This is a genomic window from Pseudoalteromonas sp. AS84 (genome assembly GCF_038900255.1).
GTDB lineage: Bacteria > Pseudomonadota > Gammaproteobacteria > Enterobacterales > Alteromonadaceae > Pseudoalteromonas.
In genome coordinates this window covers 1-56083 of record NZ_JBBMQY010000024.1, presented here as the reverse complement: position 1 = coordinate 56083, position 56083 = coordinate 1, and the positions used below count along the sequence as shown (strand labels likewise).

56 protein-coding genes and 1 rRNA gene are annotated in these 56083 nt (G+C 39.2%); 39 read left to right on the top strand and 18 right to left on the bottom strand.

Annotated elements, in window-relative coordinates:
- Together rrf and glsB are read left to right on the top strand one after the other, a co-directional pair.
- Positions 1-104: ribosomal RNA gene (rrf, locus tag WNY79_RS18380) — 5S ribosomal RNA — on the top strand; the annotation flags it as partial.
- A gap of 543 nt (positions 105-647) precedes the next feature.
- On the top strand, positions 648-1571 hold the full coding sequence (gene glsB, locus WNY79_RS18375; RefSeq protein WP_342876563.1) for a glutaminase B: 924 nt from the start codon (positions 648-650) through the stop codon (positions 1569-1571).
- A gap of 37 nt (positions 1572-1608) precedes the next feature.
- Here glsB and WNY79_RS18370 read toward each other — a convergent pair whose 3' ends face one another.
- Positions 1609-2913: an inosine/guanosine kinase gene (locus WNY79_RS18370; protein ID WP_342876562.1), complete on the bottom strand. Its 1305-nt coding sequence runs from the start codon at positions 2911-2913 to the stop codon at positions 1609-1611.
- A gap of 178 nt (positions 2914-3091) precedes the next feature.
- Between WNY79_RS18370 and tadA the strand changes: the two genes are divergently transcribed.
- Positions 3092-3613: a tRNA adenosine(34) deaminase TadA gene (tadA, locus tag WNY79_RS18365; protein ID WP_342876561.1), complete on the top strand. Its 522-nt coding sequence runs from the start codon at positions 3092-3094 to the stop codon at positions 3611-3613.
- Here the strand turns inward: tadA and WNY79_RS18360 are convergent.
- Together WNY79_RS18360 and mltF are read right to left on the bottom strand one after the other, a co-directional pair.
- Positions 3610-3777 carry a hypothetical protein gene (locus WNY79_RS18360; protein WP_170071949.1) on the bottom strand — a complete coding sequence of 56 codons (168 nt, stop codon included), beginning with the start codon at positions 3775-3777 and terminating at the stop codon, positions 3610-3612. The genes tadA and WNY79_RS18360 overlap by 4 nt on opposite strands.
- A gap of 164 nt (positions 3778-3941) precedes the next feature.
- Positions 3942-5450, bottom strand: coding sequence for a membrane-bound lytic murein transglycosylase MltF (gene mltF, locus WNY79_RS18355; protein WP_024598961.1), 1509 nt, complete (start codon positions 5448-5450; stop codon positions 3942-3944).
- 211 nt (positions 5451-5661) lie between these two features.
- Between mltF and purL the strand changes: the two genes are divergently transcribed.
- The 4 genes from purL to WNY79_RS18335 all read left to right on the top strand — a co-directional run bounded on the left by purL (position 5662) and on the right by WNY79_RS18335 (position 12673).
- Positions 5662-9552, top strand: a complete 3891-nt coding sequence (gene purL, locus WNY79_RS18350; protein ID WP_342876560.1) for a phosphoribosylformylglycinamidine synthase — start codon at positions 5662-5664, stop codon at positions 9550-9552.
- 129 nt (positions 9553-9681) lie between these two features.
- Positions 9682-12132, top strand: a complete 2451-nt coding sequence (locus WNY79_RS18345) for a YdbH domain-containing protein (protein WP_342876559.1) — start codon at positions 9682-9684, stop codon at positions 12130-12132.
- A gap of 2 nt (positions 12133-12134) precedes the next feature.
- Positions 12135-12332: a YnbE family lipoprotein gene (locus WNY79_RS18340; protein WP_024591450.1), complete on the top strand. Its 198-nt coding sequence runs from the start codon at positions 12135-12137 to the stop codon at positions 12330-12332.
- A gap of 11 nt (positions 12333-12343) precedes the next feature.
- Positions 12344-12673: a YdbL family protein gene (locus tag WNY79_RS18335; protein ID WP_002961068.1), complete on the top strand. Its 330-nt coding sequence runs from the start codon at positions 12344-12346 to the stop codon at positions 12671-12673.
- A 61-nt stretch (positions 12674-12734) separates the two neighbouring features.
- On the opposite strand, the gene WNY79_RS18330 is transcribed toward WNY79_RS18335, so the two are convergent.
- Both WNY79_RS18330 and waaA read right to left on the bottom strand, forming a co-directional pair.
- Entirely contained in the window at positions 12735-13283 is a 549-nt protein-coding gene (locus WNY79_RS18330) for a DUF1415 domain-containing protein (RefSeq protein WP_342876558.1), read from the bottom strand.
- A complete protein-coding gene (gene waaA, locus WNY79_RS18325; RefSeq protein WP_342876557.1) occupies positions 13280-14578 on the bottom strand; it encodes a lipid IV(A) 3-deoxy-D-manno-octulosonic acid transferase in 1299 nt (432 codons plus the stop codon). Before waaA ends, WNY79_RS18330 begins: the two co-directional genes overlap by 4 nt.
- A gap of 182 nt (positions 14579-14760) precedes the next feature.
- Here waaA and WNY79_RS18320 point away from each other — a divergent pair, with 182 nt between their 5' ends.
- On the top strand, positions 14761-15351 hold the full coding sequence (locus WNY79_RS18320; protein WP_002961065.1) for an SIS domain-containing protein: 591 nt from the start codon (positions 14761-14763) through the stop codon (positions 15349-15351).
- A complete protein-coding gene (gene hldE, locus WNY79_RS18315; RefSeq protein ID WP_342876556.1) occupies positions 15351-16790 on the top strand; it encodes a bifunctional D-glycero-beta-D-manno-heptose-7-phosphate kinase/D-glycero-beta-D-manno-heptose 1-phosphate adenylyltransferase HldE in 1440 nt (479 codons plus the stop codon). The genes WNY79_RS18320 and hldE overlap by 1 nt, the downstream gene beginning before the upstream one ends.
- Before the next feature lie 94 nt (positions 16791-16884).
- Here hldE and WNY79_RS18310 read toward each other — a convergent pair whose 3' ends face one another.
- Positions 16885-18390, bottom strand: a complete 1506-nt coding sequence (locus WNY79_RS18310; protein WP_342876566.1) for a capsule assembly Wzi family protein — start codon at positions 18388-18390, stop codon at positions 16885-16887.
- Between the two features lie 210 nt (positions 18391-18600).
- Between WNY79_RS18310 and WNY79_RS18305 the strand changes: the two genes are divergently transcribed.
- Both WNY79_RS18305 and WNY79_RS18300 read left to right on the top strand, forming a co-directional pair.
- Complete coding sequence (locus WNY79_RS18305) at positions 18601-19671, top strand: glycosyltransferase family 1 protein (protein WP_342876555.1); 1071 nt, start codon at positions 18601-18603, stop codon at positions 19669-19671.
- Entirely contained in the window at positions 19671-20756 is a 1086-nt protein-coding gene (locus WNY79_RS18300) for a glycosyltransferase (protein ID WP_342876554.1), read from the top strand. The genes WNY79_RS18305 and WNY79_RS18300 overlap by 1 nt, the downstream gene beginning before the upstream one ends.
- A 1-nt stretch (position 20757) precedes the next feature.
- Here WNY79_RS18300 and WNY79_RS18295 read toward each other — a convergent pair whose 3' ends face one another.
- Entirely contained in the window at positions 20758-21486 is a 729-nt protein-coding gene (locus WNY79_RS18295; protein WP_342876553.1) for a 3-deoxy-D-manno-octulosonic acid kinase, read from the bottom strand.
- Between the two features lie 122 nt (positions 21487-21608).
- On the opposite strand from WNY79_RS18295, the gene WNY79_RS18290 reads away from it, so the two are divergent.
- The 6 genes from WNY79_RS18290 to glpG all read left to right on the top strand — a co-directional run bounded on the left by WNY79_RS18290 (position 21609) and on the right by glpG (position 26870).
- On the top strand, positions 21609-22667 hold the full coding sequence (locus WNY79_RS18290; RefSeq protein WP_342876552.1) for a glycosyltransferase family 9 protein: 1059 nt from the start codon (positions 21609-21611) through the stop codon (positions 22665-22667).
- The gene (gene gmhB, locus WNY79_RS18285) at positions 22667-23230 is read left to right on the top strand and encodes a D-glycero-beta-D-manno-heptose 1,7-bisphosphate 7-phosphatase (protein ID WP_024598950.1); all 564 of its coding nucleotides are present in this window, start codon (positions 22667-22669) and stop codon (positions 23228-23230) included. Before WNY79_RS18290 ends, gmhB begins: the two co-directional genes overlap by 1 nt.
- A gap of 169 nt (positions 23231-23399) precedes the next feature.
- The gene (locus WNY79_RS18280; protein WP_342876551.1) at positions 23400-24593 is read left to right on the top strand and encodes a glycine C-acetyltransferase; all 1194 of its coding nucleotides are present in this window, start codon (positions 23400-23402) and stop codon (positions 24591-24593) included.
- 50 nt (positions 24594-24643) lie between these two features.
- The gene (gene tdh, locus WNY79_RS18275) at positions 24644-25669 is read left to right on the top strand and encodes an L-threonine 3-dehydrogenase (protein ID WP_024598949.1); all 1026 of its coding nucleotides are present in this window, start codon (positions 24644-24646) and stop codon (positions 25667-25669) included.
- Positions 25670-25737: 68 nt separating this feature from the next.
- Positions 25738-26055 carry a thiosulfate sulfurtransferase GlpE gene (gene glpE, locus WNY79_RS18270; protein WP_342876550.1) on the top strand — a complete coding sequence of 106 codons (318 nt, stop codon included), beginning with the start codon at positions 25738-25740 and terminating at the stop codon, positions 26053-26055.
- Complete coding sequence (glpG, locus tag WNY79_RS18265; RefSeq protein WP_342876565.1) at positions 26052-26870, top strand: rhomboid family intramembrane serine protease GlpG; 819 nt, start codon at positions 26052-26054, stop codon at positions 26868-26870. The genes glpE and glpG overlap by 4 nt, the downstream gene beginning before the upstream one ends.
- Before the next feature lie 3 nt (positions 26871-26873).
- Here glpG and WNY79_RS18260 read toward each other — a convergent pair whose 3' ends face one another.
- Entirely contained in the window at positions 26874-27272 is a 399-nt protein-coding gene (locus tag WNY79_RS18260) for a flagellar basal body-associated protein FliL (protein ID WP_002961049.1), read from the bottom strand.
- Positions 27273-27426: 154 nt separating this feature from the next.
- On the opposite strand from WNY79_RS18260, the gene WNY79_RS18255 reads away from it, so the two are divergent.
- Positions 27427-27966: a chorismate lyase gene (locus tag WNY79_RS18255; RefSeq protein ID WP_170071960.1), complete on the top strand. Its 540-nt coding sequence runs from the start codon at positions 27427-27429 to the stop codon at positions 27964-27966.
- Positions 27963-28841 carry a 4-hydroxybenzoate octaprenyltransferase gene (gene ubiA / locus WNY79_RS18250; RefSeq protein WP_342876549.1) on the top strand — a complete coding sequence of 293 codons (879 nt, stop codon included), beginning with the start codon at positions 27963-27965 and terminating at the stop codon, positions 28839-28841. The genes WNY79_RS18255 and ubiA overlap by 4 nt, the downstream gene beginning before the upstream one ends.
- 35 nt (positions 28842-28876) lie before the next feature.
- Here ubiA and WNY79_RS18245 read toward each other — a convergent pair whose 3' ends face one another.
- The 3 genes from WNY79_RS18245 to WNY79_RS18235 form a co-directional block, all read right to left on the bottom strand.
- A complete protein-coding gene (locus WNY79_RS18245) occupies positions 28877-29497 on the bottom strand; it encodes a 2OG-Fe(II) oxygenase (protein ID WP_076925214.1) in 621 nt (206 codons plus the stop codon).
- A 91-nt stretch (positions 29498-29588) separates the two neighbouring features.
- Positions 29589-30473 carry a LysR substrate-binding domain-containing protein gene (locus WNY79_RS18240; RefSeq protein WP_024598943.1) on the bottom strand — a complete coding sequence of 295 codons (885 nt, stop codon included), beginning with the start codon at positions 30471-30473 and terminating at the stop codon, positions 29589-29591.
- Positions 30474-30850: 377 nt separating this feature from the next.
- Complete coding sequence (locus tag WNY79_RS18235; RefSeq protein WP_024598942.1) at positions 30851-31273, bottom strand: DUF2721 domain-containing protein; 423 nt, start codon at positions 31271-31273, stop codon at positions 30851-30853.
- A gap of 104 nt (positions 31274-31377) precedes the next feature.
- On the opposite strand from WNY79_RS18235, the gene WNY79_RS18230 reads away from it, so the two are divergent.
- Genes WNY79_RS18230 through tsaD form a run of 3 tightly spaced genes read left to right on the top strand, consistent with a single transcriptional unit; the run spans position 31378 to position 33367 of the window.
- A complete protein-coding gene (locus WNY79_RS18230; RefSeq protein WP_010554404.1) occupies positions 31378-31731 on the top strand; it encodes a DUF2007 domain-containing protein in 354 nt (117 codons plus the stop codon).
- Positions 31724-32314 carry a YjaG family protein gene (locus WNY79_RS18225; RefSeq protein ID WP_197185353.1) on the top strand — a complete coding sequence of 197 codons (591 nt, stop codon included), beginning with the start codon at positions 31724-31726 and terminating at the stop codon, positions 32312-32314. Before WNY79_RS18230 ends, WNY79_RS18225 begins: the two co-directional genes overlap by 8 nt.
- A gap of 39 nt (positions 32315-32353) precedes the next feature.
- Positions 32354-33367, top strand: coding sequence for a tRNA (adenosine(37)-N6)-threonylcarbamoyltransferase complex transferase subunit TsaD (tsaD, locus tag WNY79_RS18220; protein WP_342876548.1), 1014 nt, complete (start codon positions 32354-32356; stop codon positions 33365-33367).
- Between the two features lie 11 nt (positions 33368-33378).
- On the opposite strand, the gene plsY is transcribed toward tsaD, so the two are convergent.
- Positions 33379-33990: a glycerol-3-phosphate 1-O-acyltransferase PlsY gene (gene plsY / locus WNY79_RS18215; protein ID WP_024600589.1), complete on the bottom strand. Its 612-nt coding sequence runs from the start codon at positions 33988-33990 to the stop codon at positions 33379-33381.
- A gap of 230 nt (positions 33991-34220) precedes the next feature.
- Here plsY and folB point away from each other — a divergent pair, with 230 nt between their 5' ends.
- The 8 genes from folB to WNY79_RS18175 all read left to right on the top strand — a co-directional run bounded on the left by folB (position 34221) and on the right by WNY79_RS18175 (position 40389).
- A complete protein-coding gene (folB, locus tag WNY79_RS18210; protein WP_007584738.1) occupies positions 34221-34580 on the top strand; it encodes a dihydroneopterin aldolase in 360 nt (119 codons plus the stop codon).
- The gene (gene folK / locus WNY79_RS18205) at positions 34581-35069 is read left to right on the top strand and encodes a 2-amino-4-hydroxy-6-hydroxymethyldihydropteridine diphosphokinase (protein ID WP_342876547.1); all 489 of its coding nucleotides are present in this window, start codon (positions 34581-34583) and stop codon (positions 35067-35069) included.
- On the top strand, positions 35066-35866 hold the full coding sequence (locus tag WNY79_RS18200; RefSeq protein ID WP_197111069.1) for an undecaprenyl-diphosphate phosphatase: 801 nt from the start codon (positions 35066-35068) through the stop codon (positions 35864-35866). Before folK ends, WNY79_RS18200 begins: the two co-directional genes overlap by 4 nt.
- A 177-nt stretch (positions 35867-36043) precedes the next feature.
- A complete protein-coding gene (mpl, locus tag WNY79_RS18195; protein WP_342876546.1) occupies positions 36044-37399 on the top strand; it encodes a UDP-N-acetylmuramate:L-alanyl-gamma-D-glutamyl-meso-diaminopimelate ligase in 1356 nt (451 codons plus the stop codon).
- Position 37400: 1 nt separating this feature from the next.
- Positions 37401-38021, top strand: coding sequence for a flavin prenyltransferase UbiX (locus WNY79_RS18190; RefSeq protein WP_002961027.1), 621 nt, complete (start codon positions 37401-37403; stop codon positions 38019-38021).
- Positions 38021-38950, top strand: a complete 930-nt coding sequence (locus WNY79_RS18185) for an ABC transporter ATP-binding protein (RefSeq protein WP_342876545.1) — start codon at positions 38021-38023, stop codon at positions 38948-38950. The genes WNY79_RS18190 and WNY79_RS18185 overlap by 1 nt, the downstream gene beginning before the upstream one ends.
- Positions 38951-39718, top strand: a complete 768-nt coding sequence (locus tag WNY79_RS18180) for an ABC transporter permease (RefSeq protein WP_024600594.1) — start codon at positions 38951-38953, stop codon at positions 39716-39718.
- Positions 39718-40389, top strand: coding sequence for an SAM-dependent methyltransferase (locus WNY79_RS18175; protein WP_342876544.1), 672 nt, complete (start codon positions 39718-39720; stop codon positions 40387-40389). The genes WNY79_RS18180 and WNY79_RS18175 overlap by 1 nt, the downstream gene beginning before the upstream one ends.
- Before the next feature lie 6 nt (positions 40390-40395).
- Here WNY79_RS18175 and WNY79_RS18170 read toward each other — a convergent pair whose 3' ends face one another.
- Positions 40396-42276, bottom strand: coding sequence for a GGDEF domain-containing protein (locus WNY79_RS18170; protein ID WP_076925208.1), 1881 nt, complete (start codon positions 42274-42276; stop codon positions 40396-40398).
- Between the two features lie 264 nt (positions 42277-42540).
- Between WNY79_RS18170 and panP the strand changes: the two genes are divergently transcribed.
- Positions 42541-44166 (top strand): pyridoxal-dependent aspartate 1-decarboxylase PanP, encoded by a 1626-nt coding sequence (panP, locus tag WNY79_RS18165; RefSeq protein WP_024594075.1) that lies wholly within the window; start codon positions 42541-42543, stop codon positions 44164-44166.
- 54 nt (positions 44167-44220) lie between these two features.
- On the opposite strand, the gene serA is transcribed toward panP, so the two are convergent.
- The 5 genes from serA to metK all read right to left on the bottom strand — a co-directional run bounded on the left by serA (position 44221) and on the right by metK (position 48654).
- Entirely contained in the window at positions 44221-45450 is a 1230-nt protein-coding gene (gene serA, locus WNY79_RS18160) for a phosphoglycerate dehydrogenase (protein ID WP_024600597.1), read from the bottom strand.
- A gap of 9 nt (positions 45451-45459) precedes the next feature.
- Positions 45460-46113, bottom strand: a complete 654-nt coding sequence (gene rpiA / locus WNY79_RS18155) for a ribose-5-phosphate isomerase RpiA (RefSeq protein ID WP_076925206.1) — start codon at positions 46111-46113, stop codon at positions 45460-45462.
- Between the two features lie 53 nt (positions 46114-46166).
- On the bottom strand, positions 46167-46763 hold the full coding sequence (locus WNY79_RS18150) for a 5-formyltetrahydrofolate cyclo-ligase (protein WP_342876543.1): 597 nt from the start codon (positions 46761-46763) through the stop codon (positions 46167-46169).
- Between the two features lie 18 nt (positions 46764-46781).
- Positions 46782-47327 (bottom strand): hypothetical protein, encoded by a 546-nt coding sequence (locus WNY79_RS18145; RefSeq protein ID WP_076925204.1) that lies wholly within the window; start codon positions 47325-47327, stop codon positions 46782-46784.
- A gap of 175 nt (positions 47328-47502) precedes the next feature.
- The gene (gene metK, locus WNY79_RS18140) at positions 47503-48654 is read right to left on the bottom strand and encodes a methionine adenosyltransferase (RefSeq protein ID WP_024600601.1); all 1152 of its coding nucleotides are present in this window, start codon (positions 48652-48654) and stop codon (positions 47503-47505) included.
- Between the two features lie 303 nt (positions 48655-48957).
- On the opposite strand from metK, the gene tkt reads away from it, so the two are divergent.
- The 8 genes from tkt (at position 48958) to WNY79_RS18100 (ending at position 55793) form a co-directional block, all read left to right on the top strand.
- Positions 48958-50949, top strand: a complete 1992-nt coding sequence (gene tkt, locus WNY79_RS18135; RefSeq protein ID WP_342876542.1) for a transketolase — start codon at positions 48958-48960, stop codon at positions 50947-50949.
- 184 nt (positions 50950-51133) lie between these two features.
- Positions 51134-51448: a pyrimidine/purine nucleoside phosphorylase gene (locus WNY79_RS18130; RefSeq protein ID WP_002958974.1), complete on the top strand. Its 315-nt coding sequence runs from the start codon at positions 51134-51136 to the stop codon at positions 51446-51448.
- A 177-nt stretch (positions 51449-51625) separates the two neighbouring features.
- On the top strand, positions 51626-51982 hold the full coding sequence (raiA, locus tag WNY79_RS18125; protein ID WP_007376058.1) for a ribosome-associated translation inhibitor RaiA: 357 nt from the start codon (positions 51626-51628) through the stop codon (positions 51980-51982).
- 202 nt (positions 51983-52184) lie between these two features.
- On the top strand, positions 52185-53360 hold the full coding sequence (locus tag WNY79_RS18120; protein ID WP_342876564.1) for a divalent metal cation transporter: 1176 nt from the start codon (positions 52185-52187) through the stop codon (positions 53358-53360).
- 530 nt (positions 53361-53890) lie between these two features.
- Positions 53891-54361: an SMI1/KNR4 family protein gene (locus WNY79_RS18115; protein WP_342876541.1), complete on the top strand. Its 471-nt coding sequence runs from the start codon at positions 53891-53893 to the stop codon at positions 54359-54361.
- Positions 54362-54385: 24 nt separating this feature from the next.
- Positions 54386-54670 (top strand): hypothetical protein, encoded by a 285-nt coding sequence (locus WNY79_RS18110; RefSeq protein WP_342876540.1) that lies wholly within the window; start codon positions 54386-54388, stop codon positions 54668-54670.
- 238 nt (positions 54671-54908) lie between these two features.
- Positions 54909-55364, top strand: coding sequence for a GNAT family N-acetyltransferase (locus tag WNY79_RS18105; protein WP_342876539.1), 456 nt, complete (start codon positions 54909-54911; stop codon positions 55362-55364).
- 18 nt (positions 55365-55382) lie between these two features.
- Positions 55383-55793, top strand: coding sequence for a GNAT family N-acetyltransferase (locus WNY79_RS18100; RefSeq protein ID WP_342876538.1), 411 nt, complete (start codon positions 55383-55385; stop codon positions 55791-55793).
- Positions 55794-56083: the final 290 nt, after the last annotated feature.

The following is a 56083-nucleotide window of genomic DNA, read 5'->3' as shown; positions in this document are numbered from 1 at the left end:
TAGCGTTTTGGACCCACCTGATCCCATGCCGAACTCAGTAGTGAAACGAAACAGCGCCGATGATAGTGTAGCATTTGTTATGTGAAAGTAGGACATTACCAGGATTTAATTAAGAGAAACCCGTTACAGCAATGTAACGGGTTTTTTGCTGTCTGGGATTTAATAAATAGCCAGAGCCCATATCGAACTCAGCAGTAAGGCCGCTTCGACACAAAGATAGTGTAGCATTTCACTGTGACTTTCTACCGCTGTGGGCACTACGACATTTCAGGCTTTAAATTGTAGAAAGCCCAGTTCTAACAATCTGGGTTTTTTTATGTATGCAGAAAAGTGAAAACGCGCAATTAACACACACTCACAGCAACACCCATCACGTAGATCGGGCGAGCGTAGCAACTCGCGACGCTAAAATTACATAAAACCCCTGCTCGACAATGGATGTGTAGCATTTGCACTGCAACTCTCCACTGCTGTAGGCGCTATGATATTACCAAGATTTAATTTAGAGAAACCAGATACAGTAATATGACGGTTTTTTCTATTTAAATTTAGTAAAATCTCACCGTTAAATTCGACAACAAAACTAGGTGTGATTATTCTCGCGTGCTAAAATTCAATTTTTATGAATGACGATATAGAGGTCTAGATTGCCTACAGCTGATTACCAAAAGGTGCTTGATGAAATAGCATATGAAGTACGCCCTTTATTAGCACAAGGGAAAGTAGCTGATTATATTCCGGCGCTTGCCGAGGTGGATCCAGAGCAATTTTCTATCGCTATTTATACAACTGATGGTGAAACTGTGTGTGCAGGGGATTGCTCTCAACGCTTTACCATCCAGTCTGTTTCTAAAGTTATGACGCTAACAATGGCATTGCAACGTTATGGCGATGAACTGTGGCATAGAGTCGGAAAAGAACCTTCAGGTACAGCTTTTAACTCGCTTACACAGCTTGAGTTTGAAAAGGGGATCCCTCGCAACCCATTCATCAATGCAGGTGCGATTGTAACCTGTGATGCATTATACAGCCGCTTATCTGCTCCAATGCATTCTATGCTCGAAACCTTCAGGTTGTTAGCTGGTAATAGAGGGATAGTGATTGATAAAAAAGTTGCTAACTCTGAGTATGAATTCAGGCATCGCAATGCCGCGATGGCGCATTTAATGAAGTCGTTTGGTAATTTTGAAAATGAAGTTGATGATGTTTTATGGTCTTACTTTAATTTTTGTTCTATAGAGCTTAATTGCATTGAATTAGCTAAATCTTATAATTTTTTAGCTAATAAAGGTGTTGATAATCGATCGGGTAATCGTGTTTTAAGTAGTCGTCAAAACAAGCAGCTAAATTCGCTTTTATTTACAAGTGGTTTATATGATGCTGCGGGTGATTTTGGTTACAGAGTAGGTATGCCTGGTAAGTCGGGAGTGTCGGGGACTATTTTAGCTGTATTACCAAATAAGTTTACTGTCGCTGTTTATTCTCCGGGGCTTAATTCGTTTGGTAATTCGGTTGCAGGAATTGCAGCGCTGGAACTGCTATCTAAAAAGCTCGATATTTCTATTTTTTAGGAAATCGATAGGGAGCAACAATTGCTCCCACCGTTATTTATTGTTCCCAATAAACTTGTTCTAAGCAGTCTTCGCGTTCCGGTAAGCCTCGAGATAGGCGAGGAGAATGCTGAACTAATACTTCATAGCTCGCTCGGTTAGCATATTTACTAATTTGCGATAGTGACGAGTAAGTAATAGCTTGTTGCTGATGTTTAGCTGAGTTTGCCACATTAAGTTTATGGTAAACATTCGCAGATAAATCATGTAACACAGCGGCTAATGCGCAATCACCTGCACCATTAGTGTTTTTGATTGAATCAGGTCCCCCCATAAACGGGGCCGTATGACTATATGCTCTGATAGGCTCGTCACATTCATCTTTACGCATAGCACGTGAAAATTCGTAACGGTTAAAATCAGGTATGGCACCCGGTAGTAATGGGTATTCAGTTTCACGCTTTAAGCTTTCGTCAACGTAGCCTGCCATAAACAAGCCTTTTTCGCCTGCGGTGCAAATAACTAAGTCTACCCAATCAAGTGCTTTATCGGCAGCTAGGAGAGGGTCTTCAAAACCAGTAATAGCTAAACCTTCTTCTTCGTTCATAGCAAGAATATCAACGTGCTTTTCAACAAAGTTTGCCCACCAAGTTGGGTCTTGTTCAATTAAGAACTTTGTACCAAGTGTAAGGACAACTGGCACACCTGCATCATTAGCGTATTTAACCGCTTGCATAGTGGCTTCAGTCATTGTTTCGCTACCTTGAGTACGCATTAGGTAGGCACTGATCACTAACGCTGATGAATTTTCAATAAGTTCTTTATCGATAGACTCAGGGCGTAAGTGATTCATTAAGCCTGCGCTTATTGCAAAAGTACGCTCACCAGTTTCATCAATTAATGTAAAACAGCGACCGATAGGCCCATCAACTGGTTGAAGATAGTTTAAGTCTACACGGCTTGAGGTATTACATAAAAAACGGTAAGCGTAGCTACCTATTTTTATATTTTCGCTCATTACGCCTAATAAAACTGAGCGATCATCTGCAAGTACAGAGTAGTTGTGCATAGTGTTACCAATGGTTCCACCTGCAAACTCAAAATCAACCATATCGTTTAATTTTAAACGATCGTATAAGGCGTTTGTTATGTCGCTATCAATAACTTGCGACATACCTCTACGTAGTTGAAATTCGTCAAGGAAAGCTTGATCAACTTTTGCCTCTATATCAACAACGATTTGATCGATACCCGTAATATAACTACGTTGTAATCGCTCTGTTGCGTTAAGTTGATTAGTAAGTGGATCTTTGGCTTCCACTGGAAAATAATGTTTATGCCTGCGGCGTCCAGGAAATTTCATTTGCTACCCGTGTTGTGAGCTAAATAAAAAAAGCGTGCGATTATAACGTAAATCAGCACTACTGAGCCATTACAAACAGGTAAATAGTGTTTTATTTTTGCAATAAAGTAATGAATGACGCACTTTAGAGTGCTAACTAGGTATAATTACAGCATAAAAGGTTATTTAAGTAGAAATAATGAACGAACCATTTGATGATTCCTACTGGATGGAACAAGCGCTTTTGTATGCAAAGCAAGCAGAGCTGCTTGATGAAATTCCGGTTGGAGCAATTGTAGTTAAAGATAACCAGCTAGTTTCAGTGGGGTATAACCGCTCAATAACGGATAATGACCCATCTGCCCATGCCGAAATGATTGCAGTGCGAGAAGCTGGAAAAGTCCTTAACAATTACCGCTTAATTGATTGTACCCTATACGTAACGTTAGAGCCTTGTTCTATGTGTGCGGGATTGTTAGTGCATAGCAGAATAAAGCGTTTAGTATTTGGTGCGCTCGATGCTAAAACTGGGTCTGCGGGTTCAATTATGAATTTATTACAAGAGCCTAAGTTAAATCATCAAGTTGAGGTGTGCGGTGGTGTTTTGGCACAACAGTGCGGTGATACTATTTCTGATTTTTTTAAACGTAGAAGAGCTCAAATTAAAGCAGCTAAGAAAGCTGCTCGTGATGATCAAGCAAATAAGCCTTGTTCAAGCTAATTTGCAAGCGGCTCTGGTATTGGTGCTTCCATTTGTTGCATTGCAAACATACGGCGACGCCAGATTATTTTCTTATGTAAACCGCGTAACATAATACGACGGCGTGTAGCTGTTGAATAAATGACATTGCGTTTTAATTTTTGTGTACGTCTACGTTTTAGCATGTGTTCTCCTAATGCAAGAGTGAGAAAGGCACAGGGTATATCTTATAAAATAATGATATATAATTAATACACATTAGTGATCATTTGATGACAAGTAAACAGATATTTAATTTACTTAAATTTTGTTTACTTACATGCTCAATAAGCGGGTACTTATATTAATCTTAGTTATTATTTCCGCTCAACTGTTTAGGCTCAATTATAGGTTGTTTTTTTTCTGTTTGCTCTTCACTTGCTTCACTTTTTACTTCACTTGTTTCATTTAGCTTTGGCTTGGTATCAGTGCTCAGCTCTGTAATTGGTTCTGGCTCAGGTTCTGTAACAATAGCATCATTTTCATCTAACCAAACAAGTGCATCGTAATAGCGGCGTATGTTATCAACATACTTTACAGCCACATCTCCGCGAGCATAACCGTAACGAGTCTTACGGTAATAGCGTTTTTTAATTAGCAGTGGTAAGCGTTTTTTTACATCAGCCCACTTGTCTGGGCTTGCGCCTTGTTGCTCGGTAATTATACGCGCATCATTAACGTGCCCCCAACCTACGTTGTATCCGGCAAGAGCAAGCCATGTGCGGTCGGGTTGCGGGATACGGTCAGGAATACGTTTAATAAGCTTGCTTAAGTATTTAGCGCCACCACGAATGTTTTGTTCCGGCTCCAGCCTATTTGTTACACCCACCTGCTTAGCTGTACTGCGTGTTAACATCATGATACCGCGCACGCCAGTAGGTGATTTTGCTCGTGGATTCCACATCGACTCTTGATAACTGAGTGCGGCTAATAAACGCCAATCCAAGCTTCCTGCATATTGTTCAAACCATGGTTGGTATGTTGGTAAGGTTTCTTTAATTGCTTCTATATAGGCTAGGGTATTTACATAATTAAATTGGCGCACGTGACCAAAGTATTTTTCTTCGAGTACGTAGAGCTGGTTACTTTGCTTCACGTCACCAAAAAATGGCACCAACAACGCATATAAAGAGTCGTCATCTGATTTATTGAGTATCCACGCAATTGAGTCGTTGTGACTAACTGAAAATCCTATACTTAAATTTGGATGGTAGCGCCTAAATAAAGAAAGCGTATGTGTATCGGCAAGGGTATAATCTATCTCGCCATCAATAACGGCTTGAAGAAGTTCTTCCTCATCAAATTCTTCGCTTTCTGTCCATGTTAAATCAGGATTGTTTTTCTTTATTTTTTGCAAAGTAAGCGAGTGACTACTTTTGGCTATAACGGTAAAGTTTCCGTCTAAGTCGTCAAACTCTCGAGGACGAACGCGCCCTTGCTTATAAACTAATTTTTGACTGATTGTTCTGTAAGTCGGACCATAGCGGTATTGCTCTGCACGGGTTTTATTATAGGTAAGGCCTGAGGCTATTAAGTCTAAATCCCCCTTTTCAAGGCGTTCAAACATGTCAGATAAGTTAAAGAAAGGGACTATTTCAAGCTCTACACCTAAATATTCGGCGAAGGCTTGAGATAACTCATATTCAAAGCCTTGTTCACCTTGAACGGCTTGATAATAATTACTAGCACTCGCAAGGGTGCCCACACGAATTTTATTCTGTTCTTTTATTTGGGCGAGTTGAGTTGGCTGCTCTTGCATATCGCATGCACATAACAGCATAACTAAAGTAATGATTATTATTAGTTTTTCTTTGAACATTGAGTGCCCCTTAAGCTCGCCAGCCACCGTTATAGCAAAACTAAGCCATCGCGTCACTTTACCTTTTATTTTATTAACCAAAAGCGGCTATAAATAAAGCTAAAAAGTTAATTTTATGAAAAGCGTAATTTTGAGTTAAATCTGAATGCTAATTGGACTATAATGCGTGCCTAAAATATCGTTCAATCCCTAACCCCGGATGAAATTACCTATGTTGATCCTTCGTGGTGCACCAGCACTGTCAGAGTTCAGAGTTAATAAAATTTTAGCGCGTTGCCAACAATCGCAACTTCCAGTCACTAACGTATACGCCGAGTATGCTCACTTTGCCGATTTAACATCGCCGTTGAGTAGCTCTGAGCAAACCAAGCTTGAAAAACTATTAACTTACGGTCCAACTATTGCTGAGCATACCCCAGCTGGCAAACTTGTACTTGTTACACCTCGCCCAGGTACCATCTCACCTTGGGCATCTAAAGCAACCGATATTGCCCATAACTGTGGTTTAAAACAGGTTCATCGTGTTGAACGCGGTATTGCTTATTATGTTGAAGGTGACTTAAACGCAGAACAACTTGCACAAGTAATTGCGTTATTACACGACCGTATGACCGAAGCCACGCATAGTGAGCTTGAAGATGCTGCACAACTGTTTCGCAGTGATGCCCCACGCCAAATGTCATCTGTTGATATTTTAGGTGGCGGACGCGAAGCATTAGCAATAGCCAATGTTGAGCAAGGTTTTGCCCTTGCTGATGACGAAATAGATTACTTGGTAGAAAACTTTATAAAGTTAGGACGTAACCCTAACGACATCGAATTGTTTATGTTTGCACAAGCAAACTCAGAGCATTGTCGCCATAAAATATTTAATGCTGACTGGACAATTGATGGAAAAGAGCAGCCAAAATCGCTGTTTAAAATGATTAAAAATACGTTTGAGTTAAATCCTGAAAATGTATTGTCGGCGTATAAAGATAACGCGGCAGTAATGAAAGGCTCAAAAGCGGGTCGCTTCTTCCCAAATGCGCAAGGTGAATATGCGTATCATCAAGAAGACATTGAAATACTAATGAAAGTTGAAACTCATAACCACCCAACAGCTATTGCGCCATTCTCTGGTGCGGCTACAGGTTCTGGTGGTGAGATTCGCGATGAAGGCGCAACTGGTCGTGGCTCTAAGCCAAAAGCAGGTTTAGTTGGCTTTACTGTATCAAACTTACGTATTCCAGGTTACGAGCAACCATGGGAAAGCGATTTTGGTAAGCCGAGTCGTATTGTTAACGCGCTTGATATAATGACAGAGGGTCCACTAGGTGGCGCTGCATTTAATAATGAGTTTGGTCGTCCTAACTTATTAGGCTACTTCCGTACTTACGAAGAAAAAGTAACAAGCCATAATGGCGAAGAAGTACGTGGTTATCATAAACCAATTATGCTTGCCGGTGGTTTGGGTAATATTCGCTCTGATCATGTTCAAAAAGGCGATATTCCTGTTGGCGCTAAATTAATTGCGCTAGGTGGACCTGCAATGAACATTGGTTTAGGCGGTGGTGCTGCATCAAGCATGGCTTCTGGTCAATCAAACGAAGATTTAGATTTTGCTTCAGTACAGCGCGAAAACCCAGAAATGGAACGTCGTTGCCAAGAAGTTATCGATAAATGTTGGCAGCTAGGTGATGAAAACCCAATTGCATTCATCCACGATGTAGGTGCTGGCGGTTTATCAAATGCGTTTCCTGAGCTTGTTAATGATGGCGGACGTGGTGGTAAGTTCCAATTACGTAGCATCCCTAACGATGAACCAGGCATGGCACCACACGAAATTTGGTGTAATGAATCGCAAGAGCGTTATGTACTCGCTGTTGGCGTAGAGGACTTTGACCGCTTTGAAGCAATTTGTAAGCGTGAACGTGCCCAGTACGCTGTTATTGGTGAAGCAACCGCTGAACCTCACTTAACAGTGTCAGACAGCCATTTTGAAAATAACCCTGTTGATTTACCGCTGGACGTATTATTAGGTAAAGCACCTAAAATGCACCGCGATGTAACGTCAAAGCAAGTTGTTGGCAAAGCGCTTGATATCACATCAATAAATGCAGCAGATGCAGCGCAGCGCTTAATGCGTTTACCAGCCATTGCAGAAAAAACATTCCTAATAACAATCGGCGATCGATCTGTTACGGGTTTAGTAGCGCGCGATCAAATGGTTGGTCCTTGGCAAGTACCTGTTGCTAACTGTGCTGTAACTGCGGCAACGTATGATACTTACCACGGCGAAGCTATGTCACTTGGTGAGCGCACTCCTGCAGCATTACTTAATTACGGTGCATCTGCACGTTTAGCGGTAGCTGAGTCGTTAACTAATATTGCCTGTGCAAACATTGGTAGCCTTGAAAATATTAAGTTATCGGCAAACTGGATGGCAGCAGCGGGTCACCCAGGTGAAGATGCTGGTTTATACGAAGCTGTTAAAGCCGTAGGCGAAGAGCTTTGTCCTGCGCTTGGTTTAACGATTCCAGTGGGTAAAGATTCTATGTCAATGAAAACGACATGGAAAGATGAAGGTGACTCACAAGAGAAGTCAGTAACATCGCCGCTTTCACTGGTTATAACTGCGTTTGGTCGTGTTGACGACGTACGCAAAACAGTAACGCCACAATTGCGCACAGATAAAGGCGATACATCGCTTATATTAGTTGATTTAGGTGCGGGTAAAAACCGCATGGGCGCATCAAGCCTTGCGCAAGTTTATAAGCAATTGGGTGATGTAACACCTGACGTTGATAGCCCTGAGTTATTAAAAGGCTTTTATAACGCAATGCAAGCGCTTGTGGCTGATAGTAAGTTACTTGCTTATCATGACCGCTCAGACGGTGGTTTATTTACTACAGTAGCTGAAATGGCGTTTACGGGTCATACCGGTGTAACGGTTGATTTAGCTGGTTTAACAGGCTCTGACATTGAAGCGCTTTATAACGAAGAGCTAGGTGCAGTAATTCAAGTTGCAAATGCTGATTTAGATGCAGTAAATACGGTGTTTGAACAACATGATATAGCAGCAATTAGTCACAACATTGGTACGCTTAATAGTGACGATACGATTATATTTAACCGTGGCGAAAATACGGTACTTAATCATACGCGTACTGAGCTTCGTACTATTTGGGCTGAAACAACGTATCAAATGCAAGCACGCCGTGATAACCCTGAATGTGCTAAGCAAGAGTTTGATGCTAAATTTGATGCAAAAGATCCAGGCTTAAACGTAAAACTTAACTTTGATTTAAACGAAGATATAGCTGCACCATACATTGCAACCGGTGCTAAACCGCAAATGGCTATTTTACGTGAGCAGGGTGTTAACTCTCATTTAGAAATGGCGGCAGCGTTTAATCGCGCAGGTTTTGCAGCCGTTGATGTACACATGAGCGACATTTTAGAAGGACGTTTAACACTAGAGCAATTTAAAGGTTTAGTGGCCTGTGGTGGCTTCTCTTACGGTGACGTACTAGGTGCGGGTGAAGGTTGGGCTAAGTCTATTTTGTTTAACGACATGGCACGCGATCAGTTCCAAAACTTCTTCCACCGTGAAGATACCTTTAGCTTAGGTGTATGTAACGGTTGCCAAATGTTATCAACATTAAAAGAGTTGATCCCTGGAACTGAACATTGGCCGCGTTTTGTAACTAATAAATCAGAGCGTTTTGAAGCACGCTTTAGTTTAGTAGAAATACAAGAGAATCCGTCTGTGTTCTTTAATGGAATGGCTGGCTCGCGTATGCCTATAGCGGTTTCTCATGGTGAAGGTCATGCTGAGTTTGCAAACGATGCAGCCACTAAAGCGGCGCTTAATAGCGGCACTGTAGCGGTTAAGTTTGTAGATAACTACGGTAACCCTACAACGCAGTACCCAGCTAACCCTAATGGTTCTCCAGAAGGTATTACAGGTATTACGTCAACTGATGGTCGCGCCACTGTAATGATGCCGCATCCAGAACGTGTATTCAGAAGCGTTGCTAACTCTTGGCATCCTGATGAGTGGATCGAGGATAGCCCGTGGATGCGTATGTTCCGTAACGCACGTAAAAATGTAGGTTAATTACATTTGCGTTTATACAAGTTAGATTCATAATCTTACTGTAAAATAAAAAAGGCTGCATTGTGCAGCCTTTTTTGATTCCTGAATCAGTATAGTTTTAGTTAAAAGCACAAAGCATTTAAGGATAGTATGTTTAAGCGAGTTGGTTTAATTGTTGGAGCTGTATTGCTAAGCATCTTGCTGCTTGGTTATGTATTTCGTTTACCTTTATTACAGTGGGCTATAGCGCCTGAGCTTAAAAAAGCGGGTGTCACATTAAACTGCCTTGATTTTTCAATTACGTCTGAGCTAAATATTCATGCTGATAAAGTGTGTGTAAATTATCAAAATCAACAGTTACAACTGACGGATATTACTGCAAATACAAAACGTGTAGATATTAAAAATGCAGTGCTAACGGTTAATTCACTCCCTAAAAGTGATAATGCTAATCAACTTGCTAAAAATCTCGATTTAGCGCTTCCCTTAAATCGCCCATTAATTAGCATTAAACAGCTTGTAGTAAAAAGTGATGAACTCAATAAGCCATTAAAAATAAGTATATTAGAACCCGGGCTAAATAAATTTAATGTTACGGGTGATATAAACGCGAGTGCAATTTTGGCTGCTAATAAAGTAAGTGGTCAGTTTTTAATTAATGACACTTTTTTAAAGCAAGTTATAAACACTAAAAATACATTAATTGCAGATGTTAACTTTAATACCCAGCAAGCGTTTAGCTTTGACGGTATAGATCTTGAGTTAAATGGCGATATCAGTTCCCAGTTTGCTCATACTTTTGAGCAATGCCAGTTTAACGTATTAATGACAGGCAAATTGGTAACTCATTTTAATTTAAATAGCCAAGTGTTAATGCTTAATACTGACCTGCTTAATAACAATATTACTTTAACATCAAGCTGTACCGAGTTAATTCCACCGAGTGAATACGCAGGTTTTGTGAGCAATCAAGTTCCTTTAGATTGGCAACTTAAACTTCCTCAATCAATTCGATTAGAGGGGAGCGACCTGAATGTACCTGCAATTAATTTGGTAAGTGAAGGCGATAAGCAATTCAATATTTTAATAACCGATACAGCACTTAATATTAAATCGCCACTTGAAAACTTACAGACAAATTTATCAGCGAGAATAAGCACACCCGATATAAATAATTTCAGCGTTAATGCTCAGTTAGTGGACACTGCAATTAAAGGCGATTACGCGGTTGCGCTTGAAAGCTTGCCTGAATTTGTTCCTGCAACGGCGAATGGGCTTAGCCTTAGTGGTCACTTTAATATAAGTGAGTTTATAGACTCAAAACCAATTGGGCTTATAAATGCTAAATTAACGCTTAAAAGTGTAGATGCGTTTGATATAAGCGCAGTGCAATACCAAGGTGATTTAACTGCAAAAATGGATAAGCAGTTAAATGCAGAAGTAACATTAACTCATCAATTAAAAAACGCGGAATATAAAGAATTTAAAGCAACGAATATAAGTAACACATTAACAGCAAACGCTAATTTAGGCGTGGGCGAGTTATTTACCGAGCTAACAGCAAAAACGAATATAAAAGCTGTTAATAGCCCCGACATAAAACTTAATAATATAAAAGTAGAGTCTACAGGCTTGCAAAGCCGTGCACTAAAAGCCACGCATCATGTATTTGTAAACGATGTTGAGTTAGTGGTAAATCATCATGTATCGTCGCAAGCTCATCCGTTTGAAGTGATTATTCCTGAGCAAAGTGTACTGCCATTAAATACTTTTATTAATCAATTTGAGCCACTTGCGCAGCTAACTAAGGGCGAATTTAATGGCTATATTAGTGGCGATGTAAACTTGCAAAATGCATCGTTCAATATGGATGTAAGTCACGCAAGTGCACTGTATAACAACTACCTTGCAAATGATTTAAATAGTGCATTTAGCGGGGAATATAATTCAGGTAAGCTTAATGTAAAACCAACTACCTTTAATTTAAATGAATTTAGAGCGGGTGCCATAGTTAAAGCGATTGAAGGGCAGTGGCAAGTGAATAACAATACCGCGCTTATAAATGATGTAAAAGGAAGTGTGTTTGGTGGCGAGTTTTCTCTAGATACCTACACAGTAGGGAAGCCAAACCAAGTTGCCAATGTTAAGTTTGAAAACATTGATGCAAGTAAACTCGTTACACTCGATGATAAGTCGGGCATTGTATTAACAGGGCGCTTGGCGGGGTCTTTACCTGTCCATTTTGATAGTGGAAAAATTGAAATAATTGACGGTAGTTTATTTAGCCAAGGCACCGGTAATTTAAAAATTACTAATAATGCCGCGTTTGATTCAGTAATGCAGCAACAGCAAGAGTTGCAACCTGTATTAGGGCTATTAACTAATTTAGATATTCAAAAACTTAATAGCAGTGTGGCATTAAAAAACGATGGCTGGTTAAAGCTTGAGGTTAATTTACAAGGCTATAATAAAGCAGAGCAGCAGCAAGTTAACTTTAATTATAACCACGAAGAAAACGTATTTACACTTTTACGCGCACTGCGTTTAAGTGACGAAATTACACAGAAAGTTGAGCAACAATACTCACAAAAAGGAAACTAATAATGAGACAGTCGTTATTGATAAAAGTACTGCTCGGGCTAGGTGTTATTAGTGCACTAAGTGCCTGCACGCACCGAGTTGAGGTATCTGCTAAAGAGCCCATTACGATTAATTTAAATGTGAAGGTCGACCACGAAATTCGCGTAAAAGTAGATAAAGAACTCGACAGCTTATTTAGTGACGACAGTGAGTTATTTTAAGGAGCTAAAACATGAATACGAAGAAAAAATTAAATATTATTACGTTAGTTAGTGCAGTATGTATGTCGTTCTCTGCGTGGGCTATTAGCCTTGATGACGCTAAAAACCAAGGTTTAGTAGGTGAAGATAGCTCTGGTTATTTAGGACTTGTTGTACAAAACGCAGAGGCAAAAGCCGTTGTTGATGACATTAATGCAAAGCGTAAAGCGCAGTACTTAAAGCTCGCTAAAAAGAATAACTTGTCGCTTTCACAAGTTGAAGCGCTTGCTGCCGCTAAAACAATTGAAAAAACCCAAAGTGGTCATTACGTTGAAGTAAATGGTAACTGGGTTAAAAAATAGCGATCCCAGCTAGCTTTATTTTGCTAAGGCTAAGAATAAAATCAAGAATAAAACCGAGCCTTTAAGCGCTCGGTTTTTTACAGCCTTCGAGTAACTGCTGCCAAAAATCAATCCCCTTACGCCTTGCTAGGTTTATATTATGCTCTGGAATCGACTCGGGCTCGTTGTAACTATCAAGCGCTTCACTCATACTTGCTTCGCGAATTAAATGCAAAGTAGGAAAAGGCGCTCTATTTGTGTAGTTTGCAGCATCAGTTTCATCACTGTCGGCAAATACGTAGTCAGGATGAAAATTAGCGATTTGATACTTACCTTCAAAGCCTTGCGCGACTAAAAGTGCATTAGCTAAATCGACCAAGTCTAAAAAGTATTCAAAGTCTCTAAAGCCGTTGTCAAACATGATAAGGGTTGTTTCGCGCTCTGGTTCACGGTCAAGCTCAACACATTGCTCAAGCATATCCATTACAGCATCATCCATACTAGCTGCTGGACTTACGATGTAATGAATACAGTTATTTTCTACTTCTTTGCGTGCAAACGGGCAAAAGTTATATTTAACAATAACAGATGACACCCATTCGCGGGTTTGGCTTATAGCTATGTTGGTCACGGTTTTGGCTCTAAATATTGGTTAATAATGGTAAGTGTTTTTTGTATTGCACCTTGGTTTTTAGCAACGCATTGGGCAGCTTTAATGCCTAAGGTTTGGCATGCTTTTGTGTTTTGGCTAAACGTTATAAGCTGTTTTGCCAGTTCGTCGTTGTTATCAACCACTACAGCGCCTTTAAGCTTTATAAGCTCGGGATAAACATGATCAAAATTATATGTGTGTGGACCTGTTATTACACCTACCGAAAACGCAGCTGATTCTAATGGATTATGCCCACCTCTGCGAATTAAGCTGCCGCCAATAAAGCTGATATTTGCAGCGCCATACAAACACTGTAGTTCACCAAGCGTATCAGCAAGGAGGACTTGCTCATTGCTATAGCTATTTTGACTACGACGGCTAAAACTAAGTGGGCTTTGCGTTAAAAGCTCTGCCACTTTATCGAACTGCTCTGGATGGCGCGGTGCAATTATAAGTAATGCATTAGGTTGCTTTTTTAGTAGCTGTTGGTGAGCCGCCAATACTAACTCATGCTCTAAAGGATGTGTTGAGCCTGCTACCCATACAAAGCGTTCATCGTTATTGTCTTCATTACTGTTATAAAGCTGTTTAAGGTTGAGTACTTCAGCTAATTGCTCTTCACTTGGTGTTATATCAAATTTAATTGAACCTGTTACATGGCTTTTTGAAGCTTCAAGACCAAGTTCAATAAAGCGTTTAGCATCTGTTTTATTGTGACTCGCAAGTACTGTAATTGAGCGCATAATAATGTGCGTTAATTTAGCGACCTTTTGATAACCCTGCTGCGACTTTTCAGAGAGTCTTGCATTGATGACAAGTACCGGTATATTTTTTTTGTGACTTATCGCCATTAAATTTGGCCATAGCTCTGTTTCTAAAATACATAATGCTTGTGGCTTTATACGCTTTAAAAATCGGGCTGTCGCAAACGGAAAATCGATTGGTAAGTAGCTACACGCCACAGTATTTTTAAACTGGTTAAGTATTTGCTCTCTGCCTGTTGGAGTATTACAGGTTATAAGTATATTTAAATTTGGATGCGCTTTTTGCAGAGCTTTAATAAGTGGCGTTGCGGCAAGTACCTCACCAACAGAAGCACAATGAAAAACTAAAGGTTTGGTTTTGGTCGTAAATAAAGACTTACTGACAAACCCAAAGCGCTCTTTAAAGTGTGCACGATAGCCTTGGTTTTTTTTACCTCGTAAAACATAAAGGTAAAATACAATCAGTGGGCTGATAAAAATTAATGCAAAGGAGTAAAAAATGCGTGCCATACTGATCTTTCTTAAAGGGAAGTGACATTAGTTTACCGTGAAATAGCCGTTTTCTAAACATACTCGCAATAAAATATGGTCTGGGTTCAGTTATAACCCGATAAAATGCACACAATTAAATAAAATTATGGAATAATGGATTTAATTTTTCCCTGCTATTTCAGTTCCTAGAGGAATTTTTCATGTCAATTATCGATTCAGTGGCAACTAGCTACGTTGAAACATTAAACCGTCATCAAGCATTATTTGAAACGATGGAAGCTTATCATCAAGAATCTATGCAACTGTTAGAAGCATGCCACAGTGCATTACAAGCTGGTGGCAAGATTGTTTGGTTTGGTAACGGCGGTAGTGCAGCCGATGCGCAGCATTTAGCAGCAGAATTTGTAGTGCGTTACAAATTAGAACGTGGTCCGCTTGCCTCTATGGCATTGACCACCGACACATCAATTTTAACAGCACACAGCAACGATTATCACTTTGATACGGTGTTTGAACGTCAAGTTCAAGCGCTGTGTAAACCAGAAGACTTAGTAATTGGTTTAACTACATCAGGTACTAGTAATAATATTAATTTAGCGTTAGAAGCCGCAAATAAACTAGGTGCTTTTACAGTCGCTTTAACAGGGCGTGATGGCGGTAAAGTAAAAGATATTGCTAAGTTACCTATCATTATAAAGAATGATGAAACAGCACGTATTCAAGAAGCTCACATGTTTATAGGTCACTGGTTATGTGAAGCCATGGATATGGTTGTTGCGGAGCAGCAGTAATGGATTTATCGTTATTAAAAAACTTATCGGCAGCACGTATATTAGTTGTTGGCGACGTAATGCTAGACCGTTATTGGTATGGCGACACAGGACGTATTTCGCCAGAAGCGCCAGTACCTGTTGTTAAAGTAAGTAAATTTGAAGACAAAGCGGGCGGTGCAGCTAACGTTGCAAAAAATATAGCGCGGTTAGATGCAAAAGTCGGCTTACTGGGCTTAATTGGTGAAGACGAAAGCGGGCAGATTTTAGAGACTATTCTAAAAGGTGAAAAAATAAGCTCACAGTTAGTTAGTGTATGTGATTTACCGACTATTTCTAAAATGCGCGTTATTAGCCGCCATCAACAACTAGTTCGCCTTGATTTAGAAGAAACGTTTACTGAGCAACATAGTCAATTACTACTAAACCGCTTAGAACTTGTACTAGATGAATACGACTTTATTGTGTTCTCTGATTACAGCAAAGGATCTTTAAGCTTAATTAAAGAGATGGTAAGCCTTGCTAAGAGCGCCGGAAAAACGGTTTTAATCGACCCTAAATCGCCAGATTTACATTTATATGAAGGTGCTGATTACATTACGCCTAATTTACATGAGTTTAAGTTAGCGGGTGGTCAAACCGATTCAGAAGAAGCTTTAGCAGCAAGTGCGCGTGATTTAATTAGCAAAAATGGCATTAAAGCCATGTTACTTACGCGTTCTGAGCAAGGTATGTCGCTGATTAATGCAGATGAAAAGTTTGATTTTGCAGCGCAAGAACTTGAAGTAAGCGATGTAACTGGCGCTGGTGATACGGTTATAGCTACACTCGCGGTTATGCTTGGCGCAGGTATGGAACCTAAAGATGCTGTAGAAGTTGCTAATTTAGCTGCTGGTATAGCGGTTAGTAAATTTGGTGCAGCAACTGTCTCTCCAGAAGAGCTAAGCCGCAAGCTAGGTCAGTATTTACATACTACCGGTGAGCATTACCAAACACCATTTGATGATGTGCTTCAACATATTGAATTTGCAAAGCAAAACGGCGAAACTATTGTATTTACTAATGGCTGCTTTGATATTTTACACGCTGGGCATGTACGTTATTTAGCACAAGCAAAAGCCCGAGGCGATAGACTCGTTGTTGGATTAAATAACGATGAATCTATTACGCGCTTAAAAGGAGCAAATCGTCCTATTAACCCACTAGATGAGCGTGCAATGGTACTTAGCGCACTTTCATCAGTTGATTGGGTTATTCCGTTTGGCAGTCTAGATGAAAACGATACTCCCGCTAAATTAATTGAACAAATAAGCCCTGATATTTTAGTTAAGGGTGGCGACTACACCGTAGAACAAATAGCGGGTGCTGAGCATGTGCTTCGCCATGGTGGAAAAGTTGAAGTGCTTGAATTTTTAGATGGGTGCTCAACATCAAAAGTAATTAGTAAAATTAAACAGTAATTACTGATTTAAGTTACTAAAAGTAAAAAAGGGATGAAAACACTGTTTTCATCCCTTTTTTACTTTTAATACGCTACTTTATTAAAGTAATGTATTAAAAGTTATATTCGTACTTAGCAAATGCTGATGTATCGTTTTCAGCACTGTCATTGTTAGATGCAAAAGCGCCTAAAGTGACGCGTCCTCCCAAAGAAAGCATTCTGTAACGAAGTTCTAATTGCTTACTGTTGTAGGCTGTTTTAGTTATGCTGTTACCTAAATCTGGATTGCTAGGGTACCAATCGCTATTGTCACTATTGTAATCAACACTGCGTAATTTCACCTGCCAATCATCTCCATTAGAAAGCTGACCAAGTAGGGTTAGGACAACTGATTGCGAATCATTATCATACGTCGAACCAATAGTGCGTCCATGGTAGCGATAGCCAGACTTATAAGTATCATGCTCATAGTAACAATTTTCAACTATTGATTCAGCTTGGCATGAAACACCAGTATCTATATATTCAACATTTACTAATATGTTTTGAGCATAAATGCGCTGTGTTGTTTGCACACCAAATAAGTAAGCTCTATCAGCGGGTTTAAACTGTGAGCTAGCATCTTCACCTATAGTACTGGCATAAACCGCATATGGTTGATCAAATAAGGTATCTGACCAACGAATATCAATACCAGCCAATTGATTACCTATTTTCGACTCTAACTGGCTATCACAACTCTCATTGCCATCGATACATGCAGTTTGCCCTGTTATGACATCAATAAAATCACCCGCAGAGCTCGGTTGTCCGTCACCTGCCCATTGTGCAGACCAGCTAAGTGCAATTTCTAACTGCTGAATAGGGCGAAAATTAACACGAGTACTCCACAGTAAAGCATCAGGTATAACACGCGTAGACTCAAGTTTAGCCATTTGTGCAGTAAAGCTCCATTGACCAATCCAGCTCAGCCATGGTGTCTCGAAAGCAGTACTTTTTTCTCTGGTAACACTTAGTGCTGGTAAAGGTTTCGCATTACCTGACATAATTAAGCTGTTATCAACACCAGGTCCCCAAAATTGTTCAACAGCACCGGCTCTAAAAATCCAGTTACCTAAACGGTAAGCTAAGTAACTATCGTCAAGTGAGGTATCGTTACAATCGGTTAAAGCTTGCTCATCGGTAACTATATCGTCAGTCGTTTTTCCATCAACTAAACATTTTTTACCGTCTTTTCTATAATTTATAGCTACTTTAGCTGCAAAGTTATCGCCTAAATAAGCGTAAGCTGCTGAAAGCTCTGTTTCTTGAGTATTTGTTGCACCAAAGCTTGTTGCTATGATTGGATCTGTGGCTGCAAAAGCTGATAATTGAAGACTATGTGAGCTACTATTTTCTGATTTATATCGATGTTTAATGCGAAGTAAAGCATCTTGTAAGCTTGGAGATAATTGCTCCAGCGGCATGCTTTCCACATCGCTTATAAAACTTTTCCACATAAGCGGATAGGTAGTTACAGGAGCTAAAATAACACCGGCATCAGCTAATTGTTGAATATCAGCTCTTAAACCATAATCATCGGGTTTTACCCATGGCTCAGCATTAACTGATGTGCTCATAGCGCAAAAAAGAGTAGAAAGTAGAAAAATTCTGTTTCGCAAAGTTCAGATCCTTGTGATTTAGATTGCGGCTAAGTTTATCAACCTAAACTTGTTATTGCAGTAAATAATAAATTTATAGAGCTAATTTAATATATAAAAATGTAACCTGTCTATCGTAATAAGTATCTGATTGGTATACTTGAGTTCAAATAGGAAATTGAGAATGTAATGAGCAACAAACGACTTTTATTTATTCCCGTATCATCACCAGAAGGCATTGGTGAATATATGCGCTCGTTGTTGTTGGCTCAAAGTTTAAAGGCAGAACTTACTGATTCTCTCGATATTCACTTCATATTAAATAAGCATACAAGTTACGCAAAAGATTGTCCTTTTGAAGCCACATTACTTGAACACTCAGCGACGAAAGAGCTGGATTCTGTTTGCGACTTTATAGAGCAATTTAAACCTGACGTCGTTGTTTTTGATTGTGCAGGACGTGCAGGGCATATGAAGGCGGCTAAAAAGGTAGGCGCTAAAGTTATATTTATTTCTCAGCATGCAAAAAAACGTGCTAAAGGTTTAAAACTTAACAGAATTAATTTAATTGATACACATTGGGTTGTACAGTCTGATTATTGTATTGAGCCACTTACATGGGCTGAAAGTACGAAGTTAGACATGTTTCCCTTGGCACATCCTCGTAATGTAGGTCCTTTTGTTACATTTGCCTCTTGTGCGCAAAAACGTGATGTTTTAAATCGCTATAACTTAGTACCGGAAGGCTATTTTATTGTTAATGCTGGCTCAGGCGGGCATATATTAAATAATATTAATTGTGCTGATGTTTACTTTAAAGCCGCGCTTAAAATTACTAAACACACTGGTTTAAAAGCAGTTATTGTGTTTGGTCCCAATTATAAGAAATCCATTCCTGAAAGTGATGAGGTTACTTGTTTAGCAAGTCTTCAAAGTACTGATTTTTTGGCATTAATGAGCCAAGCTAAAATCGCATTACTTAGTGGTGGAGATACCCTACTGCAAGCAATTGCAGTTCAAACCCCCGTTGTGGCATGCGCTATCTCAAAAGATCAAAATACACGTTTGGATCATTGTGTTAATGCAGGTGTTGTCATAAAAGCAAACCTTGATATTGATGAAATTATTACGAAAGTAGCTCAAGTTATTACAGAGCCTTTTTATAGTGAATTCGTTTCTAAATATAACCAACTTGATAATACACATAGCTTCGAAGTGATCACTAACGGTATAAAAAATATGCTTATAGGGGATCGCTAATGAATATAGTGATTGTAATTGACTCCCTAGTGGGTGGTGGTGCTGAAAAAGTAATGCTTACCCTTGCTGAGGAAATGGCCAAGTTACAGCACAGAATTACTATTTTGTCTCTTGCTAACTCTATTAAGTATAATATTCCTGAAGTACTTTACGTGGAGAGTTTATTCACACATAGGGCATCAAAAGTAGATCGATTTTGGCAGCGTAAAAATAGTGTATTGAAACTAGAAGCGTGGTTTGAAAAAAAACAGAGCGAGATAGGTGATATTGATTTAGTACTTTCTAATCTTGATAGAAGTAATAATTTACTCTCAAAAAGTAATATCAAAAATGTTCACTTTGTTATTCATAACTCCGTTAACGCAGAACTTGCACGTCAAAAAAAGTTAGGTCCATTTTCATACTTATATCTTAAAAAGAGTAAGCAAAATTTAAATGGTAAATCACTTATTTGCGTATCAAAGGGTGTTGAAAAAGAAATAACACAAGGGGATTTAATTAACCCAAGTGCAATTGCGACTATTTATAACCCGTTCGATTTTGAAAATATAAACCAACAAGCAAATGAGCAAAATAACAATATCCCAAATGAGCCCTACTTAATTCATGTAGGAAGGCTCGCCAAACAAAAACGCCACGATATATTGTTTGCAGCATTTGCAAAGCTTGATAAAAAATACAAGCTAGTCCTTTTATGTAATAAACCTGCAAAAGCGTTTAAGCTTGCACAGCAATATGGCATAGAAAAACAGTTAGTAGTGCCTGGATTTCAACAAAACCCGTACAACTGGATTAAGCAGGCTGAGGCTTTAGTGTTGAGTTCTGATTTTGAAGGGCTTCCAACGGTATTAATTGAGGCTTTAGCGGTGGGGACTCCGGTAGTTAGCACTAATTGTACATTTGGTCCAAGCGAGATATTAACAGGCGAGCTGAGTAAATATTTAGTACCCATTCAACAAAGTGAGGCATTAGCCAATGTTGTTAAGCAGGTACTAGCAGATAAGCCAAATGTAGAAAACGCAGATATTCTAAAACAAGCACAGGCAGAGAAGGTTGCTCAGCAGTATTTAGCATTGGCTAACTAAGTTAACTTATATTAGCGAGCGCTTTGAGGTAGTTGCTATGCAGGGTTTGCCAGTCACTCGCTTGCCAATTGAATGGCTTGTTTCGACCTTGCTCTTTTAAAAATGAGCGCTCAAGACGTGCCAGATTACTTTGTTGCCACTGCAGATTAGGTGTTTTTATTTCACCTCTATCAAAGTCGATAATATACACATCACTAATATCATTAAATAAAATGTTATTAATGTTTAAATCGGCGTGATACACACCTTTTGAATGAAATAGCGCGATTGTTTTCGCAATGCGTTCTAACTCATCTTCAGTCAATGAGCGTTCAATTAATATGTCGAGTACACTTTTAGCGCCTTTAACAGCTTCTGTAATAATATCACCACGATAAATTAATCCGCTGCGGGTTACTTTAGCTGCAATAGGGGTTGGTACGTTTAAACCAAGCTCTATAAGTTTACTCATTAAGCTAAACTCTTTATACACACGGGTTTGTTCAAGTCCTGGGTATAAATACTGATCGCTTAGCAATTTACCCACTAAGCCACCGCGCCAATAATGCCTAAGTACGGCTGTTAATTCGTCTTGCTTAAAAAACCACGCAGTTGCTCGACCTTTTTTAGCGCCCACAATTTTATTTTGTTGTTGCCAATAATTTGCATCAAACCAATCGAGGGTAATTTGGCTTGCGTAATTAGGATGGCTTAATAGCGTGTGGTTGCCTTGCACGTGTTGTTTAAACATAGCTCTGTGTAATTGCTAAATAATGTGTCTATATTAGCGCGTTTTAAAGCTTAGGATAAGTGCTTGCAATAGCGTGATTATAATTTAAGATCGGCTTTTGTATTTAATACCTAAGGGAATGCGTGACTCAAGCTCCTAATTATTCATCTATTTGTATATTAAGACTCTCAGCCATTGGTGATGTATGTCATGGTGTGAGTGCTGTACAAGCTATTCAAAAAGCACACCCTAATGCAAAAATTACGTGGGTTATTGGCAAAATAGAAGCCATGCTACTTGCCGACTTACCTGGCGTTGAGCTGGTGGTATTTGATAAAAAACAAGGCAAAGCAGCGCTTAAAAGCTTAAAACAACGCTTTAAAGATCAAAAGTTTGATGTGTTACTTAACATGCAAGTTGCACTTAGGGCTGGGTTTGTTGCGCGTTGTATTCCTGCAAAAGTAAAAATAGGGTTCGATTGGGCGCGTTCAAAAGAATTACATAGCTTATTTATTAATAAACGAATAGCCCCACAAGCTCAGGCGCATGTGCTTGAAGGTTTTAAAGGTTTTGCAAAAGCCATTGGAGTTGCTGATTATAAACCGAGTTGGGACATGCCATATACCGAGCAAGACCAAGCGGTTGCAGATGAGTTACTAACACCAGAATACCTAACTAATAAACTATTAGTAATATCGCCCGCAGCTAGTAAAGCACAGCGTAATTGGCTCGCTGAACGTTATGCCACATTGGCTGATTATGCTAATGAGCAAGGCTTTAAAGTTGTATTGACGGGTGGTCCAACAGAACTTGAAATTAACCTAGCAAATAGCATTGTTGAGTATAGCAAAACACCTATTTTAAATTTAGTGGGCAAAACTAAGCTCAAAGAGTTGTTGTGCGTGTTAAAGCGTGGCAGTTTAGTGCTTGCGCCCGATACAGGCCCTGCGCATATGGCGGTAACGGTGGGTACGCCGGTTATTGGTTTATATGCACATTCAAACCCAGCACGAACAGGCCCTTACTTATATCAAGATTACGTGGTTGAGGTTTATCACCAAAACTTGCTTAAGCAAACAGGTAAAACAGCAAAACAAGTCTCGTGGGGTACGCGTGTAAAAGGCGATGATTTAATGAGCCAAATTACAGTTGATGATGTAAAAGCGATGTTTGACCATGTTGTACAAAAAGAGTCTTTGTAATGAATGCACAACAAAAAAATAAAGCGCTTTTTTTAGACCGAGATGGCGTGGTAAATGTTGATCATGGTTATGTGTATCAAAGCGATAAATTTGAATTTATTGATGGTGTTTTTAGCACTTGTAAAACATTTTATGATGCGGGCTATAAAATCATAATCGTCACTAATCAATCTGGAATTGGCCGAGGTTATTACACCGAAGCTGATTTTTTAGCACTAACTGATTGGATGAAAACCCAATTTAGCGATCACAGTATTGAAGTTACCGATGTGTACTTTTGCCCTCATCACCCTAAAAAAGCGCACCCTGAATATTTGAAAGAGTGCAGTTGCAGAAAGCCTGCGCCAGGGATGTTATTGCAAGGCATGCAAGAGCATAATATCGACCCTGCTTGCAGTATAATGGTGGGCGATAAACTCAGTGATATGCAGGCTGCAAAAAAAGCGGGCATCACTACCCGCGTTTTAGTGCGTTCGGGTCAAAGCTTTGATGAAAGTGCTAAACAAGAGGCTGATTTAATTATCGATTCTATAAACAGTTTACCTGCACTTTTAAATACATAAATAAACTAAACAGATTAGCCTGTAAACTGGCAGGAATTCCTTCCAGTTTAGGGCGTTTGCGACGAACTGCAAACCGTGCATTTTCCCCATTAAACTTTTACAATACCCCCCATAATAAACAGTCGCTTAAATGTGGTTGTTTACCCGTTCAAATAAATGGAGAACACAGATGAGAGCATCTGCTTTTTTTAGCCAGCTACAACAGCAAATTGAAGACGTAAAAACCGAAGGTTTGTATAAAAGCGAACGTATTATTAAATCTCAGCAGCAGGCTCAAATCGAAGTTGCGTCAGGTAAAGTAATCAACTTTTGTGCTAATAACTACTTAGGTTTAGCTAATAGCCCAGAGCTAATTGAAGCTGCGCAAAACGGTTTAAATAATCATGGTTTTGGTGTTGCGTCTGTTCGTTTTATTTGTGGCACGCAAGATATTCATAAAATACTAGAGAAAAAAGTCAGTGAGTTTTTAGAAACTGAAGACACCATTTTATATTCTTCATGTTTTGATGCAAACACAGGTTTGTTTGAAACTATTTTAGGCGCAGAAGACGCTATCATTTCTGATTCATTAAACCATGCATCAATTATTGATGGTGTACGTTTATGTAAAGCTAAGCGTTTTCGTTATGCAAATAACGACATGGCTGATCTTGAAAAGCAGCTTATTGCAGCTGATGAAGCTGGCGCTAAAACAAAACTAATTGCTACCGATGGCGTGTTTTCGATGGATGGCGTTATTTGTAATTTAGAAGCTGTGTGTGACCTAGCTGATAAATACGATGCACTTGTTATGGTTGATGACTCTCATGCTGTTGGCTTTGTTGGCGAAAACGGTAAAGGTACACCAGAGTACTGTAATGTATTAGATCGTGTAGATATTATCACCGGTACATTAGGTAAAGCGTTAGGCGGTGCCTCAGGTGGTTATACATCGGGTAAAAAAGAAATTGTTGAATGGTTACGCCAACGTTCACGTCCATACTTATTCTCAAACTCATTAGCGCCTTCAATTGTTACTGCGTCAATTAAAGTACTTGAAATGCTAGAAAGTGGCGGCGAGCTTCGCGCTAAACTTTGGTCAAATGCTAAATATTTCCGTGAGCAAATGGAAGCTGCTGGCTTTACGTGTGCAGGTAAAGATCATGCAATCATCCCAGTAATGCTAGGAGATGCAAAAGTAGCTTCGTTAATGGCTGATAAGCTACTTGCTGAAGGTATTTATGTTACTGGTTTTTCATTCCCTGTAGTACCAAAAGGGCAAGCCCGCATTCGTACACAAATTTCAGCGGCGCATAGCATTGAGCAACTCGATACAGCTATTGATGCATTTACCCGTATTGGTAAAGAAATGGGCGTTATTTAATTTTATTTTAAACCGAAGCCTTGCTTCGGTTTTTTAGTTGAGTGTGGATTATGAAAGCATTATCTAAATTAAAAGCAGAACCGGGCATTTGGATGACAGATGCACCAAAGCCAGAAGTGGGTCATAACGACTTACTAATTAAAATTCGCAAAACAGCTATTTGTGGTACCGACGTACATATTTACAAGTGGGATGAGTGGGCAAGTAAAACTATTCCTACTCCAATGGTTGTTGGTCACGAATATGTAGGTGAAGTCGTTGATATGGGCCAGGAAGTTCGTGGCTTTAATGTTGGCGACCGCGTATCGGGTGAAGGTCATATTACGTGTGGTCATTGTCGTAACTGTCGTGCAGGGCGCGTACATTTATGCCGTAATACAACGGGTGTGGGTGTAAACCGTGAAGGCGCGTTTGCCGAATATTTAGTTATTCCTGCATTTAACGCATTTAAAATTCCAGATAATATTTCTGATGAACTGGCTTCTATTTTTGACCCGTTTGGTAATGCAGTTCATACCGCATTATCGTTCGACTTAGTTGGCGAAGATGTACTTATTACTGGTGCAGGCCCAATTGGTATTATGGCAGCAGCTGTAGCAAAACACGTGGGTGCTCGCCACGTCGTTATTACCGACGTAAACGAATATCGCCTAGATTTAGCACGTAAAATGGGTGCTTCACGCGCTGTAAACGTGGCAAGCGAAAAGCTTGAAGACGTAATAAAAGACTTAGGTATGACAGAGGGCTTTGATATTGGCCTTGAAATGTCAGGTGTGCCAAGCGCGTTTAATTCAATGCTTAATAACATGAACCACGGCGGTAAAATTGCCATGCTAGGTATTCCACCATCAGATATGGCAGTTGACTGGAACCAAGTTATTTTTAAAGGTTTAGTGATTAAAGGTATTTACGGTCGCGAAATGTTCGAAACGTGGTACAAAATGGCAAGCTTGATTCAATCTGGTCTTGATTTGAACCCAATCATTACACATCAGTATTCTGTGGATGACTTCCAAGCTGGCTTTGATATGATGATTTCAGGTCAGTCAGGTAAAGTAATTTTAAACTGGGATTAGTTCCTCACTAAATTACAAGAAGGGCGGCTTTAGCCGCCTTTTTTATACTATTAATTAAAGAGACTTCAATGGCATTTAAACACATTTCTATAGCGCAAACGTTAGAGCTTCTAGATAAAGAAGACGTTGTAATTGCAGATATTCGCGATCCTAATTCGTATCAAGCTGGTCGTATTCCAGGCTCAGAAGCACTTTCTAACGGGAATATTGCACAATTTATGATGGAAAAAGAATTCGATCAGCCAATTATTATTGTGTGTTACCACGGTATGAGCTCTCAGGGCGCAGCTAATTATTTAGTTGAGCAAGGCTTTGAAGATGTTTATAGCATGGATGGTGGTTTTACCGCTTGGGAAGCAGCTTACAGCGAGAAAGTAGAGCGATGATAGAGCTTGGCAGTTTAAATAACCCGCGCGCCGCACAGGGCTTTATAGATTATTTAAAAAGCCAAGGTTTGAAAGGGCAATTAGATTCAGCAGATGGCAGTAATGTTATTATTAGTGTGCTTGAAGAGGACTTTCATCAAGTTCAGCCTCTATGGGCTGAATTTACACAAAACCCTAATCATGAAAAATACCTGCAAGCATCTTGGGATGTAGGCAGCACCCAATCGCCGCTTAAATATCAAGGGCAATCACTTAATCTAATAGCCCGTTTTAAAGCACTCAGCTGGTTAAATCAAGCCGTAAGTATTGTAAGCGTTATAATTTATTTTGCTTTTTTACTAGGTGGTTTTGAGACCATTTATACTATGATGCAGTTTAAACCTTCGCAGCCTTTAAGTTGGTTAACGCCCGCGCTCGTACACTTTAGTGCGATGCATATTGTGTTTAATTTAATTTGGTGGATGTCGCTTGGCGACAATATAGAAAAGCAATGCGGAAAACTCAGCTTAATAGGTTTGTTTTTAGTGACTGCACTTATTAGTAATTGGGCGCAATACCTAATGGTTGGTCCCAACTTTGGCGGTTTGAGTGGCGTAGTATATGGGTTACTTGGTTTTTGTTGGATTCATAGCTTTTTAAATCCGAACAAACCTGCGTTGGTTAGTGCGGCTATTGTTGGTTTTATGTTGATTTGGTTAGTGCTAGGGTTTGCAGATGTATTGTTTGTAGGTATGGCTAATTGGGCGCACTTAGGCGGATTAGTTAGCGGTATGGCTTTTGCTTATACCGCCAAAGTATTTAACGTAAAACGTTAAATACTAATGATATAAATATTTAGTGAACAAGACTTCACGGATGATCTCTTGTCCTGTTTCTTCTTTTAAAAGGCTTTTTAGTTTTTCGGCGCACTTTGCGCGTATTTCTTCACGGCCAGTAAGGGATTTTATTTTTTCTTCTGGCTCTTTAGATAAAATTTCTACTAGGGCATCACGAAGTAATGGCGTGTGATGTTCAACAACTGCAATATCAGAAGTATCAGTAAGCATTAAATCAATAGTTACGCGCACATAGCCCATTTTTTTACTCGATGCGCCAATGTAGTTGGTGATTATATCTGGCTCAAAACCAAAATAACCAACTGTAGATTCAGCACGGGCTGTAAAGCTTATGACGCTTACAAAGAACGTAAAAAGACCTGCGTATACTATTTTTTTCATATTTAAAGCGTTTCTTAAAACTTGTTACAAATAGTTTATACTTAATAGTGGGTAATAAACAGCGCCAAGCAATTATTTATGGTTATAAAACATCACTTTTTCAAAAGCTTTGGCAATGGTATCATCTTGTTGTTTTTTATTTTGTTGAGCTATTGTGATTACTTATCCTCTGTCTATATCTGCTAATTGGCAGTCCACTTCATATGTAAGTGATTTATCTCCTCTAGAGCAAGAATGGCTTTTTGAACCTAATTCTTTAACTGCTAAATTAAAAAGTAAATCACAAATTTTTAGTGTAAGAGTATTAAGCGAGCAGTTATTTACTTTAAGCCTAGAGCAAAAGTTACTACTAAACAGCGCAGCTAAAACAGCGATTAATCGGGAAGTACTCTTATTGTGCGATAATAAACCTATGGTGTACGCACAAAGCTGGCTTCCTAAAAATGATTTGAGCAATCCTTTGCACAATATGGGTGAACGACCTCTTGGTGATGTGATTTTTCAAGACCCAGCACTAAAGCGCACGGATATAGAAATTGCTTATTTTGATGCCAAGCACCCCGTTCAGCAATTAGTTGCAAAATTAAACCTACCCGAGAAAAACTTACTAGGGCGTCGAAGTGTATTTTCCCTCAAAGAATATAAATTTTTAGTGTGTGAAGTGTTTTTACCAGGAGCATATTTATACTCATGAAATTAGCCGCTTTAAAGCCAAAACATATTTCTTACTATATACAGCTAATGCGTATAGATAAGCCCATTGGTACCTTGTTATTACTTTGGCCAACATACTGGGCTTTATGGCTTGCTAACAGTGGGATGCCGAGCTTGCTCAACTTTATTGTATTTACACTGGGCGTTGTTGTTATGCGTAGCGCAGGGTGTGTAATTAATGATTTTGCAGATAGAAAAATAGACGGCTCGGTAAAACGCACAGCTCAACGGCCGCTAGCTTCAGGGCTGGTTAGTAGTGGTGAAGCTCTTAGTCTATTTTTACTGCTCATAGTTATTGCGTTCATTTTAGTATTAATGCTTAGCTTTAATACTATTTTACTTTCTTTTGGGGCTTTGGCTTTAGCCTTTTGCTACCCTTTTATGAAACGCTATACACAATTACCACAAGTTATTTTAGGGGCTGCATTTGGTTGGGCTATTCCAATGGCCTATATGGCTTCAATAAATGCATTACCGCAGCAGGCATGGTTATTATTTATAGCCAATATTTGTTGGACAGTTGCTTACGACACTATGTATGCGATGGTTGATAGAGATGACGATTTAAAAATAGGGGTAAAATCAACCGCTATTTTATTTGGTAAATACGATCGCCATATTATCTTTTTACTTAATGCTGTATTTATAGCGCTGGTTGCGTTTATTGGTATAAGCAATCATTTAAGTGTCGCGTTTGGCATTGGTTTGAGTGTAGCAGCTGGTTTATTGGCATATCAACAAACGCTTATTCATAAACGTGAAAGAGATGCCTGCTTTAAAGCGTTTTTAAATAACCATTATGTGGGTTTGGCTATCTTTATAGGGTTATTACTTTCATACCCAATAGAATTTTAAAGCCTTAATAAAGGCTGTTAAAACTCTATTTAGAGCTACCTGGGCGGATCAATAATGCCGCTAATAGAGGCGTTTTTTCTAAACCACCCAGCAATAGAATAGCGTTCGTCAACTGCGGGAAGTACTTCGTGAGCAAAACGTTCGCTTTCAAACATAACCAATGTGCCAGCAGTTGGTTTAATCGTTATTTCTACTTCTTTACTTTTAGGTTTATAAATAACAAGTTCGCCACCTTGCTCTGGCGTATTTAAATAAAGCACCGTTGTAAATACACGATTAGATCGACCTTTGAATGCATCTAAGTGTTTTTTGTAAAAATCACCCTGTGTATATTTTGCATAATGGCATTCGTAATCAAATAGCCCCATAAAAAAGCTACGATTTAACGTGGTTTTTATACTTTGCATTATTGCTTGATACGTAAGCTGTGCTTGAGAGCTGCCGTCAAACCAATAAGTTTTGTCAGTACGAATAGTTTTATCTATTTGTAAGCTATTTAGTCGACCAATACCAGCAAGGCTAAAGTGGGGGTTTATGCGGTGACAATCTGCAACTAAATCGTTAACTAAATCGGCAATAAGCGCGTTATGAATTACGGTGTATCCTTGGCGTTCTATATCATCTAAATAGACATCAGGACCAAAAAGTGTGTTCATTCACATCAGCTGTTTAAAAAAGGTGCGACAGTGTAGCCGAAAAGCGATTTAAAGCTACTGTTTATTGCGCCGCACTTTTTCAAATATTGGATTAGCTAAATGTAGCTCCCGCTTTCTTTATAAGCGATAGTAAATGCTCTACATGTTCAGTAATAGAGGTTTGCTGGCTTGTTTGTACAACGAGTTGTTCGTGATTTAGATCTTTATTTGTTTTTAGTTGCACGAGTTCAGAGTTCTCTGCGATTGTATTTGCATGCTCAATGCTCGCAATAGCAAAGTGATCTGATTTAACTACACCGGCCATTACTTGCTCAATACTGCCCACTTTAATACTTGATGATTTATTTAAAGAATCGATTGCTTCATTAAGCATAGTTTGCACTTGTTTAGATTGAGAGAAACAACCAAACATAGGGTAGCTATCAAGGTTTTGCTTACTTATATCGTTTTTATGTGCAAGAGGGTGGTTTTTTGAAACAAATAATACAAGCTGATCAGGTAAGTGAATGTCACTGCCAATACTGTTAATAGCTTGAGAGTATACACTTATGTCTATTTCACCTTGTTGGAGTCTGCGTGTTAGCTCTTGCTGATCTTGTAACTGCATTTCAATTTTTATATGAGGATATTGAGCTAAAAACTGCCCACAAGAAATAGGAACTATGCCACTTGCCTTGTTGGTATAACCAATAACCAGTTTCTCATTAGCATTACCGTTTACTGATTGAAAAATCCGTTTTTTCGTTAGCTCAAGTTCCGATAAAGTCGTTTTAGCATATTCAAGAAAAAGTTCGCCTTCTGGCGTTAATTTAACTGAACGTGTTGAGCGTTTTACTAACTCATATCCCATTTCATTTTCAAGTGTTTGAATGCTGCGCGTCAGCGCTGAAGTACTAATCTGGGTTTGTTCAGCTGCTTGTCTAAAATGACGTAATACACCAAGTGCTACAAATTGCTCTAATTGTTCAAATCTCACTTTATAGTCCCTTTTTATAAGTAAGTCGCAGATACCACGGACATCAAATATATTAATTTTTATTCTAAAGTTTAGTAAAATTCTATATTGAAATACGGTTGCAAGTTCATACGTGTTTCCAGCAGGATACCCCCCTTTTAGTATTAATTAAAGAGGAAAGCGACCAAATAGTATTACTTTTTTAATTGATAACTAGTTGTTTATTGTGTTTTGTCTGTATTTTTGCAATTAACTATCTAGGCAAAGTTATTTTAACTCAGTGGGTTAGATAGCCGGTTGGGATTCAATTGTTCTAATTAATAAAAAAGTACGGCCCAAAATGGGGCGTACTTACAACATGATTGTGACAAATAATAGGGGGTTTTATCTATAGGAGTTTATTTTACAAAATTTCTATTTATTCGGTTGCTTAATGGTTTGTTTTCAATGCTTTGCAGTTCTATTTCAATTGCATCACAGGAGATATGTATTTCAAATAAAGACGTTAACAACGATAAACTTAAGCAGGCTAAGCTAATGCCGAATAAAATAATCCCCGTGGTATTAAATTCAATAAATAAAGCAAACATCGAAAATGTACACAGTAAAAAAGAGGCTACCCCATAAACTTGCATTGTTCTGATTAAGTTTATTCGTTTACGTAAGTTGGTGATTTGAGCCACTACAACGGGGCGTATAGATTCACCCTCGCGTGCATTTAACTCCCTAATTAATTGCGCTAAAACTAAAAATCGGTTTGTATAGGCTAATAATAGCAGCGATATGGCCGGAAAAAGTAAGCCCGGGGTTGTAAGTGTCATGTTTATTCCTCGTGAAATATGGCTAACTATTAAAGCTGTCATGTATTGTTTAGTTTAGTCGACTAATACTCGACATTGTACACACAAAATAAATGAGGTGAATATTGCAAAATATTAATAATAAAAATTCAACTGATAGCTCTTTTCAATGGGTTACAATTTATAAAGCCGAAAATACCCTTGAAGCTAATATTATTAAAGGTTTAATACAAACCAGTGGCATTGAATGCAAAATTAAAGGTGAGATGCTCCAAGGCGCATTGGGAGAAATTCCATTTGATCAAGCACAAGTTAGTGTGCAGGTTTATGCGATAAAAGAGCGCCATGCGCGCCAAATATTGGTAAACTATCAACAAGTAAAACAATCCGCTCCAGATTGGGTATGCCCTAACTGTAATGAGCATAATGGATCAACATTTGATTTTTGTTGGTCGTGTGAGACGTTAAAAAATGACTAAAGCAAATAATTTTCAGCGTATTAGAGAGCTTAACTATTTACAAAAAGCCGTTTTAGCGAGTGCTCTAATAGAGCGAATGCTGCCAAATTACGGTTTATTTAGCGAAGCAACGGGGTTTGGTGATGAAACCTTACTTCGTAATTCGCTTAATGTTTGTTGGGAAAAAATATTACTGCCTAAAAGTAAAATAGATCTCGAAAAACAAGTTGAAAAAATAGAACCGAATGTTCCTGAACTTGCTGATTTTGATATGTTTGGTACTTACCCTGCTATTGATGCCGCAACGTCTTTACTTAGTTTAATGCACGGTTTAATGGCGCAAGATGAACAAGAGTTCATTAGTGTCAGTAAAATATCTCAAGCAACAGTGGCACGCTTTATTGAATATCAAATGACGGTTGAAGGTGAGGTTGCAGATAACACAGCTGTAAGAGAACACCCATTAATGCAATACGAAATTGAAGTATTAGGTGAGCTAATTGATTTTGTAGAAAATATGGGGCGTATCACCTCTGATAGCGTAAAAGCACTTAAAAAGTTTGCCCTAGAAGATGGTCAAACAAATATTGGTCTTACGGTATAAAAACAGCGAAGTAAAAACTTTAAAGGCAGGAGAAGTACAGTGCGAATTTTAGGCATTGAATCGTCATGTGATGAAACAGGTATTGCAATATACGATGACGAAAAAGGCTTGTTAGCTCATCAATTATACAGCCAAGTAAAAGTACACGCTGATTATGGCGGTGTAGTACCGGAACTTGCATCGCGCGATCATGTTCGTAAAACGCTACCACTTATAGACGCAGCATTTGAGCAAGCGGGTTGTGGCCCAGAAGATTTAGATGGTATTGCTTATACTGCAGGCCCAGGTTTAGTTGGTGCATTATTGGTAGGTACTTCTATTGGTCGTTCATTAGCATACGGTTGGGATATTCCAGCTGTTGCTGTTCATCATATGGAAGGGCATTTACTTGCTCCGATGCTTGAAGACAATATTCCTGAGTTTCCGTTTATTGCATTGCTTGTATCGGGCGGTCATACCATGATGGTTAAAGTAGCGGGTATTGGACAATACGAAGTATTAGGTGAGTCAGTTGATGATGCCGCAGGCGAAGCCTTTGATAAAACGGCTAAGTTACTTGGTCTTGACTACCCTGGAGGTCCGCGATTAGCTAAAATGGCCGAACAAGGCGTTGCGAAGCGTTTTATTTTTCCTCGCCCGATGACCGACAAACCAGGTCTTGATTTTAGTTTTAGTGGTTTAAAAACTGCTGCATCCATCACTATTCGTGAAAATGACGACGACGATCAAACTAAAGCTGATATAGCGCATGCATTTCAAACAGCGGTTATTGATACGCTGGTTATTAAGTGCAAGCGAGCGCTTAAACAAACAGGTATTAAGCGTTTAGTAATCGCCGGTGGCGTAAGTGCAAATACACAGCTTCGACTGCAGCTCGAACGCGTAATGAAAGGTATGAAAGGTGAGGTGTTTTATCCTCGCACTGAATTTTGTACCGACAACGGTGCAATGATTGCTTATGCCGGAATGCAACGTTTAAAAGCAGGGCAATTTGCTACGCTTGATATGAAAACAAAACCGCGTTGGCCAATAGATAGCCTTGAGCCGATTTAACTGCTCAAATTTTAAAGATTTTTGTTTTCATCAGTGGGCGCTTTTTTAGCGCCCACTTTTGGTTCTTCCCCACTAAATAATCTAATAATATTAGTACGATGACGAAATATAATTAACAGCGTAATAAAAGTAACCGGAAGAGTATAAAGTGGTTTTATTAGCCATGTATATAAAGGTGCTAAAGATACAGCTACAAGCGCCGCAAGTGATGAATAGCGTGTTATTGCCACTATAACCAGCCATGTGCAAACAAGTAAACCAGCCAATGATAAGCCAATAGGTAATAATGAGCCAAATGCCGTTGCTACGGCTTTACCGCCTTTGAAGCTAAAAAACAGTGGGTACATATGGCCTAAGCAAGCTGCTACAGCGACTAAACCAAGCTCTAAAGGTTCAACTTCTAAAAAATAAGCTCCCCATACTGGAATAGTGCCTTTTAAAATATCAAACACTAAAACCAAGCAAGCCGGAAATGCTCCGCCTAATCTATAAACATTTGTAGCCCCAGGGTTGTTAGAACCGCTATTACGAGGGTCAGGGAGTTTGAACAACCGCGACACTAAAATAGCCGACGAAATCGACCCAAGTAAATAAGCTAAAACAAACATTAAAGTGGCTAACACACGCTTCCTTATTTTTTAATTGCTATACCAATTGATAGTACTTTTAAGCTATTATTGGCAGCAAAATTTATCGTGAAAATTATTAACAGGCTATTTAATAGCTAGTTTGGTTGTTTTGCTATTGTAGAAGTTATTTTCACATATTTAAACACTGGCTAAACCATATACAGTATTAATTTTATTGATGCTTTGTATCGTTGCTTAGTCGTTTGTTGTTATTTGGAGTATCAATGGATAAGGTTTTTATATCTCAATTGCACGTCGACACTATTATTGGAGTGTACGACTTTGAAAAAGAAAGTAAACAGAGCCTTTATTTCGATATTGAAATGCTTAGTGATATTAAGCCTGCAGCCGAAAATGACGATATTAATTTAGCACTGGATTACTCAAAAGTAAGCGAACGCGTTATTAAGCACTGCACTGCAAAACCTGTTGAGTTGCTAGAAACTTTGGTTGAGCAGTTGGCTGAGATTATTTTAAGCGAGTTTAATACGCCACAAGTTACTATAAGAGTAAGTAAACCCGCAGCAGTAGCACAAGCACAAACTGTGGGTGTTGAAATTACACGTGTTAAGGCAACTGACTAAATGGCCCAAATTTATATCAGCCTAGGGTCAAATATAAATAAAGCGCATTATATACAATGTGCATTAATTGCACTTAAGCAGCACTTTGAGCACATTGTGCACTCGTCTGTTTTTGAAAGTGAAGCAGTTGGGTTTGCTGGCAATAATTTTTATAATTCAGTAGTTGGCGCTACAACTGATATGTCGCTTGCTGATGTATGCGTTTTATTAAAACAAATAGAACGTGATAATGGGCGTACAGCAAACGATAAAAAATTTAGTCCACGAACGCTCGATTTAGATTTACTGTTTTATGATGATGTAACTTGCGATTCCCCAGCGCAATTACCACGTGATGAAATAACTAAAAATGCATTTGTATTACAACCTCTGAGTGAGGTTGCCCCAGATTTTTATCATCCTGTAGCTAAGCAAACGATTGCGCAGTTATGGAATGGATATAATAACCCTCAACAAAAGCTATGGAAGGTGGAGTTTTCTAACCTATGAGTATTATCGAAATAATTATTTTAGCCCTCATACAGGGATTTACTGAGTTTTTACCAATATCGAGCTCTGCGCATTTAATTCTCCCATCGCAAATTTTAGGCTGGGAAGATCAAGGGCTTGCGTTTGACGTAGCAGTACATGTTGGTACTTTAATAGCCGTCGTTATTTATTTTCGTAAAGAAGTAGTAGATATACTAAGCGCATGGTTTAAATCTTTTGGTAAGCAAGGCACTACCGATGACAGTAAATTAGGCTGGTGGATTATCTTAGGTACAGTGCCTGCCGCTATTTTAGGTTTACTTTTAAAAGATTTTATTGAGTTATACCTGCGAAGCGCTTGGGTTATTGCTACTACCACCATTGTATTTGGTTTATTGCTTTGGTACGCGGATGCAAAAGGGAAACAAATCAAAACTATTTATCAGCTCAATTGGAAAACGGCACTTATCATTGGTTTCGCACAAGCTGTTGCAATGATCCCAGGTACCTCTCGATCAGGTATCACGATGACCGCTGGTTTAATGTTGGGTATGAATAAGCAAAGCGCAGCGCGTTTTTCGTTTTTACTAGCGATTCCGATTATTTCTATGATGGGGCTTTATTATATTGCAGAGCTTGCACTGGGTGACCATGTAGTTGATTGGAATACATTATTATTGGGTGTGGTGCTATCGTTCTTATCGGCTTATGCATGTATATTTATGTTTTTAAAAGTAATAGAGCGAATGGGTATGTTGCCATTTGTGATATATCGTTTATTACTCGGTGTCGGTTTGATTGTATTTTTAATGATGTAGAAAATAATTGACTAGATAAAAAAGCCTTCTAACTAAGAAGGCTTTTTTATTATCAAGTGGACATTTTGGCACGAGTGAAATGCTTACTCGCAATGGTAACTAAGCACGAATTTTGGCATTATAGCGCCATTAAACTTTGCATAGCTGTAAAGTGAGCATACGATTTAAGGAAAGTATATGCATATACATATTTTGGGCATTTGTGGCACGTTTATGGGTGGCATTGCAGCCATTGCTAAATCATTAGGTCATAAAGTAACGGGTTCTGATCAAAACGTTTACCCACCAATGAGTACGCAACTTGAAGAGCTTGGCATTGAACTGACTCAAGGCTACGACGTATCTCAATTAGAGCCAAAGCCAGATATGGTAGTTATCGGTAATGCAATGAGTCGTGGTAACCCGTGTGTTGAATATGTGCTTGATAAAGGTCTGCCTTACACCTCCGGCCCTGAATGGCTTAAACATAATTTATTACAAAACTCGTGGGTACTTGCTGTCGCCGGTACGCATGGTAAAACAACCACAGCAAGTATGCTTGCGTGGGTGTTAGAGTACGCAGGTTTAAAACCAGGGTTTTTAATTGGCGGCATAGTCCAAAATTTTGGTGTATCGGCCAAAGTCGGTGAAACGCCATTTTTTGTTATTGAAGCCGATGAATACGACACTGCTTTTTTTGATAAGCGCAGTAAGTTTGTCCATTACCTTCCGCGTACACTTATTTTAAATAATCTTGAATTCGATCACGCTGATATTTTCGAAGATTTAAACGCAATAAAAAAACAATTTCATCACTTAATCCGTACATTACCTCAAAGCGGCAAGGTAATTTGGCCTAAGCAAGACGTAGCGCTTAATGACGTAATAGCACAAGGGCTTTGGAGCGAAAGCGAAACGTTAGGCGATGATTGGAGCTATGAATTAATAAAAGCCGATGGTAGTGAGTTTAATGTGCTTTTAAATAACGAAAAGCAGGGCACTGTTTGCTGGCAAGCAATAGGCGAGCATAACGTTAAAAATGCAATTATGACTATCGCAGCAGCGCGCCATGTGGGTATAGCTGTTGATCATAGTATTGATGCCTTAGGTGAGTTTATTAGCCCTAAAAGGCGTATGGAGCTAAAGGCTGATATAAATAATATTAAGGTGTATGACGATTTTGCGCATCACCCAACAGCAATTAAAACTACGCTTGCAGGACTGCGCGCAAAAGTAGGCGATGAAAAAATTATCGCTATTTTAGAGCCGCGCTCAAACACCATGAAAATGGGTGTGCATCAATATACATTATTAGATTCACTGCGTGATGCTGATGACGTACTACTTTTTGAACCAGAGAATCTAAATTGGTCGCTAAAAGAGCAAGCAGATAAAGCGGGTATGCAGTGCTTTAGCAGCACACAAACAATTATTGATACGGTGCTTGAAAATATTGAGCCTAATCAACATATTTTAATTATGAGCAATGGTGGTTTTAATGGCCTTCATCAACACCTTGTTGATGGTTTAGCTGATAAATACAGCGGAGAATAGTGTGCAATTTAAAGATAGAATTACGCTCGCTTTTAGCGGTGCATCAGGTGCGCCTTATGGGTTAAGGTTACTTGAAGTATTACTTGAGCAGCAATTTCAAGTTTACGTACTTATCTCAAGTGCAGCACGAGTGGTGCTTGATACAGAATCAAATATTAAACTCTCAGGTAATGAAGATAAAGCCACTGAGCAGTTAAGTACGCTGTTTAATGCTAAACCTGAGCAGTTAAAAGTATACGGTAAAGATAACTGGTTTAGCCCTGTGGCTTCGGGCTCTGCTGCACCTAAAAAAATGGTGGTATGTCCATGTAGTGCAGGGTCGGTTTCTGCAATTGCAGTAGGGGCGTCAGATAATTTACTAGAGCGCGCCGCCGATGTCGTTATTAAAGAACGCGGACAGTTAATTTTAGTGCCGCGTGAAACACCGTTTAACGAAATTCATTTAGAAAACATGCTTAAGTTATCACGTTTAGGGGTGACCATAATGCCAGCAGCACCTGGTTTTTATCATAAGCCACAAAGTATTGAAGACTTAGTCGATTTTATGGTGGCAAGAATTTTAGATCATTTAAACATTGAACATAACCTAACAAAACGTTGGGGTTATGGTGAGGGTAAGTAATGAATAAGCAAAATATTGCTTTAAATATAGAAGGCCTTACCAAGGTTTACAAAAATGGTGTTGAGGCTATTAAAGGCGTTGATTTACAAGTTAAAGAGGGCGACTTTTTCGCTTTACTTGGTCCAAATGGAGCCGGTAAATCAACTACAATTGGTGTTATTTCGTCCCTTGTTAATAAAACAAAAGGCAAGGTAGAAGTATTTGGTTGTAATATTGATACTGATTTAGAAGCTGCAAAAGCGCATTTAGGCTTAGTGCCGCAAGAGTTTAACTTTAGTCAGTTTGAAACACTTAACCAAATACTTGTTAACCAAGCCGGTTATTATGGTGTGCCACGTGGCGAAGCCCACAAACGTGCTGATAAATACTTAGCACAGCTTGGCTTACTTGAGAAAAAAGACAAACAAGCACGTACGCTTTCAGGCGGTATGAAACGCCGATTAATGATTGCGCGTGCCCTTATGCACGAACCTAAGTTGCTTATACTTGATGAGCCAACAGCGGGGGTAGACATAGAACTTCGTCGTTCAATGTGGGATTTTTTACGCCAAATAAATGAGCAAGGCGTTACTATTATTTTAACTACACATTACCTTGAAGAAGCAGAGTTACTGTGTAAAAACATCGCCATAATCGATAATGGCCGAATTGTTGAAAACACTACTATTAAAGCATTGCTTGCAAAACTTGATAAAGAAACCTTTATTTTAGACTTAAAAGTGCCAGCAAGCCCTGTCACGCTTGAAGGTTATAAATTTACGATGACGGACGATCATACTGTTGAAGTGGAAGTCGCTAAATCTCAAGGGCTAAATGCTGTATTTAGTGCATTAACAGCTCAAGGTAATACTGTGTTGAGTATGCGAAATAAAGCAAACAGATTAGAAGAGTTATTTGTAGGATTACTAGAGCAAGGGCGGGGCGAATAAATGTTTAAATATGGTGTAGCCTTAAAGAGTTTATGGATTAAAGAGTGTATCCGTTTTTTACGTATTTGGGTGCAAACTTTAGTACCGCCAGCAATTACGATGAGCTTATATTTTGTTATTTTTGGTAACTTAATTGGTTCACGTATTGGTGATATGGGCGGCTTTAGTTATATGGAGTTTATTGTACCTGGCCTTATAATGATGTCGGTTATTACTAACTCTTATTCCAATGTAGCCTCTAGTTTTTACTCAACAAAGTTTCAAAAAAGCATTGAAGAGCTTTTAGTTGCACCTGTACCTAACTACATCATTGTACTGGGTTATATGGGGGGCGGTATGACGCGCGGCATTATGGTGGGCTTTATAGTGACCTGTGTGTCGTTATTATTTGTTGATATTCAAATTCATAATATTTTTGTAATTATGGCGACGGTTATTTTAACCTCAGCCGTGTTTGCTTTAGGTGGTTTAATTAATGCAATTTACGCAAATAGTTTTGACGATATAAGCATTATCCCCACCTTTATACTAACGCCATTAACTTACTTAGGCGGTGTATTTTATTCAATTACGTTGCTGCCTGAGTTTTGGCAGAATGTATCACAAATCAACCCTATAATTTATATGGTTAACGCATTTCGTTATGGCTTTTTAGGTGTGTCGGATGTTGATTTGAGCGTGGCTCTTGGGGTTATTTTAATATTTATAACAGCGTTATTTACATTAGCGCTTACATTGATCAAAAAAGGTGTGGGGCTAAGACACTAATGAGTGATGCAAATTCACGTAGTATTGTATCTAATCAAGCGGGCATTCACGAGAAGCTTGATGAAATAGTAAATAAGCACTTAGATGCTGAATTTAAAAAGCCAATTGCAGCTCATACCCAAGCCGCATTTGACAAGGTTAATGCCAAAGTACAAGCCTTTAGTGGTCCGCTTATTTTAGACTCGTGTTGTGGCGTAGGTGAAAGCTCAGCTAACTTAGCTAAGCGCCATCCTGATGCACTTGTAATCGGTATTGATAAATCGTCGCACCGCTTAGATAAGCACGATGTTGAATATAAGCAAACCGACAGTGGTCAGTACATCTTAGTGCAAGCAGACTTAAATGACTTTTGGCGTTTAGCGGTTGCTGCTAATTGGCAACCTACGCACCATTATTTGTTGTATCCAAACCCGTGGCCTAAATCTAAGCATATTCGTAGGCGCTGGCATGGCGCAGCTATTTTTCCATTTATCGTTAAGTTAGGTGGAAAATTAGAAGTGCGCAGCAATTGGGATATTTACGTTAAGGAGTTTGCTCGGGCGCTTGAATTAACAGGCAACCCTTGCGATGTAACACTTTATGAGTCAAACGATGCGATTACGCCTTTTGAGCGTAAATACTGGGCCAGTGGCCAGCAAAGCCACCGACTCGTTATAAACTTACCTTGCTAAAGTAAATTAAAGTGCTAATTCCTCTGTAACCGTATTAACATGTGGCACTGGGTGGGCAAAATAGTTGCCTTGCATTAGTGTCACATTCGCCTTTTTAAGTGCGGTTACTATGGTTGCATTTTCTACGGATTCTGCCATTAATTGTAAACCAAGTTGATTAGCAAAACTGGCTATATGTTCAATAAACAAGTAGATGTCTTTGTCATTCACTATTTGCTTTATTAGTGCGCCATCGAGCTTAATACCATCTACTTCAAGCTTAAGTACGTTTGATATATTTGAATAACCACTACCAAAGTCATCAATAATAACCTTAACGCCTTTCGTTTTAACCATTCCAATAAATGCTTTTACCTCAGAAAAGTTAGCAATAGCTTGGGTTTCTAAAAGCTCTAGTGTGATATTACCAGGATGCGGATAACGCTTAAGTTCGTCTGCAATAAACTCACTTAAATTAGGGTCGAGCATATCTTGTGCAGTTATATTTAAACTCCAGCAAATATCTGTTTTTCTAAAGCGACTAACACATTGTGAAAATATAGTACGGGTCAGTATGCCGTCCATTCTTGAGCGAGTAACAACATTTAAAAATGCATCAGGTTTTAATACTTCACCTTGCGCTGTTACCATTCGAGCTAAACATTCGTATTGAACAACTTTATTGGTATTAGTATCAATAATGGGTTGAAAGTAAGGCACTATACGGTTGTTATCAAACGCTTCACGTACCTCTTTAGCCATTTCAACATTGTATTGATATTGCGTTTTTACATCGTGTAGCGCTTTTGAGTAGTTAACTACGCTATGTCTGCCTTGTTTTGCTTGCAGCGCCGCTATATGAGCGTTTTCAAGTAGTAGCGATTTATTACCACTGGCAATACCTGCACATAGGGTTATATAAATAAAAGGATCAGTTAACACTGGGGTATTAAAGTTATATGTTTTTACGAGCTCGGTAAATTCGTCATTACTCATTTCTTTTGGCGCGAGTAATACTATTTTATTGGTTGCTAGCCTGTATATATGGCAATGCGCAGAGCTTCTGAGCTTAAAGTGAATAAGTAAGTTTTTCATTACTTTATCACCCACTTCAGTGCCGTAGAAACTGTTTATATCTTCTATTTCATTAACCCAAATAACGGCTAACTGCATGTGATGTGCATTACTTTTTTTAATAAAGTACTCAAGAGCAATATGATTTGAAAAACCAGTACTAGAGTCAGTTGCTAAAGAGCGCTTTAGTAAATAAATATATATAGCGGCAACAAGTATCGCGATAAAAAAGAAGAAGCTAGCCATTGCAGCAGCTTTCGACACACTTTCTTTAAGTTGTTCGTTTAAATTGTAAATAGTTATATCGGCACCCGTTAAATAGGTATTGCCGTTAATAGGGTCAACGTAAGGAATAAAAATAGTTTTAAAGTGGCCCCACTGATCGCTCGATATTTCAAATACAGGTTCTGTTGAATAAAAAGCACTTATATTGGCATCGGTAGCTTCAGGGTAGAGATCTAAAAATTGAGTTACTTTGCCATTATTCTGATCGTCTTGCGTGTAGCTTGATGAGCTAAAAAGAACCTTTCCGTCTTTTAAAATCATTGAATACACATAAGCAATATCAAGTGCTTGAGCGAACTCAGAGAGCTGTTTACTCTTATTTTGATAATAAGAAAAACTTATGTTGTCGCCTTGATTAACCGCACTTAGGTAATTTTCACCTAAGATATGTTTAACGCTGGTGGCTGCATTAAGTAAGCGATTATCAACCGACTGCATTATTTCAGCACGCGTAGTTTGGTAAGTGTAGTAAACGTAGGTAAGCAAGCTTATTAAAAACAAGCTAAAGCCTGCCACTATCCAACTAACTTTGACTCTTCCTTCTGGCATATGTGTCCCTTTTTTGTTATCAAATTTATTATACCCAAAATAAGTAAATGCCCAATAAATAATTAGGTTTAGTCAAATTTTAATTAAATTATCATTTTTTTGTCATCGCTTTGATTGCTTTTATAGGTTTAAACGAGACATTTTAGTTATATTGCAGTAAAGTTAGCGCAATTTTTAAAGAAACACGATTGCTCTAAATGTCCTAAAAAATAGGCGTTTTTGATGGGTAAGCGCGTGTTTTAGCTACACACACTAGGTATTGAGATGGATCAAAAGCGTTGTGCCGTCGCCTCTAAAGAAAGCCTTAAGCGTATATTTACTGTACCTGAAGCGCCAGACTCAACTTTAAGCAAAATCGAGCTTGAAATTTCGAGTAATTTAGCAGGTTTCTTAAACGAAAATATAGCGGCAATTGAAAAACCATTACATGAAATCGAAAAAGATTTTCAGTCGGCAGTGATCCCAGAGGATCCAACGTTTGTATCTGCTTATGCTCAAGACATAATGGAGCAACTTGTTGCGCATTCTGTGCATACAGCTGCGCCTAGCTTTATTGGTCATATGACCTCTGCCTTGCCGCATTTTTTATTACCGCTGTCAAAATTGATGGTAGGGCTAAATCAAAATCTAGTAAAAATAGAAACGTCTAAAGCGTTTACGCCTCTTGAGCGTCAAGTGCTTGGAATGATGCATCATTTAGCTTATGGGCAAGAAGATTCGTTTTATTCTAAATGGATGCACAGTGCTAAAACCTCATTAGGTGCATTTTGCTCAGGTGGAACGGTTGCTAATATTACTGCGCTTTGGATTGCGCGAAACCGCTTATTAAAACCCGATGGTGATTTTAGAGGTATTGGCGCACAAGGCCTAATTGCCGGTATGCTGCATTACGGCTATAAAGGTTTAGCAGTATTAATATCAGAACGCGGACATTACTCATTAGGTAAATCAGTTGATTTACTCGGTATTGGTCGCGATAACTTAATTGGTATTAAAACCTGCGAAAATAATAAAGTTGATGTAGGAGCTATGCGCGAAAAAGCACGTGAGCTTGAATCGCAAGGCATTAAAGTAATGGCGATTATTGGGGTAGCGGGTACAACCGAAACCGGTAATATTGACCCACTTGATGAAATGGCCGACTTAGCACAAGACATTAACTGCCATTTTCATGTAGATGCTGCATGGGGAGGAGCGACCCTTTTATCGAACACGCATCGCCCTTTACTAAAAGGGATTGAGCGAGCAGATTCAATTACCATCGATGCACATAAACAAATGTATGTACCAATGGGAGCGGGCTTAGTTTTATTTAAAGATCCCGCTGCCACAGATGCAATAGAGCATCACGCTGAGTACATATTACGTAAAGGTTCAAAAGACTTAGGTAGCCACACGCTTGAAGGCAGCCGACCTGGTATGGCAATGTTAGTACATGCTTGCTTACGTGTTATTGGTCGTAAAGGTTACGAAATGCTGATTGATCGAAGCATCAAAAAAGCACATTACTTTGCTGATTTAATTAAAGCTGATGAAGACTTTGAGCTTATTTCAGAACCTGAATTGTGCTTATTAACGTATCGTTATGTACCTAAGCAAATTAAACAAGCAATAGCCGATGCAGATGCTGCAACTCGGTTAGATATTTTTGCTTCATTGAATCGTTTTACTGCCAGTATGCAAAAACGTCAGCGAGAGTCTGGTCGCTCATTTGTATCACGTACTCGTTTAACGCCTTCTAAATACGATAATCAACCTACAGTTGTATTTAGAGTGGTACTTGCAAACCCGCTTACCTCAGGTGCTATTTTAAAAGAGATATTAGCTGAGCAAAAAGAGTTGGCTGCAACAGATCCGGTATTCAAAAAATATTTAAGAAAATATATGTAATCTAAATACAAAAAAGGGTCCATATGGACCCTTTTTTAATATCAAAAGTATTTATTAATGTAAAATACGTGCTCTAATTGTACCCTCAACAGCGCTTAGTTCTTTAAGTGCTACCTCAGATTGATCTGTATCTACATCAATAACTACATAACCAATAGATGCGTCTGTTTGTAGGTATTGCGCAGCAATATTAATACCGTGCTGTGCAAACGCTTGGTTAATTTGCGTTAGTACACCAGGGCGGTTGTGGTGTACGTGTAATAAACGGCTACGATTAGCAAGCTCAGGCAGCGATACTTCAGGGAAGTTAACCGCAGTAATAGTTGAGCCATTATCTGAGTATTTAGCCAGTTTACCCGCTACTTCAATACCAATGTTTTCTTGTGCTTCTTGTGTAGAACCACCAATGTGCGGCGTTAAAATAACATTGTCGAATTGGCGCAGTGGCGATACAAATTCTTCATCGTTAGATTTTGGCTCAGTAGGGAACACATCGATTGCTGCACCACTTAGTTTTTTCTCTGTAAGCGCTTCTGCAAGAGCATCAATATCAACCACAGTTCCGCGTGAGGCATTGATCAAAATAGACCCCTGCTTCATAACAGCAAGTTCTGCGCTACCAATAAGGTTTTTAGTTTGCGGTGTTTCTGGTACATGTAAGCTAATAATATCAGAGCGTTGTAACAGCTGAGTTAGGTTATGAACTTGTGTTGCATTACCCAGTGATAACTTATCTTCGATATCGTAATATTCAACGTTCATACCGATATTTTCAGCCATAATACCTAGCTGAGTACCAATGTGACCGTAGCCAATAATACCTAAAGTTTTACCACGTGCTTCAAACGAACCATTTGCTGTTTTTAACCAGCCACCACGATGAGCCGCTGCATTACGCTCTGGAATACCGCGTAATAAAAGTAGAATTTCACCAAGTACAAGTTCAGCAACTGAACGAGTATTAGAAAACGGTGCGTTGAACACAGCAATACCGCGTTCGCGTGCTGCATCTAAATCAACTTGGTTTGTACCAATACAAAAACACCCAACAGCAACTAGTTTGTCAGCTGAGTCTAATACGGCTTGGTTAATATGAGTACGAGAACGAAGTCCTACAAAGTGAACATCTTTAATGCGCTCTTTAAGCTCGTCCTCAGGTAAGGATGTTTTAACGTAATCGATATTGCTGTAACCGTTACGTTTTAGCGTTTCAACAGCGCTTTGGTGAACACCTTCAAGCAAGAGAATTTTAATTTTGTCTTTTGCTAACGATACCTTACTCATAACCTCATCCTATTTAATTTGTGGCCCATTTTTGGTACCGATAATCACTTTATCAGCACCTCGCATCGCAAATAGGCCGTTGGTAACTACGCCAACAATTGAATTTATTTGTGTTTCAAGTTGTTTGGCATTGGTAATTTTTAAGTTAAATACATCTAATATAACGTTACCATTATCGGTAACTACGCCTTGGCGATAAACAGGGTCTCCACCAAGTTTTAATAATTCTCGTGCAACGTAGCTGCGCGCCATTGGAATAACTTCTACCGGAAGCGGGAAGTCGCCCAATGTATCTACCAGTTTTGTGTCATCAACAATACACACAAACTGTTTTGCAACTGCCGCTACTATTTTTTCACGTGTTAGCGCTGCGCCGCCGCCTTTAATCATTTCGTTTTGAGCGTTTATTTCGTCTGCGCCGTCAACGTATACATCTAAAGCAGCAACGTTATTAAGCTCAAATACTTCAATACCCAACGCTTGTAGGCGCGCGGTTGAGGCTTCTGAGCTTGATACAGCGCCTACAATAGTGTCCTTTACTGAGCCAAGGGCATCAATAAAGTGATTAACAGTAGAGCCTGTACCCACACCTACAATGGTGTTTTCTTTTACAAACTCGAGTGCTGCCCAAGCAGCTGCTTTTTTTAATTCGTCTTGTGTCATTGCTTTGTGCTCATGTATGTCAGAAATATGCGGTTAGTAATCAAATTTAATTGTTACCAACAGTATGTTTTATCTGGGGTGATAATGGTTTTAAGTGGTACATCCCACGACTCGATTGGTAGGGCCTCAACTTTTTGGCATTCATGTGCAAGGCCAATTAGTTGTGGTTTTTGCCAATTTTGTTCGTGTAAACGCGCCAAAGTCCGGTCGTAAAACCCACCTCCCATTCCTAGGCGATTACCTTGTTTATCAAATGCAACTAATGGCATAAGGAGGTAATCAAGCACTGGTAATGGGCATATTTGAGAGCAGTTCAGCTTAGGCTCCAAGATACCATAGCGATTTGCTCTCATGGGTGAGTTTTTCTCATAGCGCTGAAATAGTAAATTAGCGCCATTGAATGGGTGTATTATAGGTAGGTAAACGGTATGGTTTAAACTCCATAATTCTTTAATTAACAACGAAGTGTCTAACTCCCCATCGTTACTTAAGTAAATGGCAATATGCTTTGGATTCGTTGTTTTTTCGCTTTTTAAATGTTGAATAAAATTCATTTTTAGCGATTGCGCAGCAATTATTTGCTGATTATTTGACAAGTTTTTACGGGTGTTACGAATTTCTGCTCTTATTTTTGCGCGTTTATTACTCATTAAATTAATTAGCCATTCTTAAAAAGAGAATAAATCGGGAAAAATTAAAAAAACAGCCAGTACTACTAGCAAAATGGTGGCAGTTGCAATCAATGAATATAAAAGTAAGTTACTGCGTTTTTTAGGAGGCGCTAAATCCTCATCTAGCATTAGGTCGTCATCTTGCCATTCGTCAACATTTTCGTCTGGTGCTTTTAATTGAGCTTCAGGAAGGCGTTGCTCTAGCTCGTCTAACTTTTCTTCAAGGCGAATTAAGCTGCTAGTGATGTAATCGAGAGCATCAAAAATACGTTCATCACGTTGGTTGTTTGCAGCAGGGGCAGAGCTATTTTGAATAGCGTTTGAAACAGCTTGAAGCTTACTTTTAATGCCTAAGCTCGCTAGTAACTTAGCCTGTTTTAACGCTTTGTCTTTATCGCTTGGCGCAAACAGTGGCTTGCCTTTAAAAAAAAGAGCTACTTTTTCATCTGACGTTTTTAATTTTGCAGCTAAATTTGTACATGCTGTTTTTATATCAACGTTATCGGCAAGTCCTGCAAATATAACGCGAAAGTTATCGGCCATTTAACTATCCCTAAAGCTTTTATAATGAAATGAGTATATACCTAAAGTACAAAAGAATTCGAGGTCGATTTTATAGTTATTTTGTAGACGCTCTACAAACAATATAGCGAATAAGTTTTAGATGCAAAAACGACCCTTAAAAGGGCCGTTTTTAATTTATTACAACACTTTTGGCTTAAAGGCCAGCAGCTGCGCGAAGTGCGTCTGCTTTATCTGTACGTTCCCAAGGGAATTCGTCACGACCAAAGTGGCCGTAAGCCGCTGTAGGAAGGTAGATAGGGCGCTCTAAATCAAGCATTTGAATTAAGCCGTAAGGGCGTAGGTCAAAATGTTCACGAATAAGCTCGATTAAACGGCTTTCTTCTAGCTTGCTTGTACCAAATGTTTCAACGCTGATAGAAGTAGGCTCTGCAACACCTATTGCGTAAGAAACTTGTAGCTCACACTTGTCAGCAAGACCAGCAGCAACAATGTTTTTAGCAACGTAACGTGCTGCATATGCTGCTGAGCGGTCAACTTTTGATGGATCTTTACCAGAGAAAGCACCACCACCGTGACGAGCCATACCACCGTAAGTATCTACAATGATTTTACGACCAGTTAAACCACAATCGCCCATTGGTCCGCCAATTACAAAACGACCTGTTGGGTTAATGAAAAACTTAGTTGCGCTTGTAATAAGTTCTGCAGGAAGTACAGGCTTGATGATTGTTTCCATCACAGCTTCTACTAAATCTTTTTGTGAAATGTCTTCGCTGTGCTGAGTAGAAAGTACAACAGCATCAATACCTACAGGTTTGCCGTTTTCGTATGCAAAAGTAACTTGAGATTTTGCATCTGGACGTAACCAGTTAAGCTCGCCGCTTTTACGCACTTGCGCTTGGCGCTGTACTAAACGGTGTGAGTAAGTAATTGGAGCAGGCATTAGTACTTCTGTTTCGTTACATGCGTAACCAAACATTAAGCCTTGATCGCCCGCGCCTTGCTCTTCTGGGCTAGTACGGTCAACACCTTGGTTAATGTCTGGAGACTGTTTACCAATAGTGTTTAAAATTGCACATGAATCGGCATCAAAGCCCATGTCTGAATTTGTGTAGCCAATGTCACGAATTGTTTTACGTGTAATTTCTTCGATATCAACCCATGCGCTAGTAGTGATTTCACCGCCAACCATAACCATACCGGTTTTAACGTAAGTTTCACACGCTACGCGAGCCTGAGAGTCTTGCTCTAGGATTGCATCAAGTACCGCATCAGAGATTTGATCGGCGATTTTATCCGGATGACCTTCAGAAACAGATTCAGAAGTAAATAAATGTTTTGCCATTGTATTTCTGCTCACAAATATTGCGCTTCACAAATGTCGGTATTAGCGCTAAAAAATTAAGGGGCGTATTTTATCGAAAACAAAACGCATTGCATAGTGTTTTTACGCCTAGACGTCTAAATAAAATTACGAATGTCGTTCTAGTCTCAAAAAAAATTCATAATGCTGCCTTTTCTGGGGTTTTTAATTGCACACCGCCCCCACAATAAGTAAGAATGGATGTATAACAGTATCCGAGTTATTTGGTTACATAAACAAACACATAAATACCCGCGCAAATACACATATAAGGTAGGAGAATTCATGCCATCTCGCAAAGAACTTGCAAATGCTATTCGCGTCTTGTCAATGGACGCAGTACAAAAGGCCAAATCTGGCCACCCTGGAGCCCCTATGGGCATGGCTGATATCGCAGAAGTATTATGGCGCGATTATCTAAAACATAACCCAACGAATCCAGAGTGGGCTGACCGTGACAGATTTATTCTTTCAAACGGCCACGGTTCAATGCTTATCTATTCTCTATTGCACCTAAGTGGTTACGACTTACCACTGGACGAAATTAAAAACTTCCGTCAAATGCATTCTAAAACACCAGGTCATCCAGAATACGGCTATGCACCAGGAATCGAAACTACTACGGGTCCATTAGGTCAAGGGATCACAAATGCCGTAGGTATGGCAATTGCTGAAAAAGCGCTAGCTGCACAGTTTAACCGTGAAGGTCACGATATTGTTGATCACTTTACCTATGCATTTATGGGCGATGGCTGCCTTATGGAAGGTATTTCTCATGAAGCAGGTTCACTTGCAGGCACTCTAGGCTTAGGTAAGCTTGTTGCATTTTGGGATGACAACGGCATTTCAATCGATGGCGAAGTAGAAGGTTGGTTTACAGATGACACGCCAGCTCGCTTTAAAGCATACGGTTGGCATGTAATTAGTGGTGTTGATGGCCACGATAGCGATGCTGTAAGTGCTGCAATCGCAGAAGCAAAAAGCGTTACCGATAAACCTTCACTAATTTGTTGTAAAACAATTATTGGTTACGGCTCACCTAATAAGTCAGGCAGCCACGATTGTCACGGTGCACCACTGGGTGATGACGAAATTAAAGCGTCTCGCGAATACTTAGGTTGGACTGGCGATGCGTTCGAAATTCCTGATGATATTTACGCACAATGGGATAGCAAAGAAAAAGGTCAGCAGCTTGAATCAAGCTGGGACGAAAAATTTGCAGCATACGCAAAAGCATACCCAGAGCTAGCGTCAGAATACAAGCGTCGTATTAACAACGAACTTCCTGGCGATTGGGCTGAAAAATCTCAAGCGTATATTGAGCAATTACAAGCAAACCCAGCAAACCCAGCGTCTCGTAAAGCATCGCAAAATGCATTAAATGCGTTTGGTCCGTTATTACCAGAATTCATGGGTGGCTCAGCCGATTTAGCTGGCTCAAACTTAACAATTTGGGATGGCTCGAAAGGTTTAACGCACGACGACGCAAGCGGTAACTACATTTACTACGGTGTACGTGAGTTTGGTATGTCGGCAATTATGAATGGTATTGCCCTTCATAAAGGTTTTATTCCTTACGGTGCTACGTTCTTAATGTTTGTTGAATATGCAAAAAATGCTGTACGTATGGCTGCATTAATGAAGCAACCAAGCATTTTTGTATACACGCACGATTCAATTGGTTTAGGTGAAGATGGTCCAACTCACCAACCAGTAGAGCAAATTGCAAGCATGCGTTTAACGCCTAACTTATACAACTGGCGCCCATGTGACCAAGTTGAGTCGGCAATTGCATGGCAACAAGCTATTGAGCGTAAAGACGGTCCTACATCGTTAATCTTTACTCGCCAAGGTCTTGAGCAACAAGCACGTGACGCACAGCAATTAGCAGATGTTAAGAAGGGTGGTTACATCCTTAGCTGTGACGGCAACCCAGAGATTATCTTTATTGCAACAGGGTCTGAAGTACAACTAGCACAAGATTCAGCAAGCGAACTACGCAGCCAAGGTAAAAAGGTACGTGTTGTATCTATGCCATGTACTGATGCCTTTGAAGATCAAAGCGCAGCATACAAAGAAAGCGTATTACCGGCATCTGTTTCACGCCGCGTAGCAGTAGAAGCAGGTATTGCTGACTACTGGTACAAGTACGTAGGCCTAAACGGCGCAGTAGTAGGTATGACTACCTTTGGTGAGTCAGCACCTGCAGGCGAGCTGTTTGAGCACTTTGGTTTTACAGTGGCAAACATTGTAAGTAAAGCAAACGAACTTTTTTAATCGCTTTGATTAAATAAAGTAAGTAATTGAAAAACCCGCACATGTTGCGGGTTTTTTTATGCCCTTACATGAAGCAACTTCACCTTGAACAATGCTGCTTTCCTTGCAAGAAAGTAAGCTATCAGGCAAGGTAGTGCGATAAAATTTATAAATAAAAATCTTAAATTAATAGCAGGAGCTAAAAATGCCAAAGTTCGATAACGTAAGTGTAGTAAAAAAAGCCAATGTATATTTTGACGGAAAAGTGTCGAGCCGTACCGTTATTTTAGGTGATGGAGAAGCGAAAACGTTAGGCTTTATGCAACCAGGTGAGTTTGTTTTTGATACAAACCAAAAAGAATGCATGGAGCTTTTAGCTGGCCAATGGGATATTTTATTACCAGGGGCGAGCGAATGGAAAACATTTAACGCAGGTGAATCGTTTAATGTTGATGCAAATGTAAGCTTTAAAGTAAAAGTATCTGATTTTGCTGACTACTGTTGTTCGTACACAGATTAATCAGTACAGCTAGACGTCTGAAAGCCCATGCACTATGGGCTTTGCATAAACTTTGCGCAACGCATGATTTAAATCACCAAAAACCGCAAATAAACCTCAAATATCTCTCTTTTTTCCTTGTGTTAATCTAAATAGCCCCCAATACTATTTATGAGGTAACAAATAAAAGGATACCCTATGAAAATTAATCTTTCTGGTCACCATGTTGAAGTTACTGACTCTATTAGAGAGCACATCAACGAAAAATTTTCAAAAATCGAGAGCCATTTTCCATCGCTTATTGCACTCGATATTATTTTGTCTAAAGAGCATCATAAAATCCAAGCTGAAATTAGCACTAATTACGAAGGCACGCGCATATCGGTAAAAGGGGAAAACGAAGTTATGTACCCAGCCATTGCAAGCGCAGCTAAAAAACTCGATGCGGCACTAAAACATCGAAAAGGGCAGATAAAAGCAAACTTACACGAAAAGCCTGTTAGCACTACACCTGAAATCGCACACGAGATCATCCAAGAGATGGATCTTAAATAAAATTTAGTCACAAAGTATTGTAAAAAAGAGCCGTATGGCTCTTTTTTATTGCCTGTAATTTAGGTAAGTTATGCGTTCTTGCAGTTTATTAATTATAAAAATTAATAAAAAGAACACACAACACACATATTTTGAGAAATTAATGCACACAACAAAAGCAGTATGGAAGTCTCGACTAGGTGCGCTTGGCCCTGGGATCCTCATGGCAACAGCCGCTATTGGCGGTTCTCACTTAGTTGCCTCTACGCAAGCTGGGGCAATATTTGGCTGGCAATTATTTTGGCTTATCCTCGTTGTTAATGTTTTAAAGTACCCGTTTTTTCGCTTTGGGATGGAATACACACTTGCCACTAAAAATAGTTTAGTAGAGGGCTATAAAAGCAAAGGCCCGTTTTATTTTTACAGCTTTATTGGTTTAAACATTGTTGCCGCTGTTGTTAATACAGCCGGCGTATTACTACTTACCGCAAGCTTACTGCATTACGCCTTACCCGTGGTTATTGAAGTAACCTTGCTTTGTTGGATGCTGTTGGGGGTATGTTTAGTTATATTGCTACTTGGGCACTTTAAGGCGCTAGATAACGTTGCCAAAGGCATTATGGGGCTGCTTACGCTCGCTACTTTGATTGCCCTTGCCATTGCATTTAGTAATGGCCCAATGGCACCTGCTGATTACATAGGGCCTTCACCGTATGAACTTGCCATGCTTAGCTTTATGGTGGCTTTAATGGGCTGGATGCCAGCCCCTATCGAAATATCTGCATTAAGTTCTTTATGGCTAAAAGAAAAACAAGCGCAGCAAACAGTTTCTAAAAGCCAAGGCCTGTTCGATTTTAACGTAGGTTACTGGCTTACAGCTGGCTTAGCCTTAGTATTTTTTAGCTTAGGTGTATTGGTACAGTATGGGCAAACTAGCAGTATAGAACTCGGCGGTGTCGCGTTTGCCAAGCAGCTTATTGATATGTACGCATTAACAATAGGCGAGTGGGCAAGGCCGCTTGTATCAGCAATCGCCTTTTTATGTATGTTTGGCACTACACTCACCGTACTAGATGGCTACGCCCGCACGCTTAACGAGTCTCATAAGTTACTTGGCTTTAAGCAATCCAAACACAGCCTAAATATTTGGTTAATACTACAAGCACTAGCTGGCATGGCCGTTATTTTATTTTTTAAATCAGCTCTTGGCCCCATGCTTACCTTTGCCATGACACTTGCTTTTGTAACCACCCCCGTTTTTGCATGGCTTAACTTTAGCCTTGTGCGATCAGAGCCCGCTATAAAACACAGCGTGTTATTACGTAGCTTAACGTGGTTAGGACTAGTGTATTTAGTAGGCTTTGCAGTAGCGTTTGTAGTGTGGAAACTAGCAACCTAAATATAGCTATTTACTTTAGAGCTTTCGCTGAAGATGACTAAAAGTTTAGAAAACAGTTTAATGGCTGATAAGTAAGCGTATAGGGCGCATTGAACATCAGCTCTTCCATTACACCAATAATGCGAGGTTTATGCTGGCTTGCTTGTGTATTGTTAGGCAGCGTTATGTGCGCTGTTAGTAAGTTGAGAAATGTTCGTCATTAGAATGTCCTCGAATAATTTACTGTATAACTTACTAAGACGCAACGGCTCTGTAAAAGACGAAAAATTCATAAAATAAATTGTAATAAAACGTATTAGGGTTTTTAAGGGCCGACATAGCGCAGAAATCAAATGTTAAATGGGATTGCTTTCTGCTTAAGTTATTCAGGCTTTATTGAGTTAAGAGATATGAAGATCTAGGGAAGCTCAAGTCTGGAGATAAAATCAAGCCGTAAATATTTAAAATTGTTGTTGTATGAAATTTAAAAGGTAAGAGTTGTTATGAATATCGAAATGTTTATGAAAGCTGCTTCTAGCAAAGAAAATTTTATGTTCAGAGAAGGCGGGGCCTCTGAAGAAGAAATAATCGCACTAGAGACGTGCTACAACATCACACTACCAAATGACTATAGAGAATTTTTGCATAAGTTCGGCTTTGTCGCGTGGTTCGGTGATTATGTGTGTGGCTTAGTCGAAGAAAACGCTAGGCTTAGTAAATCTTGTAACGTATACAGAAAAACGGATTATTACCGTGATTTTTACAACCGTGCCGAATTTCAGTCAGTGCCAACCGATGGCGTGATCATTAATCAATACGATGGCGGTGGCTATTACTTTTTGTTTTCTCAGGAGTCAGAACGCGCTGGTGAAGTTGGGCTGTTTTTAACCGAGACTTATGGGCAAGAAGTTTCAAAGTTTAATACTTTCATCGATTATTTATCTTTTCTTATTAATGACACCCCAGACCCTGAGTCCGTTGATGTAGATTACGATAAAATAATGGACATTATTGAAGATTAGATCTGCAGTTCATAGGAGTTCATGATGGCGCAAGACAAAATATGGTTGGAGATTCAGGAAAAGAATCAAAAAGAAAGTCAGAGAATGTTAACGGAAGCTATCAATGAATTGGCTGAGATAGGTAAAGAGCCCTTTGATTTGCAAGAGCTTAAAAAAGACTGGAGTTTTAGGTATGAGAAGCAGCTAAATGAAGAGCAACTTAATAGAGCAATGCAAGATATCGAGCGAGATTATTATTTCTTGGGCAAGCTGGTGATGACAATGCAACAATACGGCAAGCATTTGACCGAGATGGAGTTCTATTCTTGATGAATATTAAAGTCTATAAACAAGATGATATAAATATGTTGCTCTTCTCCCTGATATAATTAATAGCTATGGAATAAATGAATGAAAATACTCATCTGGAATGGAATTATATTTTTAGTCATGCCTCTTATTGCTGCCTTTATTGCACTTCTTCTTGGACTTTATGTTAATAACCCAGGCACACATGACGCGACGGCTTAAATTAAAGCCCAAAGCCTAAAATTTAAACGAGGTATAAATGGATATTAAAATAGGTGAGCTTTCAAACCCACACGTTATAAAACTACTACAGGCGCATCATAACGATATGCTAAAGCACTCACCTGTTGAGAGCGTTCATGCACTTGATGTGAGTAAACTCACCCAACCCAACATAACCTTTTATAGCTTATGGATTGATAATAATTTAGCGGGTGTTGGCGCTTTAAAAGCACTAAATACGAGCGAAGGCGAAATTAAATCAATGCGCACATCAAGTAACTATTTACGCCAAGGAATAGCGGCTAAGCTACTTACGCACATTATTGGGGAAGTAACACAGCGAGGTTACAAAAAGCTAAGTTTAGAAACCGGCACGGCAAAGGCGTTTTTACCCGCGCAAAAGCTTTATACTCAATTTGGTTTTAAAGAGTGCGAACCGTTTGCTGATTATGAGTTAGATCCGTATAGCTTGTTTATGAGTAAAGGGTTTTAAAAGTGAGTAGGGGATATTATGGTTTATAAAGTTGAACTTAAAGCCCCAGCACTGGATGAATTTGCCAATTTACGTACACAAGTAAAGTGGAAAAACCCCGACGATGAAGTACTAAAAGCAAGCATCGAAAACTCACAGTTTTGGGTTGCCGTGTACGACATTGATAAGTTGATAGGCACTGGGAGAGTGATTGGTGATGGCGCAATGTATTTTTATATTCAAGATATAATTGTTGCGCCTAGTTATCAAAGCAAAGGCATTGGTCATTTAGTTATGACCCATATTGAAAACTACCTAAGCAGCACCTGCTCTAATGGCGCTACAATCGCTTTATTAAGTGCTCACGGTAAAGAAAGCTTTTATACACAATATGGCTATGTAAAGCGCGATGGAGATGTTTTAGGGTTTGGAATGTGTAAGTTTATTTAGTTAATATTATGGATTAAAGGAACTAATTTTTTATATGGTTGTTGACCTTACTAAGCCCTTAAGATTACCAAAGGCATTTACTGATAGATTAAGAACATTAGACGAACTATGCCGTAAACATTACCACTCGGAAAGTATGTTTAAATACAGTTGTGTCCTCGAGTTAGTAAAAGATATTGATAAACACTGCTCGGAAAGAAAAGTTGTCGGTATCCCCCTGTGTCAGGATAGTTGTCGCCTCTAACTTTTAATAGAGGCAGATAAAATGAGACGTCGATTTACACAAGAAT

Bases quoted from the DNA above. Each gene is read 5' to 3' on its own strand.
- gmhB (WP_024598950.1), top strand. From the start codon at position 22,667: ATGAATGCACAACAAAAAAATAAAGCGCTTTTTTTAGACCGAGATGGC.
- WNY79_RS18100 (WP_342876538.1), top strand. From the start codon at position 55,383: ATGGTTTATAAAGTTGAACTTAAAGCCCCAGCACTGGATGAATTTGCC.
- WNY79_RS18260 (WP_002961049.1), bottom strand. From the start codon at position 27,272: ATGAAAAAAATAGTATACGCAGGTCTTTTTACGTTCTTTGTAAGCGTC.
- folB (WP_007584738.1), top strand. From the start codon at position 34,221: ATGGATAAGGTTTTTATATCTCAATTGCACGTCGACACTATTATTGGA.
- WNY79_RS18145 (WP_076925204.1), bottom strand. From the start codon at position 47,327: ATGGCCGATAACTTTCGCGTTATATTTGCAGGACTTGCCGATAACGTT.
- glpE (WP_342876550.1), top strand. From the start codon at position 25,738: ATGGCATTTAAACACATTTCTATAGCGCAAACGTTAGAGCTTCTAGAT.
- WNY79_RS18295 (WP_342876553.1), bottom strand. From the start codon at position 21,486: ATGTTTAAACAACACGTGCAAGGCAACCACACGCTATTAAGCCATCCT.
- WNY79_RS18305 (WP_342876555.1), top strand. From the start codon at position 18,601: ATGAGCAACAAACGACTTTTATTTATTCCCGTATCATCACCAGAAGGC.
- tdh (WP_024598949.1), top strand. From the start codon at position 24,644: ATGAAAGCATTATCTAAATTAAAAGCAGAACCGGGCATTTGGATGACA.
- WNY79_RS18200 (WP_197111069.1), top strand. From the start codon at position 35,066: ATGAGTATTATCGAAATAATTATTTTAGCCCTCATACAGGGATTTACT.
- WNY79_RS18225 (WP_197185353.1), top strand. From the start codon at position 31,724: ATGACTAAAGCAAATAATTTTCAGCGTATTAGAGAGCTTAACTATTTA.
- WNY79_RS18370 (WP_342876562.1), bottom strand. From the start codon at position 2,913: ATGAAATTTCCTGGACGCCGCAGGCATAAACATTATTTTCCAGTGGAA.
- raiA (WP_007376058.1), top strand. From the start codon at position 51,626: ATGAAAATTAATCTTTCTGGTCACCATGTTGAAGTTACTGACTCTATT.
- WNY79_RS18245 (WP_076925214.1), bottom strand. From the start codon at position 29,497: ATGAACACACTTTTTGGTCCTGATGTCTATTTAGATGATATAGAACGC.
- tadA (WP_342876561.1), top strand. From the start codon at position 3,092: ATGAACGAACCATTTGATGATTCCTACTGGATGGAACAAGCGCTTTTG.
- WNY79_RS18320 (WP_002961065.1), top strand. From the start codon at position 14,761: ATGTCAATTATCGATTCAGTGGCAACTAGCTACGTTGAAACATTAAAC.
- serA (WP_024600597.1), bottom strand. From the start codon at position 45,450: ATGAGTAAGGTATCGTTAGCAAAAGACAAAATTAAAATTCTCTTGCTT.
- WNY79_RS18300 (WP_342876554.1), top strand. From the start codon at position 19,671: ATGAATATAGTGATTGTAATTGACTCCCTAGTGGGTGGTGGTGCTGAA.
- WNY79_RS18105 (WP_342876539.1), top strand. From the start codon at position 54,909: ATGGATATTAAAATAGGTGAGCTTTCAAACCCACACGTTATAAAACTA.
- WNY79_RS18115 (WP_342876541.1), top strand. From the start codon at position 53,891: ATGTTCAGAGAAGGCGGGGCCTCTGAAGAAGAAATAATCGCACTAGAG.
- ubiA (WP_342876549.1), top strand. From the start codon at position 27,963: ATGAAATTAGCCGCTTTAAAGCCAAAACATATTTCTTACTATATACAG.
- panP (WP_024594075.1), top strand. From the start codon at position 42,541: ATGGATCAAAAGCGTTGTGCCGTCGCCTCTAAAGAAAGCCTTAAGCGT.
- WNY79_RS18310 (WP_342876566.1), bottom strand. From the start codon at position 18,390: ATGAGCACATCAGTTAATGCTGAGCCATGGGTAAAACCCGATGATTAT.
- WNY79_RS18180 (WP_024600594.1), top strand. From the start codon at position 38,951: ATGTTTAAATATGGTGTAGCCTTAAAGAGTTTATGGATTAAAGAGTGT.
- WNY79_RS18345 (WP_342876559.1), top strand. From the start codon at position 9,682: ATGTTTAAGCGAGTTGGTTTAATTGTTGGAGCTGTATTGCTAAGCATC.
- rpiA (WP_076925206.1), bottom strand. From the start codon at position 46,113: ATGACACAAGACGAATTAAAAAAAGCAGCTGCTTGGGCAGCACTCGAG.
- purL (WP_342876560.1), top strand. From the start codon at position 5,662: ATGTTGATCCTTCGTGGTGCACCAGCACTGTCAGAGTTCAGAGTTAAT.
- metK (WP_024600601.1), bottom strand. From the start codon at position 48,654: ATGGCAAAACATTTATTTACTTCTGAATCTGTTTCTGAAGGTCATCCG.
- waaA (WP_342876557.1), bottom strand. From the start codon at position 14,578: ATGGCACGCATTTTTTACTCCTTTGCATTAATTTTTATCAGCCCACTG.
- WNY79_RS18340 (WP_024591450.1), top strand. From the start codon at position 12,135: ATGAGACAGTCGTTATTGATAAAAGTACTGCTCGGGCTAGGTGTTATT.
- WNY79_RS18120 (WP_342876564.1), top strand. From the start codon at position 52,185: ATGGCAACAGCCGCTATTGGCGGTTCTCACTTAGTTGCCTCTACGCAA.
- WNY79_RS18280 (WP_342876551.1), top strand. From the start codon at position 23,400: ATGAGAGCATCTGCTTTTTTTAGCCAGCTACAACAGCAAATTGAAGAC.
- WNY79_RS18130 (WP_002958974.1), top strand. From the start codon at position 51,134: ATGCCAAAGTTCGATAACGTAAGTGTAGTAAAAAAAGCCAATGTATAT.
- WNY79_RS18170 (WP_076925208.1), bottom strand. From the start codon at position 42,276: ATGCCAGAAGGAAGAGTCAAAGTTAGTTGGATAGTGGCAGGCTTTAGC.
- hldE (WP_342876556.1), top strand. From the start codon at position 15,351: ATGGATTTATCGTTATTAAAAAACTTATCGGCAGCACGTATATTAGTT.
- WNY79_RS18235 (WP_024598942.1), bottom strand. From the start codon at position 31,273: ATGACACTTACAACCCCGGGCTTACTTTTTCCGGCCATATCGCTGCTA.
- WNY79_RS18110 (WP_342876540.1), top strand. From the start codon at position 54,386: ATGGCGCAAGACAAAATATGGTTGGAGATTCAGGAAAAGAATCAAAAA.
- WNY79_RS18175 (WP_342876544.1), top strand. From the start codon at position 39,718: ATGAGTGATGCAAATTCACGTAGTATTGTATCTAATCAAGCGGGCATT.
- mpl (WP_342876546.1), top strand. From the start codon at position 36,044: ATGCATATACATATTTTGGGCATTTGTGGCACGTTTATGGGTGGCATT.
- folK (WP_342876547.1), top strand. From the start codon at position 34,581: ATGGCCCAAATTTATATCAGCCTAGGGTCAAATATAAATAAAGCGCAT.
- WNY79_RS18185 (WP_342876545.1), top strand. From the start codon at position 38,021: ATGAATAAGCAAAATATTGCTTTAAATATAGAAGGCCTTACCAAGGTT.
- WNY79_RS18360 (WP_170071949.1), bottom strand. From the start codon at position 3,777: ATGCTAAAACGTAGACGTACACAAAAATTAAAACGCAATGTCATTTAT.
- glpG (WP_342876565.1), top strand. From the start codon at position 26,052: ATGATAGAGCTTGGCAGTTTAAATAACCCGCGCGCCGCACAGGGCTTT.
- WNY79_RS18335 (WP_002961068.1), top strand. From the start codon at position 12,344: ATGAATACGAAGAAAAAATTAAATATTATTACGTTAGTTAGTGCAGTA.
- tkt (WP_342876542.1), top strand. From the start codon at position 48,958: ATGCCATCTCGCAAAGAACTTGCAAATGCTATTCGCGTCTTGTCAATG.
- WNY79_RS18150 (WP_342876543.1), bottom strand. From the start codon at position 46,763: ATGAGTAATAAACGCGCAAAAATAAGAGCAGAAATTCGTAACACCCGT.
- mltF (WP_024598961.1), bottom strand. From the start codon at position 5,450: ATGTTCAAAGAAAAACTAATAATAATCATTACTTTAGTTATGCTGTTA.